Source organism: Falsiroseomonas oryzae, assembly GCF_027856955.1.
Classification (GTDB): domain Bacteria; phylum Pseudomonadota; class Alphaproteobacteria; order Acetobacterales; family Acetobacteraceae; genus Falsiroseomonas; species Falsiroseomonas oryzae.
This window is the reverse complement of sequence record NZ_JAPSMD010000008.1, coordinates 1-47,547: the sequence shown is the minus strand read 5'-3', so window position 1 is coordinate 47,547 and position 47,547 is coordinate 1. Positions and strand designations below refer to the sequence as shown.

47 protein-coding genes are annotated in these 47,547 nt (G+C 71.6%); 12 read left to right on the top strand and 35 right to left on the bottom strand.

The features are described from left to right. From OZN99_RS02425 to OZN99_RS02405, 5 genes are all read right to left on the bottom strand, one after another. The coding region (locus tag OZN99_RS02425; protein WP_270933573.1) for an ABC transporter ATP-binding protein at positions 1–892 on the bottom strand (892 nt) is incomplete at its 3' end. Continuing rightward, positions 889–1,857: an ABC transporter ATP-binding protein gene (locus tag OZN99_RS02420; protein WP_270933572.1), complete on the bottom strand. Its 969-nt coding sequence runs from the start codon at positions 1,855–1,857 to the stop codon at positions 889–891. The genes OZN99_RS02420 and OZN99_RS02425, both read right to left, overlap by 4 nt. After that, positions 1,854–2,750 (bottom strand): ABC transporter permease, encoded by an 897-nt coding sequence (locus OZN99_RS02415; RefSeq protein ID WP_270933571.1) that lies wholly within the window; start codon positions 2,748–2,750, stop codon positions 1,854–1,856. Before OZN99_RS02415 ends, OZN99_RS02420 begins: the two co-directional genes overlap by 4 nt. After that, positions 2,747–3,754 carry an ABC transporter permease gene (locus OZN99_RS02410; protein ID WP_270933570.1) on the bottom strand — a complete coding sequence of 336 codons (1,008 nt, stop codon included), beginning with the start codon at positions 3,752–3,754 and terminating at the stop codon, positions 2,747–2,749. The genes OZN99_RS02415 and OZN99_RS02410 overlap by 4 nt, the downstream gene beginning before the upstream one ends. Then, the gene (locus OZN99_RS02405; protein ID WP_270933569.1) at positions 3,751–5,310 is read right to left on the bottom strand and encodes an ABC transporter substrate-binding protein; all 1,560 of its coding nucleotides are present in this window, start codon (positions 5,308–5,310) and stop codon (positions 3,751–3,753) included. The genes OZN99_RS02410 and OZN99_RS02405 overlap by 4 nt, the downstream gene beginning before the upstream one ends. Before the next feature lie 173 nt (positions 5,311–5,483). Here OZN99_RS02405 and OZN99_RS02400 point away from each other — a divergent pair, with 173 nt between their 5' ends. From OZN99_RS02400 to OZN99_RS02390, 3 genes are read left to right on the top strand one after another with little or no spacing between them, the layout of a single operon-like run. Beyond that, positions 5,484–6,341 carry a MurR/RpiR family transcriptional regulator gene (locus OZN99_RS02400; RefSeq protein WP_270933568.1) on the top strand — a complete coding sequence of 286 codons (858 nt, stop codon included), beginning with the start codon at positions 5,484–5,486 and terminating at the stop codon, positions 6,339–6,341. A gap of 26 nt (positions 6,342–6,367) precedes the next feature. After that, positions 6,368–7,732, top strand: coding sequence for an acyclic terpene utilization AtuA family protein (locus tag OZN99_RS02395; RefSeq protein WP_270933567.1), 1,365 nt, complete (start codon positions 6,368–6,370; stop codon positions 7,730–7,732). Continuing rightward, a complete protein-coding gene (locus OZN99_RS02390) occupies positions 7,732–8,043 on the top strand; it encodes a DUF4387 domain-containing protein (protein ID WP_270933566.1) in 312 nt (103 codons plus the stop codon). The genes OZN99_RS02395 and OZN99_RS02390 overlap by 1 nt, the downstream gene beginning before the upstream one ends. A gap of 115 nt (positions 8,044–8,158) precedes the next feature. Here OZN99_RS02390 and OZN99_RS02385 read toward each other — a convergent pair whose 3' ends face one another. The 6 genes from OZN99_RS02385 to OZN99_RS02360 all read right to left on the bottom strand — a co-directional run bounded on the left by OZN99_RS02385 (position 8,159) and on the right by OZN99_RS02360 (position 14,178). Next, complete coding sequence (locus OZN99_RS02385) at positions 8,159–8,836, bottom strand: ABC transporter ATP-binding protein (RefSeq protein WP_270933565.1); 678 nt, start codon at positions 8,834–8,836, stop codon at positions 8,159–8,161. Then, the gene (locus tag OZN99_RS02380; RefSeq protein WP_270933564.1) at positions 8,829–9,608 is read right to left on the bottom strand and encodes an ABC transporter ATP-binding protein; all 780 of its coding nucleotides are present in this window, start codon (positions 9,606–9,608) and stop codon (positions 8,829–8,831) included. Before OZN99_RS02380 ends, OZN99_RS02385 begins: the two co-directional genes overlap by 8 nt. Then, positions 9,605–10,549 carry a branched-chain amino acid ABC transporter permease gene (locus OZN99_RS02375; RefSeq protein ID WP_270933563.1) on the bottom strand — a complete coding sequence of 315 codons (945 nt, stop codon included), beginning with the start codon at positions 10,547–10,549 and terminating at the stop codon, positions 9,605–9,607. Before OZN99_RS02375 ends, OZN99_RS02380 begins: the two co-directional genes overlap by 4 nt. 151 nt (positions 10,550–10,700) lie before the next feature. Beyond that, on the bottom strand, positions 10,701–11,636 hold the full coding sequence (locus OZN99_RS02370) for a branched-chain amino acid ABC transporter permease (protein WP_270933562.1): 936 nt from the start codon (positions 11,634–11,636) through the stop codon (positions 10,701–10,703). 19 nt (positions 11,637–11,655) lie between these two features. Continuing rightward, the gene (locus OZN99_RS02365; RefSeq protein WP_270933561.1) at positions 11,656–12,978 is read right to left on the bottom strand and encodes an ABC transporter substrate-binding protein; all 1,323 of its coding nucleotides are present in this window, start codon (positions 12,976–12,978) and stop codon (positions 11,656–11,658) included. Between the two features lie 66 nt (positions 12,979–13,044). Then, positions 13,045–14,178 (bottom strand): CaiB/BaiF CoA transferase family protein, encoded by a 1,134-nt coding sequence (locus OZN99_RS02360; RefSeq protein ID WP_270933560.1) that lies wholly within the window; start codon positions 14,176–14,178, stop codon positions 13,045–13,047. 117 nt (positions 14,179–14,295) lie between these two features. Between OZN99_RS02360 and OZN99_RS02355 the strand changes: the two genes are divergently transcribed. Beyond that, on the top strand, positions 14,296–15,264 hold the full coding sequence (locus OZN99_RS02355; RefSeq protein WP_270933559.1) for a LysR family transcriptional regulator: 969 nt from the start codon (positions 14,296–14,298) through the stop codon (positions 15,262–15,264). 235 nt (positions 15,265–15,499) lie between these two features. Here OZN99_RS02355 and OZN99_RS02350 read toward each other — a convergent pair whose 3' ends face one another. From OZN99_RS02350 to OZN99_RS02320, 7 genes are all read right to left on the bottom strand, one after another. After that, on the bottom strand, positions 15,500–16,468 hold the full coding sequence (locus tag OZN99_RS02350; RefSeq protein WP_270933558.1) for a tripartite tricarboxylate transporter substrate binding protein: 969 nt from the start codon (positions 16,466–16,468) through the stop codon (positions 15,500–15,502). 75 nt (positions 16,469–16,543) lie between these two features. After that, on the bottom strand, positions 16,544–18,238 hold the full coding sequence (locus OZN99_RS02345) for a putative 2-aminoethylphosphonate ABC transporter permease subunit (protein WP_270933557.1): 1,695 nt from the start codon (positions 18,236–18,238) through the stop codon (positions 16,544–16,546). Then, positions 18,235–19,410: a putative 2-aminoethylphosphonate ABC transporter ATP-binding protein gene (locus OZN99_RS02340; RefSeq protein WP_270933556.1), complete on the bottom strand. Its 1,176-nt coding sequence runs from the start codon at positions 19,408–19,410 to the stop codon at positions 18,235–18,237. Before OZN99_RS02340 ends, OZN99_RS02345 begins: the two co-directional genes overlap by 4 nt. 59 nt (positions 19,411–19,469) lie before the next feature. Next, on the bottom strand, positions 19,470–20,498 hold the full coding sequence (locus OZN99_RS02335; RefSeq protein ID WP_270933555.1) for a putative 2-aminoethylphosphonate ABC transporter substrate-binding protein: 1,029 nt from the start codon (positions 20,496–20,498) through the stop codon (positions 19,470–19,472). Between the two features lie 36 nt (positions 20,499–20,534). After that, on the bottom strand, positions 20,535–21,986 hold the full coding sequence (gene phnY, locus OZN99_RS02330) for a phosphonoacetaldehyde dehydrogenase (RefSeq protein WP_270933554.1): 1,452 nt from the start codon (positions 21,984–21,986) through the stop codon (positions 20,535–20,537). Beyond that, positions 21,983–23,239: a phosphonoacetate hydrolase gene (phnA, locus tag OZN99_RS02325; protein ID WP_270933553.1), complete on the bottom strand. Its 1,257-nt coding sequence runs from the start codon at positions 23,237–23,239 to the stop codon at positions 21,983–21,985. The genes phnY and phnA overlap by 4 nt, the downstream gene beginning before the upstream one ends. A gap of 13 nt (positions 23,240–23,252) precedes the next feature. Next, positions 23,253–24,407 carry a 2-aminoethylphosphonate--pyruvate transaminase gene (locus OZN99_RS02320; RefSeq protein ID WP_270933552.1) on the bottom strand — a complete coding sequence of 385 codons (1,155 nt, stop codon included), beginning with the start codon at positions 24,405–24,407 and terminating at the stop codon, positions 23,253–23,255. 116 nt (positions 24,408–24,523) lie between these two features. On the opposite strand from OZN99_RS02320, the gene OZN99_RS02315 reads away from it, so the two are divergent. Continuing rightward, complete coding sequence (locus OZN99_RS02315) at positions 24,524–25,426, top strand: LysR substrate-binding domain-containing protein (RefSeq protein WP_270933551.1); 903 nt, start codon at positions 24,524–24,526, stop codon at positions 25,424–25,426. Here OZN99_RS02315 and OZN99_RS02310 read toward each other — a convergent pair. The 4 genes from OZN99_RS02310 to OZN99_RS02295 all read right to left on the bottom strand — a co-directional run bounded on the left by OZN99_RS02310 (position 25,389) and on the right by OZN99_RS02295 (position 30,102). Beyond that, the gene (locus tag OZN99_RS02310; protein ID WP_270933574.1) at positions 25,389–26,234 is read right to left on the bottom strand and encodes an EamA family transporter; all 846 of its coding nucleotides are present in this window, start codon (positions 26,232–26,234) and stop codon (positions 25,389–25,391) included. The two genes, OZN99_RS02315 and OZN99_RS02310, sit on opposite strands and share 38 nt — an antisense overlap. Positions 26,235–26,239: 5 nt before the next feature. Then, positions 26,240–28,687 (bottom strand): GcvT family protein, encoded by a 2,448-nt coding sequence (locus OZN99_RS02305; RefSeq protein ID WP_270933550.1) that lies wholly within the window; start codon positions 28,685–28,687, stop codon positions 26,240–26,242. Between the two features lie 81 nt (positions 28,688–28,768). Next, entirely contained in the window at positions 28,769–29,536 is a 768-nt protein-coding gene (locus tag OZN99_RS02300) for a DeoR/GlpR family DNA-binding transcription regulator (RefSeq protein ID WP_270933549.1), read from the bottom strand. Next, complete coding sequence (locus OZN99_RS02295) at positions 29,536–30,102, bottom strand: HD domain-containing protein (protein ID WP_270933548.1); 567 nt, start codon at positions 30,100–30,102, stop codon at positions 29,536–29,538. Before OZN99_RS02295 ends, OZN99_RS02300 begins: the two co-directional genes overlap by 1 nt. 56 nt (positions 30,103–30,158) lie before the next feature. Here OZN99_RS02295 and OZN99_RS02290 point away from each other — a divergent pair, with 56 nt between their 5' ends. Continuing rightward, positions 30,159–31,739, top strand: coding sequence for an alkaline phosphatase family protein (locus OZN99_RS02290; RefSeq protein ID WP_270933547.1), 1,581 nt, complete (start codon positions 30,159–30,161; stop codon positions 31,737–31,739). A gap of 16 nt (positions 31,740–31,755) precedes the next feature. On the opposite strand, the gene ftrA is transcribed toward OZN99_RS02290, so the two are convergent. Next, complete coding sequence (ftrA, locus tag OZN99_RS02285) at positions 31,756–32,766, bottom strand: transcriptional regulator FtrA (RefSeq protein ID WP_270933546.1); 1,011 nt, start codon at positions 32,764–32,766, stop codon at positions 31,756–31,758. Between the two features lie 114 nt (positions 32,767–32,880). Here ftrA and OZN99_RS02280 point away from each other — a divergent pair, with 114 nt between their 5' ends. Further along, positions 32,881–33,339 (top strand): rhodanese-like domain-containing protein, encoded by a 459-nt coding sequence (locus OZN99_RS02280; protein WP_270933545.1) that lies wholly within the window; start codon positions 32,881–32,883, stop codon positions 33,337–33,339. A 21-nt stretch (positions 33,340–33,360) separates the two neighbouring features. On the opposite strand, the gene OZN99_RS02275 is transcribed toward OZN99_RS02280, so the two are convergent. The 7 genes from OZN99_RS02275 to OZN99_RS02245 all read right to left on the bottom strand — a co-directional run bounded on the left by OZN99_RS02275 (position 33,361) and on the right by OZN99_RS02245 (position 38,677). Beyond that, complete coding sequence (locus tag OZN99_RS02275) at positions 33,361–33,729, bottom strand: winged helix-turn-helix domain-containing protein (RefSeq protein ID WP_270933544.1); 369 nt, start codon at positions 33,727–33,729, stop codon at positions 33,361–33,363. A gap of 46 nt (positions 33,730–33,775) precedes the next feature. Continuing rightward, positions 33,776–34,543: a molybdate ABC transporter substrate-binding protein gene (gene modA / locus OZN99_RS02270; protein WP_270933543.1), complete on the bottom strand. Its 768-nt coding sequence runs from the start codon at positions 34,541–34,543 to the stop codon at positions 33,776–33,778. 91 nt (positions 34,544–34,634) lie between these two features. Then, a complete protein-coding gene (locus OZN99_RS02265) occupies positions 34,635–35,333 on the bottom strand; it encodes a DUF1028 domain-containing protein (protein ID WP_270933542.1) in 699 nt (232 codons plus the stop codon). 23 nt (positions 35,334–35,356) lie between these two features. After that, entirely contained in the window at positions 35,357–36,340 is a 984-nt protein-coding gene (locus OZN99_RS02260) for a Bug family tripartite tricarboxylate transporter substrate binding protein (protein ID WP_270933541.1), read from the bottom strand. A gap of 28 nt (positions 36,341–36,368) precedes the next feature. After that, positions 36,369–37,151, bottom strand: a complete 783-nt coding sequence (locus tag OZN99_RS02255; protein ID WP_270933540.1) for a GntR family transcriptional regulator — start codon at positions 37,149–37,151, stop codon at positions 36,369–36,371. A gap of 107 nt (positions 37,152–37,258) precedes the next feature. Beyond that, complete coding sequence (locus OZN99_RS02250) at positions 37,259–37,486, bottom strand: hypothetical protein (RefSeq protein ID WP_270933539.1); 228 nt, start codon at positions 37,484–37,486, stop codon at positions 37,259–37,261. A gap of 213 nt (positions 37,487–37,699) precedes the next feature. After that, positions 37,700–38,677: a Bug family tripartite tricarboxylate transporter substrate binding protein gene (locus OZN99_RS02245; protein ID WP_270933538.1), complete on the bottom strand. Its 978-nt coding sequence runs from the start codon at positions 38,675–38,677 to the stop codon at positions 37,700–37,702. Positions 38,678–38,888: 211 nt separating this feature from the next. Here OZN99_RS02245 and yghU point away from each other — a divergent pair, with 211 nt between their 5' ends. Then, positions 38,889–39,764 carry a glutathione-dependent disulfide-bond oxidoreductase gene (gene yghU / locus OZN99_RS02240; protein ID WP_270933537.1) on the top strand — a complete coding sequence of 292 codons (876 nt, stop codon included), beginning with the start codon at positions 38,889–38,891 and terminating at the stop codon, positions 39,762–39,764. Between the two features lie 108 nt (positions 39,765–39,872). On the opposite strand, the gene OZN99_RS02235 is transcribed toward yghU, so the two are convergent. The 3 genes from OZN99_RS02235 to OZN99_RS02225 are packed head-to-tail and all read right to left on the bottom strand — an operon-like array spanning position 39,873 to position 41,870. Continuing rightward, complete coding sequence (locus tag OZN99_RS02235) at positions 39,873–40,214, bottom strand: hypothetical protein (RefSeq protein WP_270933536.1); 342 nt, start codon at positions 40,212–40,214, stop codon at positions 39,873–39,875. A 50-nt stretch (positions 40,215–40,264) separates the two neighbouring features. Continuing rightward, complete coding sequence (locus OZN99_RS02230) at positions 40,265–41,041, bottom strand: ABC transporter permease (RefSeq protein WP_270933535.1); 777 nt, start codon at positions 41,039–41,041, stop codon at positions 40,265–40,267. A 4-nt stretch (positions 41,042–41,045) separates the two neighbouring features. Further along, positions 41,046–41,870, bottom strand: a complete 825-nt coding sequence (locus OZN99_RS02225) for an ABC transporter permease (RefSeq protein ID WP_270933534.1) — start codon at positions 41,868–41,870, stop codon at positions 41,046–41,048. Between the two features lie 111 nt (positions 41,871–41,981). On the opposite strand from OZN99_RS02225, the gene OZN99_RS02220 reads away from it, so the two are divergent. The 4 genes from OZN99_RS02220 to OZN99_RS02205 are packed head-to-tail and all read left to right on the top strand — an operon-like array spanning position 41,982 to position 45,999. Continuing rightward, a complete protein-coding gene (locus OZN99_RS02220) occupies positions 41,982–43,100 on the top strand; it encodes an extracellular solute-binding protein (RefSeq protein ID WP_270933533.1) in 1,119 nt (372 codons plus the stop codon). After that, positions 43,097–43,930 (top strand): creatininase family protein, encoded by an 834-nt coding sequence (locus OZN99_RS02215; protein WP_270933532.1) that lies wholly within the window; start codon positions 43,097–43,099, stop codon positions 43,928–43,930. The genes OZN99_RS02220 and OZN99_RS02215 overlap by 4 nt, the downstream gene beginning before the upstream one ends. After that, on the top strand, positions 43,920–45,119 hold the full coding sequence (locus OZN99_RS02210) for an aromatic ring-hydroxylating oxygenase subunit alpha (RefSeq protein WP_270933531.1): 1,200 nt from the start codon (positions 43,920–43,922) through the stop codon (positions 45,117–45,119). The genes OZN99_RS02215 and OZN99_RS02210 overlap by 11 nt, the downstream gene beginning before the upstream one ends. A 13-nt stretch (positions 45,120–45,132) precedes the next feature. Continuing rightward, positions 45,133–45,999: a dimethylarginine dimethylaminohydrolase family protein gene (locus OZN99_RS02205; RefSeq protein ID WP_270933530.1), complete on the top strand. Its 867-nt coding sequence runs from the start codon at positions 45,133–45,135 to the stop codon at positions 45,997–45,999. Here OZN99_RS02205 and cysG read toward each other — a convergent pair whose 3' ends face one another. Both cysG and OZN99_RS02195 read right to left on the bottom strand, forming a co-directional pair. Further along, a complete protein-coding gene (cysG, locus tag OZN99_RS02200) occupies positions 46,000–47,331 on the bottom strand; it encodes a siroheme synthase CysG (protein WP_270933529.1) in 1,332 nt (443 codons plus the stop codon). It abuts the gene before it with no gap. After that, positions 47,331–47,547, bottom strand: a 217-nt coding sequence (locus OZN99_RS02195; RefSeq protein WP_270933528.1) for a (2Fe-2S)-binding protein, incomplete at its 5' end; no start/stop codon positions are given. The genes cysG and OZN99_RS02195, both read right to left, overlap by 1 nt.

Sequence of the window (47,547 nt, the reverse complement as noted above, 5' to 3'; positions counted from 1 at the left end):
CGTCCGGGCAGCGGGGATGGAAGGCGCAGCCGGGCGGGGGCGACACCGGGGACGGCAGGTCGCCCGCGACCGTGGGGGCGCGCGCCGCCGGCGTGGCGATTCGCGGCACCGCGGCGAGCAGCGCGCGCGTGTACGGATGGGCGGGACGACGGAGCACCGCGTCGCGCGGCCCTTCCTCCACGATGCGGCCGAGATACATCACCGCTATACGTCGCGCGAGATGCGCCACGACCGCGAGGTCGTGCGAGATGAAGAGAAGGGCGAGGCGCATCTCGTCCCGGAGCTCCCGCAGCAGCGCCAGCACTTGCGCCTGCACGGAGACGTCGAGGGCCGACACCGGCTCGTCGCAGACCACGAAGTCGGGGCGTAGGATCAGCGCGCGGGCGATCCCGATGCGCTGCCGCTGCCCGCCCGAGAACTGGTGCGGATAGCGGTCGAGATGGGCGCGCGCCAGGCCCACGCGGTCGAGCATCGCGCCGACCCGGGCATCGGCGGCGGCGCCGCGCAGACCCTCGTGCAGCACCAGCGGCAGGCCCACGATCTCGCGCACCGTGCGCCGCGGGTTCAGCGAGGCGTAGGGATCCTGGAAGATGATCTGCATCCGTCGCCGAAGCGGCCGCAGCGCCGCGTCCGGCAGCGCGGCGATATCCTGGCCGTCGAAGCGGATGGCGCCGGCGCTTGGCTCGAGCAGGCGCAGCAGCAGGCGCCCCAGCGTGGACTTCCCGCAGCCGCTCTCCCCGATCAGCCCGAGCGTCTCGCCGCGGTCCACGGCGAGGTCCACGCCCTCCACGGCGCGCAGCAGCCGGGGCGGGCGGCGCAGCAGCCGCTCGCCGAGGCCGTGCGCGACGGCATAGTGCTTGCTGACGCCGCGTGCTTCGACGAGCGGGGTCACGGCGTGACCTCCGCGGCGCGGATGCAGCGCGAAAGGCGGCCCTCGCCGGCCGGCAGCAGCGGCACGGGCTGCGCGCAGCCCGCCACGGCCATGACGCAGCGGTTGCGGAAACGGCAGCCGGCATCGAGCGCGGCGAGGTCGGGGACCTGGCCGGGGATCGGATGCAGGACACGGTCGGGATCGTCGAGGCTGGGCAGGCTCTCGGTCAGGCCGCGCGTGTAGGGGTGGCGCGGGTGGGCGATGACCTCGGCGGTCGGCCCGCTCTCCACCACCTGACCGGCATACATGACCATCACGCGCGGGCAGCGCTCCGCCACCACCGCGAGGTCGTGGGTGATCATCGCGACCGCCAGGCCGCTCTCGGCGCGAAGCTCGTCGAGCAGGTCGAGCACCTGCGCGCGGATGGTCACGTCCAGCGCGGTTGTCGGCTCGTCGGCGACGAGCAGGCGCGGGCGGGCGGCGAGCGCGATCGCGATCATGGCGCGCTGGCGCATCCCGCCCGAGAACTGGTGCGGATAGTCGCCGAGCCGCCGGGCCGCATCGGGGATGCCGACGCGGGTGAGCAGCCGCACCGCCTCGGTGCGCGGATCCACCGGGATGGCGTGGGCGCGCAGCGTTTCGGTGACCTGCGTGCCGATGGCGAGCGAGGGGTTGAGCGCCGAGAGCGCGTCCTGCATCGCCAGCGCCACGGTGCGGCCGCGCAGGCTGCGCAGCGCGGCAGGAGGGAGGGTGCGCAGGTCCTGGCCGTCCAGCTCGATCTCGCCGGCCTCGATGCGACCCGGCGGGCGCACCAGGCCCAGCACGGAGAGGAAGGTGACGGACTTGCCCGAGCCGCTCTCTCCGACGACGCCGAGCGCCTCGCCAGCGGCGATGTCGAAATCCACCCCGTCGGCCGCGGCGAGCGGGCCGCGGCGCGTCGGGAACACCGTGCGCAGGTTGCGCACCCGGAGCAGCGGTTCCCTCACGACGACTGGTGCAGGCGCGGGTCGAAGGCGTCGCGCAGCCCCTGGCTGGCAAGGTTGATGGAGAGCACCAGTGCCAGGATGCAGAGCCCCGGCAGGGTGGAGACCCACCACGCATCGACCAGGAAGTCCCGCCCGTCCGATACCATCGAGCCCCAGGAGGGCGTGGGCGGCTGCACGCCGAGGCCGAGGAAGGAGAGCGACGCCTCCATGATGATGACGTAGGCCATGCGGAAGGTCGCGACGACGAGGACGGGGGAGAGGACGTTCGGCAGGATCTCGCGCAGCATGATGTGGCGCGGCGAGCAGCCGAGCGCGCGCGCCGCCTCCACGTAGTCCTGCTCGCGAGCCGCCAGCGTCTCGCCGCGCACCACGCGGCAGGTGAAGATCCACTCCTTCAGGACCAGGGCGAGGACGATGTTGTGCAGGCCGGGGCCCATCATCGCCATCAGTCCGATCGCGAAGACGAGGTAGGGGAAGCCGAGCAGTGTATCCACGAGGCGTGAGACGAGGATGTCGGTCCAGCCGCGCAGGTAGCCTGCTGCAAGGCCGGCCAGCGTGCCGATCACCGCGGCGATCCCCACCACCAGCGCGGCGACCGAGAGCGAGACCCTCGCGCCATGGATCAGCCGGGAGAGGATATCGCGGCCCAGGCTGTCGCAGCCGAGCCAGAAGCCCGGCTCGACCGTCTCGCCGTGCCAGGCCGGGGCGCAAAGGCGGCGGAACAGGTCCGCATCTGTGGGATCCTGCGGCGCGATCCAGGGCGCCAGCACCGCAAGCAGCGCGACGCCGAGCACGACGGCGCCGGAAGCCACGGCGGTGCCGTTGCGCAGCAACCGCCGCAGCGCGAGCCCGGTGGGCGAGAGGGCGGGAAGCGGCGCCGCGACCGCGCTCACAGACGCACCTTCGGATTGAGGGCCGCATACAGCAGGTCGGCGCAGAAGTTCAGCAGCACGTAGATCACCGCGTACAGCAGCACGGCCGCCTGCACGAGCGGGTAGTTGCGCGCGAAGATGCTCTCCACCACCACCCGGCCGAGCCCCGGCCAGCCGAACACCGTCTCCACGATCATGCTGCCGCCGAGGAGCTGGCCCATCTCGATCGCCAGTACCGTGACCGCCGGGATGAGCGCGTTCTTCAGCGCATGCACGTACAGCACGCGGCGGCGCGGCAGGCCCTTCGCCTCGGCGAAGAGCACGTAGTCGGCGGCAAGCACTTCCACCATCGAGCTGCGTATGACGCGGGCAAGCAGCGCCGCGGCCGGCAGGCCGAGGGTGACGGCGGGCAGCAGGAGGTGGCTCAGCGCGCGGAGGAAGGCGTCCGGCCGCCCGGCCGCGAGCGTGTCCAGCAGCAGGAAGCCCGTCAGGCGTGGCACCTCGGCGTCGAAGGGAATGCGGCCGCCGACCGGCAGCAGGCCGAGCTGCACGGCGAAGAGCAGGATGAGCAGGATGCCGAACCAGAAGCCAGGCAGCGAGACGCCGAACAGCGACAGCGCCGACAGGCCGCGGTCCAGCCAGGAATCCCGCCGCACCGCGGCCGCGACGCCGAGCGGCACGGCGACGAGCAGGGCGATCAGCAGGGCGACGAGGGTGAGCTCGATCGTGGCGGGCAGGCGCTCCGCGATCACCTCGATCACCGGCCGGCGGTGGAAGAAGGACAGGCCGAAATCGCCCGTCACCGCGTTGCCCAGGAAGACCAGGTAGCGCTCGACCAGCGGCCGATCGAGGCCGAGATCGGCGCGCAGCATCGCCGCCTGCTCCTCCGTCGCGCGCTGGTCGGCGAGCATGATCTCCACCGGGTCGCCCGGCGTCAGCGTTATCATCAGGAAGACGACGAGGCTGACGCCGAACAGCACGACCGGCAGCTGGACCAAGCGCTCGAGGACGCGCGGGAAGCTCACCCGACGATCCGAACCCTGTGGAGGTTGATGCGGCTGTCGGCCTGCGGGCGCCAGCCCTCGATGCGGCGGGAGACGCCGTAAAGGTCCTGTGGCAGCCACAGGAAGATCCAGGGCGCCTCTTCGCTGACGATGCGCTGGGCGCGCTGGTACATCTCGCGCCGGCGGGCCTGATCGGGCTCGACCTCGGCGGCGTCGAGCAACCGGTCCACCTCGGCGTTCGAGAAGCCGGAGCTGTTGCCTCGTCCGCCAGTCCGCAGCGTGGGCAGCATGATGTCGGAGGGATCGAGCGACGCATTCCCCCAGGAGGAGAGATACATGTCGCGCTCGCGCCGACGCTCGGCGTTCATCCATGTGGGATTGATCACCGCGCCTTCCCACATCTGGGTGCGCACCCTGAGCCCGGTGCGGGAGAGGAGGGCGGCGATCGCCTCCGCCACCTCGCGAGTCGCGCCAGTGGTGTCGATCACCATCTCGAACCCCTGGGGTACGCCGGCCTCGGCCAGCAGCGCGCGGGCGCGGTCGAGGTCGAGGCGATATTCGGGCAGGTCCGGGTTGAAGGCGAAGCTGTCGGGGCTCATCACGCCGCGGAGCGGGGTGGCGGTGCCGCCGAGCACGCGCGAGATGATCGCCGCCTTGTCTAGCGCATGGTTCAGCGCGCGGCGCACCCGGACGTCGGTGAAGGGCGGCTTCGCGACGTTCATCGAGACGAAGAAGCTGCGCGTGCCGTTCACGCGCATCACCTGCGCGTTGCGGCTTGCTTCGACCTGCCGCAGAGCGGACGGCGGCAGATCGTTGACGATGTCCACCTCGCCGGCCAGCAATGCGGCGATGCGGGTGGCGTTCTCCGGCAGGACGCGGAAGATCACGCGGTCCACCTGGGCCGGGCCGGCGGGGGGGATCTCGGGCGAGCCACCGTAGTAGTCGGCGAAGCGCTCCATGATCACCGCCTCCCCGCGCCGCCAGTCCACCAGGCGGAAGGGGCCGCAGCCATCGGTGCGGGTCTGCATGCCGTCCTGCCCGACGCGCGCGACATGGCGGCGGTTGACGATCTCCTGCGCGGGAAGGATGCCGACCATCGGCGCCCAGGGCTGCGAGAGGCGGAGCCGGACCGTGCGCTCGTCGAGGATCGACGTCTCCTCGAGCGGGCCGAGCAGGTCGCGCCGGGGGCTGGTCTGGCCGCCCATGGCGTTGGGCCGCGTGAGCCGGTCGAGGCTGAACTTCACGTCCTCCACCGTCAGCGGATCGCCGGAGTGGAAGCGGATGCCCTGGCGGATGCGGAACTCGTAGGTGGCCGCGTCCACGACGCGCATGCTCTCTGCGATCTCCGGCACCACCTGCATGTCCGGGCTGCGCGCCATCAAGCCGTCATAGATGTTGCGGATGACAGTCTGCGTCTCGCGGTTGCGGTGGTTGGCGGGGTCGAGCGTCAGAGCGTCCTGCGTGAAGCCGACGCGCACCTCGCGCGCGGCGCGCTGCGCGGGTGCCGCGCGCGGCAGGCCGATGACGGCGGGTGCTGCAAGCGCACCCAGGAGGGCACCACGGCGCGTGAAGCTCATCCGTTCCACCTCCCAATCCCAGGGCAGATCCTCGGGTCCGGCAGCGCGAAAGCGGGCTCCCTTCGCCCGGCCAGGGACGATGTTGACATGATTTGCTTCCGCGCGCCAAGCTTCTGAAACGGATCTTTCAGCATGCCCGGAGGGTGGTCGAGCACGATGGCGGGAGAGGCGCGGTGAGCGGAGCGGTGCCGCTGGTCCGCCTGCTCGCGGCCCGGGAGGCGGAGCTGCCGCCGAGCCAGCGGGCGCTGGCCCGCCACGTGCTGGCCAACTACCAGTCCGTCGCCTTCTCGACGGTGGCGGACCTGGCCCGCGCCGCGGGCGTGAGCGAGGCGACGGTGGTCCGGCTGGCCAACGCGCTCGGCTTCAGCGGCTATCCGGCGCTGCAGAAGGAGATCCGACGCATCGTGCGCGCCGACCTCAAGGGGACGGAGCGCTTCCACCTGCTCGAACGGCAGCGGCCGCAGCGCGGCGGCACGCTGGAGCGCGTGCTGGCCGAGGAACTCGACAACCTCGCCCACCTGCGGGGGACCGTGGACGCCGCGGCGGTGCGACAGGCGGCTGCGGCGTTGCGGCGCGCGCGGCGGATCCTGGTGGTGGGCGCGCGCGGCGCGGCGCCGCTGGCCTTCCATCTCTGGTTCGCGCTCGACAAGCTCGGCCTCGATCCCGCGCGGTCGCTGGCCGCCGATACCGAGGCCACGGACCGGCTCAGCCGCATGGACCGGCGCGACGTCGTCGTGGTGATAGGCTTCCCGCGCTACCTGCGCGCCAAGGTCCGGCTGCTGGAACTCGCCGGCCGGCTCGGGGTGACGCGCATCGTCGTCACCGACAGCCCGTTCTCGGCGCTGAAGGGAGAGATCGGGCTGCATGCGCCGGCCGAATCCGGCTCCTTCGTCGCCTATCACGCGGCGCCGCTGGTCCTGCTGAACGCGCTGGTGGAGGAGGTCGCCGCCGCCGACCGCCAGGCGACGATGGCCGCCCTGCAGGCCTTCGAGGCGACCGCCGAGGCGCAATCCTATTTCCAGCCGCCGTGACGGCGACGAGTCGGGGGAGACCGGGCATGGCGGGCACGCGCCGCACGATGCGGATCATGATCTCGACCGGGCATCTCGGCACCGCGCCCTCCGGCGCGGATAGCTTCGCGGCGGCCATCGCCACCAATCCCGACTACCTCGTGGCGGATGGAGGCAGCTCGGATCCCGGGCCGGTCTATCTCGGTAACAACAGCGTGCTGGGTCAGTTCGTCGAGGACGAGCTGGAGCTGTTCCTCACTGCGTCGCGTGCGCGTGGCATCCCGCTGATCATCGGCAGCGCGGGGGATTCCGGCTCGAACCACGGCGTGGACGAGACGGTCCGGCAGCTTCGGGAAATCGCGGCGCGGCACCGCATCCCGAAGTTCCGAATCGGCTGGTTCTACTCCGAAGTGCCACGCGGCGTAATCGCCGCGCGGCTGGCCTCCGGGGAGCGGATACCGGGCCTGGGCGGCTTCCCGGAGCTCACGATGGAGGAGGCGGAGCGCGCGACACGCATCGTCGCGGTGGCGGGCGTGGAGCCGTTCATCAAGCTGCTGGACGCTGGCTGCGACGTCATCGTCGGCGGGCGCTGCGGGGATGTCTGCTTCACCGCCGCCCCCTGCATCCGTGCGGGCTATCCGCCGGCGCTGGCCTATCACATGGGGAAGATGATCGAGTGCGCTTCGCTGGTCGCCGAGCCCTTCATGGGCAAGGAGGCCATCATCGGCACGATCTCCGACGAGGATATCGTGATCACGGCCTACCATCCGGGTCAGCGCGTGACCGTCGCGTCCGCGGCGGGCCATTCCATGTACGAGCGGGAGACGCCCTTCTTCGAGCATACGCTCGGCGGCGTGCTGGACATGCGGGAGTGCCGCTACGAGGAAGTGGACGAGCGCTCCACCCGTATCACCGGTGCGCGCTTCGTGCCCGATGATCCACCGACCGTGAAGCTCGAAGGTGCCCGGAAGGTGGGCGAGCGGTACATGGGCATCGCGGCGATCCGCGATCCGCACGTTATCCGGCACCTGGATGCCGCCATCGAATGGTCGCGCAGCGCGTCCGCCCGCACCTTCCGCGACGTGCCCTACGAACTGCACTACCATGTCTTCGGCCGCGACGGCGTGCTGAAGGACCTTGAGCCGCGGCGCGATGTGGTCCCGCACGAGGTCTGCATCGTGGTGGAGGGCTTGGCGCAGACCGAGACGGTCGCGCACAAGCTGGTGGACTTCGCCACGCGCATGTTCTTCCTCGCGCGCATCCCGGGATCCAAGGGCTCGAGCGGGCTTGCTGCCTGCACCAAGCAGACCATGCGCTCCTCGCCCGGCTTCGTCTGGAATGTGAACCACACGATGACGGTGCGTGACCCTCTGGAGCTCTTCCCCACCCATGTCGCGGAGGCCGGCGTGTGATGCCCAGGCTGCACGAGCTCGCGAAGACGATCCGCAGCAAGAACGCGGGCGTCAACCAGGTGACCTTCGATGTGATCTTCCCGACGCGGGACGCCTATCGCCGCGTGGTCGAGAGCGGCGTGCTGAGCCGCGAGGCGGTGGCACGCATCTACCGCATCGCGCCCGAGCGGATCTCGGACCATGTGCAGTTCGAGCTCGCGAACGCCATCAAGTTCACGATCTACCGAGAGCGGCCGAGCGGCAGCCCCGGCGACTGGGACACGCTCGGCTGCCAGTTCTACGGCCCGCTCGTGGACGTGGAGGTGCCCTGAGCCGCCCTGGTCGGCCCTGGGACGCAGGACCGCCCCCAGCCCGTAGCTGGCTCTGCCTGCGGCAGTCGCATCCGTTGCAGCAAGCGTGCACGCAGCGGCCGCGGGCGCTGGTCATTCAGGCGGGTGCGCCCAGCGCGGTGTCATGCGCGATTTCGCCCCGCTCGATGACGTAGGTCGAGTCGACCAGCGGGGTCAGCAGCTGCGGGTTGCTTTCGGTCACCAGCAGCGCGACATCGGGGAAGGAGGCGTGCAGCCCGCGCAGCGCCTCAGCGTAGCGGAGCGCCAGCGCCGGGGCGAGACCCTGGAAAGGCTCGTCGAGCAGCACCGCACGGGTGCCGACCATCAACGCGCGGCCGAGCGCCACCATCTTGCCCTGGCCCCCGGACAGGCCCGCCGCCCGGCGGTCCGCGAGAGTGGCAAGTTCCGGCAGGAAGGTGAAGACCGCCTCCAGCCGCCGCGCGATCTCCGTCCTCGGCAGGCCCAGCACCTCGACCGGCAGCAGCAGATTCTGCCGCACGCTGAACTGGCCGAACAGGCGACGTTCCTCCGGCGCATAGCCGATGCCGAGCCGCGGGCGGTGATGTGCCGGGACGGAGGTGGCGTCCTCGCCGCCGATCAGTACGCGGCCGCCGCGCAGCGCCAGCAGGCCCATCAGCGCGCGCAGCGTCGTGGTCTTGCCCGCGCCGTTGCGGCCGATCAGCGCGACGCGGCCACCGGGCGGCAGCGTCATCGAGACCCCGCGCAGCACCGGCGCGCCGGCGATGTCCACCATGACCGACCGCAGCTCAAGCATGGGCGGCGACTCCGCCTGGTGTGGCTGGACGTTCGATGCCGATCACGTCGCGCTGCACCGCCGGGTCCGCCAGGATCCGTGCCGGCGGGCCCAGGGCGGCGATCTTCCCCTGCGACCAGACGGCGACGCGGTCCGCGAAGCGTTCCACCACGTCCATGTCGTGCTCGACGAAGACGGCGGTGACGCGGGCGTCGCGCAGCACGCGTGCCAGCGTTTCCACGACTGCCATCTTCTCCGAGGCCGCGACGCCGCTGGTGGGCTCGTCCATCAGCAGCAGGCGCGGCTTCAGCGCGACGGCCATGGCGATGTCGGCAAGCTTGCGGGTGCCCTCGTTCAGCGCGTCGGCGCGTTGGCCGGCCAGGGGCAGCAGGCCGAAGCGACCGAGCAGTTCGCGCGCCTCCTCCTGCCAGGCGGGGCGGAGCAGCGGCGCGAGGGGCGACCAGATCCCTTCCCGCGCGGCGATCGCGAGCGCGGCGTTCTCCTCAACCGTGTGCTCGGAGAAGAGCTGCGGCAACTGGAAGGATCGCGCGATGCCGCGGCGGACGATCTCGCGGGGGCGGCGGCCGGTGATCTCCGTGCCGTCATAGGTAATGGTGCCGCCCTGCGGCCGAAGGTAGCCGGTGGTCATGTTGATGAAGGTGGTCTTGCCCGCGCCGTTCGGGCCGATGATGGCGAGGAACTCGCCCTCCATCACGTCGAGGTCGATCCCGTCGGCGGCCTTCACGCCGCCGAACGCCAGCCGCAGGCCCCGGGCTTGAAGAAGCGCCTTCATGCCGTGCGCCTCCGCTGCAGGCGGACGGAGACCAGGCCCCAGATGCCACCGCGGGCGAACAGGATGACCAGGAGCAGTACGGCGCCCAGGATCATCTGCCACATGTCGGCCACCGTCGCCGCGGCATAGACCCGGACAAGCTCGTAGGCGACGGCGCCGAGGAACGGACCAAGCACGCCGCCGGCCCCGCCGAGGATCGCGATGAAGACCAACTCGCCGGATGCTGTCCAGTAGGACAGCAGCGGCGTGACGTGCCGGCTGGTCATCGCGATCAGCGCCCCGGCGCAGCCGGCCATCATGGCCGAGAGCACATAGGCGGCCAGCAGCACGTTGCGCGACGACACGCCCATGAAGTCGAGCCGCGTCTCCCGCGTCTTGATCGCGGCCAGCGCTTGGCCCATCGGCGAGGCGAGGTAGACGCGAGCGAACAGGCCGAAGCAGAAGGCGAGCGCGAGCGCCGTGCCGAACACCGTCCATTCGTAGGTCACGCGGTCCAGCTGCAGCCCGGCGACTCCGAGCGATGGCACGCGGATCCCGTCCGTGCCCTTCGTATAGTGGTAGAACTTCTCCAGCATCGAATAGAACACCATGCTCAGGGCCAGGTTGAGCATGCCGAAAAAGATCTCGCGGTAGCGCGAGACGAAGAGGCCGATGATGGTACCGGCGATGGTCGTGACGAGGGCCGCCGCCGGCAGCAGCAGCGCCGCGTCGGGCAAGGCAGGTGCCAGGAACGCGACCGCATAGGCGCCGAGTGCCACGTAGAGCGCGTGCCCGAAGCTGACCTGGCCGGCGCGCAGCAGCAGCATGATGCCGAGCACCGCGATGCCCTTCGCCAGCGCGATGGTCAGCACGAACTTCATCCACGGCGTGGCCATGGCGGCGAGGACCATTGCCGCGGCGCCGAGCAGGGCGAGCAGCAGCTCGATGCGGGGAAGGGTCATGCGGCAAGCTCCGCGGGCCGAGGCCGCAAGCGCGGCCCGCGCACAGACGGCCTCTTCTGCCAGTGCGGCCGTGGCTTGCGCGAAGCGTCATGCCGAGGGCACGCCTTCGGCGTGACGCAGCCGGAGACCGGGCCCGGCGTCTGAGGGCATCTCATACCCGTCTTGTCTCCACCACGCCGAACAGGCCCTGCGGGCGCACCAGCAGGACCGCGACCATGATGATGTAGGGGACCACCACCTCCAGCTCCGGCGCGAAGGTGACGGCGACTGAGCGGCCGATGCCGATCATCAGCGCGGTCAGCGCCGCGCCCTCGATCTGGCCGAGGCCGGCGGTCGCGACCACGGCGAAGGAGAGCACGATGGTGGACGCTCCGATCCCCGGCACGAGCGAGGCCGTCGGCGTGGACAGCGCGCCGCCCAGCGCGGCCAGCATGGCGCCGAAGGTGAAGGTGAGGAGGTAGACGCGCCGCGCGTCGATGCCCATCGCGGTCGCGGCCTCCCGGTCCGTCGTGACGGCCAGGATCACGCGGCCGGTCAGCGTCCGGCGGAGGAACAGCGCCAGCCCGACCAGCGTCACGACCGCCACCGCCGGCAGCAGCACGACCTGATAGGTGTTGTAGGGGATCACATCGGTGCCGAAGGGCACGTCCACCGTGCCCATCAACGAAACCGGCACGCTGAAGGAGACCGGCTGCACCCCCCAGACCAGCTTCTGCGCGTCCTCCAGGATCATGAAGAGCGCGAAGGTCACGAGGAGCTGCAGCACCGGCTCCTCGCCATAGACCCGTCTCAGCAGAAGCTGCTCGATCAGCGGGCCGAGCACCAGCCCGACCAGCATCGCGGCCAGCAGGAGCGCCAGCAGGGATGCCCAGCCAGGCAGTCCCGCCGAGGCGGCGAAGAGACCGATCGAGGCCGCCGCGTAGGCGCCGATCGCGAACAGGCTGCCATGCGCCACGTTCAGCACGCGGAGCACGCCGAACACCAGGTTGAGCCCGACGGCGACCATGAAGATCAGCGCGGCGCTCGCGATTCCGTCCAGCAGCGCGAGGCCGAGCAGCGCGCCGTTCTGTTCGAGCCAGTCGCCCATGCGAAGCGGCCTTGCCGGATCAGCCGGCGCGGATCGGGTCTGGGACCCGGTTCACCATGTCGGGCGTCAGCGTGCGCAGCCAGGCCACGCTGTTCTGGCCGACCGGCGCCGTCACCAGCTCGGGCGGGAAGACCACCATGTTGTCCATCACGGCGAAGGGGAAGCGGTCGCTGTGGAGGGTGGTGCCGATGAGCTGCGGCTCAAGCCCCTGGCCGTCCTCCCGGATGCGCATGCGCGCGGTCGGGGTCTCGAACTCCAGGCCGGGGAAGGCGGCTGCGAGCTGGGCGTCGGATGGCCAGTTGCCACCATTCGCCTGCATCGCCTTCGCATGGGCCGCGCGGAGCGCGCTGAAGGCCTGCGCCATGTGATAGGTCGGGTAGATCGGATAGGCGTTGTAGCGGCGGCGGTAGCCTTCCACGAAGCGCTGCAGGGCCTGCGGGTTCGCCGGGCGCGGGTGCTGGTGCCAGTGGTCACCGCGGCTGCCGACGATGTGTCCGGCGGGCAGGCTGCGACCGACGCGCTCAAGCGAGGATTCGGCGAGCGGCAGCACGAAGGTCGAGCGCTCGAAGAGGCGCCGCTCTGCGGCCTGGCGGATGAAGGTGTCGAGCTCGCCGCCCCAGCTGGTGGAGAGGATCACGTCGGGGCGCAGCGCCAGCAGGCGCGTGACCTCGGCCGAGAAGTCGGTGGCGCCGAAGCGCGGGAACAGCTCGGCGACCACGCGCGTGCCGGGCTTCAGCGCGTCCATCGCGGTCTTCCAGATCTCCCAGCTGTCACGACCCCAGGCGTAGTCCTGGTTCAGCACGGCGACGGTCCGGAAGTCCGGGCGCGTCTTCAGCAGGTAGAGCAGCGGCGCCAGGATCTCCGGCGTCGCATTCGCCTGGGTGCGGAAGGCATACTGGTAGCGCCGCTCCTCGAAGATGCGCTGCGTCCCGCAGTCCCACAGCAGCGTCACCTTCCGCAGCTCCTCGCCGAGCGGCGTGCACGCCAGGCAGGAGCCCGACGAGATCGAGGCGAACATCACGTCCACGCGCTCGTTCTGCACCAGGCGGCGGAACTCGCCGACCAGATGGTCGATGCCGGGCGCCTCGTCCACGAAGAAGAGGCGCACCGGCACGCCGCCGATGCCGCCTTCCCGGTTGATCTCCTCGGCCAGCATCTCGGCCGCGTTGCGGCCCGGCACGCCGAACACGGAGGCAGGGCCGGAGAGGAAGGTGGTGATGCCGATCTTGATCTCCGACGGCCGCTGCGCCGGGGCCTGCGCCGAGAGCGCGGATGGCAGCAGGACGGAGCCGAAGCCGGCGGCAAGCGCCTGGCGGCGGCCGAGCTGGAACGATGACGACATGGGCGGTCTCCCTCGGAAGCGGCCGGCCTTCTGGTCCGGCCTTGTTGAACGGCTGGGCGCGGCGTCTCAGGCGACGGCACCCTCCGCGCGGAACTCGGCCCGGATCGCGGCGCCATGCGCGTCCACCTGCGGCACGGGACGCAACGCGACATCGTCTCCCACGATCTCGGCGGCCGGGGCGATCACTTCGACGATGCCCTGCGGCGTGTCGTAGGCGACCTTCCTCAGCTGCGGATGGGCGATCAGGCCGTCGATGTCGTTGAGACGCCCGAAGGCGACCTCCGCCGCCTTCAGGCGGGACGCAGCCTCGGCGAGCGTGAGCTGGGCAAAGCAGGCCGCGATGCGCCCGTCGAGGTCGGCGCGATTGCGCACCCGCGCAGGCCCGTCGTGGAACAGCGGATCCGTGGCCAGCGAGGGATCGCCCATCACCTCGGCGCAGAAGCGCGTCCATTCGCGTTCGTTCTGGATGGAGATCAGCACCAGGCCGTCGCGCACCGGAAACACGCCATAGGGCGCGATGGAGGGATGGGCGAGCCCTGGCCGCGGCGGGATCTCACCGCCGTAGCGGCGCTGCAGGAATGGCACGTTCATCCATTCCGCCATGCCGGAAAACAGCGATACCTTGATGGCGCGGCCCTGTCCCGTCCGCTCGCGCGCGTACAGCGCCTGCAGGATCGCGGCATGCGCGTTCATGCCGGCTGCGATGTCGCAGACCGAGACGCCGACCCGCGCCGGGCCGTTGGCGTCGCCGGTCACCGAGCACAGGCCGCTCTCGGCCTGCACCAGCAGGTCATAGGCCTTGAGATCGCTGAACGGCCCGCTCTCGCCATAGCCGGAGATGTCGCAGGTGATCAGCCGGGGATGCCGTGCGCGCAGCGTCGCGGAGTCCAGTCCGAGCCGCCCCAGGGCGCCCGGGGCCAGGTTCTGCAGGAAGACATCGGCGCGCGCGACGATGCGCCGCAGCAGGTCCTGGTCGTCCGGCGCCTTCAGGTCGAGGGCGAGGGACTCCTTTCCGCGATTGAGCCAGACGAAATAGGTGCTCTGGCCGTTCACGTGCCGGTCGTAGCCGCGCGCGAAGTCGCCTTCCCTGCGCTCCACCTTGATGACGCGCGCGCCGGCATCCGCCAGCCGGCAGCTGCAATAGGGCGCCGCGACCGCCTGCTCCACGGCGACGACGAGCAGGCCGCTCAGATCCGTCATTGGACCCTCCTCCCGCCGGGGACGCTTGCATGGGACGTCAGTACGGCGGAAGGCGCCGGCGTTGCACAGCCCCATAGGTGCAGCCTATAGGGAGCGGGGAGGAGCGAGACAGCGATAATGGACCTGAAGCAGCTCCGATACCTCCAGGCGATCGCCGAGGAGGGCAGCTTCTCGCGCGCGGCGCGGGTCCTGGGACTTTCGCAGCCCTCGCTGAGCCAGCGGATGCGCGAACTGGAACTCGAGCTTGGCGGCGAGCTGTTCCTGCGTGGCAGCTTCGGCGTACGGCTCACGGATCTCGGCACGATGGTGGTCGGTCAGGGTGCGGCCATCCTCCGGCAGGTCGAGCAGATACGGACGGAGGCGCGATCCCGCACCGGGGATCCGGTCGGGGAGGTCGCGCTGGGGCTGCCGACCACGGTCGCGCTGCATCTCACCGTGCCCATCGTGCGCGAGGTGAGCCGTCGATTCCCTGGACTCCGCCTGCGGGTGGTCGAGAGCATGAGCGGCTATCTGCAGGAGTGGCTCGCCTCCGGCCGGATCGACCTTGCCGTGCTCTACAAGGTGGATGGCGCGCCGGGGCTGAAGATCTCGCCCATCCTGACGGAGGATCTCTACCTGATCGCCGCGCGCCTGGGCCATGAGGAGGATCGGGCCTCCATCCCGATGGCGGAACTGGCCGCGCTGCCCCTCGTGCTGCCGAGCCGCGAGCACGGGTTGCGCCAGCACATCGAGGCGGCGGTCGCCCAGGCCGGAGTCGCGCTGCATGTCGGGGTTGAGATTGAATCCCTGGTGCACATGAAGGAGCTGGTGCGCGACGGCGACCGGTTCACCATCCTCCCTTTCGCCGCCGTGCGGGAGGAGATCCGCGACGGCAGCCTGATCGCGCGCCGGATCGTCGAGCCGGTGCTGCGCCGGCCCATCGCGCTCGCCGTCTCGGCCGATCGTCCGCTGAGCCAGGGCGCGCGCCGCGTCGGCGAGGTCGTCGAGCGCGCGATCCAGCTCGCCCTGCGCGGACGCGGCGAGGTTCCGCCGAAAGCCAGGGCCGCCGGCGACTATCCCGTTGGTCACTCCGACAGGGCGACCTGACCGAGCGCGTCGCAGCGCTCCAGATACTCCGCCCACAACTCGCCGCCGAGGCTAGGCCGCGCCGGATGCGGGCCTGCTGGGCTATCGGACCCCTGCGGGCCGGCCGGCCTTGTAGCTCGGCATCAACGCGGATGGCTGACGCCGCGCGCCGCCACGCGGATCGCGCTGGCGGTTAGGCGGCGATCCACGGCCTGGCGTGCCCGCCTGCGGCGTGCACACTCAGGCCGCTCGCCGCCTAATCGGCGGTGATCCCGGTGGCCCGGACCAGTTCCGCCCACTCGCCCGTCTCGCGCGACAGAAGCGCGCGCAACTCGTCGGGCGATGACGCGGCGATGGCGATGCCGCGGGCGGCCATGTCCTGGACCAGCGCCGTATCACTCGCGGCCGCGCGCGCGGCTGCGTTCAGCCGCGCGACGACGGCGGGCGGTGTTGCGGCGGGCACGAAGATCCCCTGCCAGAATTCCACCGCATAGCCCGGGAGGCCGGACTCGGCGATGGTGGGCACATCCGGCAGCACCGCCAGGCGGTCCGGCGAGGTTACGGCCAGGGCGCGCAGCCGGCCGTCGCGCACATAGGGCAGCGCCTCCAGGATCGCCAGGAAGATCACCGGCACCCGCCCGGCCAGGACATCCGCGGTGGCCTGCGCCCCGCCTCTGTACGGCACGTGATTGAACGTCACCTCGGCGCGCCGCTGGAACAGTGCCCCCGCCAGATGGTTCAGCGAGCCCACGCCGGTCGAGGCCTGGTCGAGGCGCCCGGGGCTGGCCTTCGCCAGCGCGACCAGTTCCGCCACGCTGCGTGCCGGCAGGTCCGGATGCACGGCCAGCACGAAGGCGCCGCGGGCCACGAGCGAGACAGCGGCGAAGTCGCGCATCGGCGCGTAGGTCAGGTCCTGCCGCAGCGCCGGGTTCACGGCGAGGGAGTTGATGCCCATCAGCAGCGTGTAGCCGTCCGGCGTGACGCGCGCGGCGTGGGCGTAGGCCACGCTGGCCCCAGCGCCCGGCCGGTTGTCCATCACCACGGGCTGGCGGAGGTTGTCGGCCATGCGGGCGGCGAAGGCCCGGCTGATGGCGTCCGTGGTTCCGCCCGGCGGCAGCGGGACGATGAGGCTGAGCGGCCGCGTCGGGAAGCCGTCCTGTGCCCGGGCCGGCAGCGCCGAGAGTGCCAGCAGCCCAGCGGCGCGCCGTCCGATCCGGATCATCATGCGCGGGTCTCCCGTGTCCGCAACGAGGGTAGTCGCCCGGCGGCGGCGACGCCAAGCCTGATCGGCCGGCCGGTCCTACCTGGCGCGCCAGCGTTGGGCCCGCCCGAACAGCACGGCGTCGAGCAGCAGGTGCAGCAGCTTCACGCCGATCGCCGTCGCGACGATGCAGGTCGCCATCGCCGCGGCTGCCGCGATCGCGCCGGCCTCGTCCATGTGCACGATAGCGATCGACGCCAGCTTCGTGCCCGGCCCGTAGAGGAAGATCACGGCCGAGACCGTGGTGAGTGCGTTGACGAACAGATAGACTGCGATGTCCAGGATGGCGGGCAGGCATATCGGCACAGTCACCCGGCGCAGCGTGACCCAGAAGGGCACCTGCAGGGAGGCCGAGACCGCCTCGAACTCGCCGTCGATCTGCTTGAGCGCGGTCACCGCCGTGATGTGCGCGACGGTGTAGAAATGCGCCAGGCAGTTCAGCGCGAGGATGGCGACGGTGCCGTAGAGGATGCCGAGCGGGTTCCACGGCGCGTTGAAGAAGAAGACGTAGCCCAGGCCGAGCACCATACCCGGCACCGCCATCGGCAGCATGGCAAGCAACTGCGCCAACGCCCGGCCGAGCGGCACCGCCCTGGTCTTCTCCAGCAGATAGGCGCCAACAAAGACCAGCGGGGTGCCGATGGCGGCCGTCAGCCCCGCCACCCAGAGCGAGTTGAGATAGGGCTGCCAGCCATCCGGGTCGAACTCCGCGAAGGCATAGTTGGCCAGCGTGAACGACAGGTTGTAGGGCCAGTAGCGGATGAAGGAGGCCCAGACCGCGACGCCGAGCACGGCGGCCACGAGGCCGCCGACCAGGATGCAGTAGCCCAGCAGCAGCAGGTCGCGCCGGCGTTCCGGCTGCGGGGCATAGGGCACCGCGCGCGCTGAGAGCAGTGCCACCTGCCGGCGGCGCAGCAGGCGGTCCACGAAGAAGGCGAGCACGGCCGGAACCAGAAGCACCATGCCCACGACTGCGCCCATGGCGAAGTTCTGCTGGCCCACCACCTGCTTGTACGCGTCCGTGGCCAGCACGTTGAACTGCCCGCCGATCACCTTTGCGATGCCGAAATCGGTGATCACCAGCGTGAACACCACGACCGCCGCCGAGACCAGGCCGTATTGCGCGCCCGGCAGCGTGACCGTGCGGAACATGCGCCAGCGTGTCGTGCCGAGGGACTTCGCTGCCTCGTAGAGCCGCCCGTCGGCCAGGCCGAGCGCCGCGACGAGGATCATCGTCGCGTGGGGCAAGCAGTAGAATACCTGGGCCATCACGATGCCGATCGGGCCGTAGATCGAGGCACCGAACAGGAGATCCTTCAGGAATCCCTGGTTGCCGAAGATATAGACGAGCGACAGGGCAGGCAGCAGCGAGGGCGCGAAGATCGGCAGCAACGCCAGCGCGTAGAACAGGCCCTTGGCCGGCATGCGGCTGCGCGTCAGCGCATAGGCGTAGAGGAAGGCAAGGGGGATGACGATGGTCGTCGCCAGGGTCGCCACGAACAGGCTGTTGAGCAGCGACTGCACCAGCACCGGCGTCGCGAAATACCGCGCGTAGTTCGCCAGGCCGACGAACCGACCCTGGTCGTCCAGGAAGCTCTTGGACAGCAGCGCCCAGAGCGGCAGCGCGATCGCCAGCAGCAGCAGCAGGCACAGCAGACCGACCAGCCCGGTCGCGACGCGCTCCTCCGTCAGCAGCCGGCGCGGGGGGGCGGCCGTGACGGTTGTGGCACTCATGCCGGTGCCCCGTTGCCGCCCCGGTCATCGCGCCGCGGAAAGACGCGCAGCGAGCCCGGCGGCAGCGCGATGCGCAGTACGGCGCCGCAGGCGATGTCGAGGTCGCGCATCAGGTTGGCCGAGAAATCCGCAAGCAGTTCGAAGCCCGGCGCGTCGCGCGCGGACAGGCGGGCGCGGCAGAAGGGACCCAGGAACTCCAAGTCCTCGACCAACGCCTCGAAGGCGTTGTCGTCGCCCGTCGTCACGCCGCGAATCCGTACCTCCTCCGGCCTCAGGCCGAGGCGCAGGGGCGTGCCGTCGGCGGGAAAGCCTGTCGCGCCGGCATCCACGCGCAGGCCGCGCGTGCCGACGCGCACCTGGCCGGGGCCGGCGGCGGTCGCCTCGAAGAAGGTCATCGTGCCGACGAAGTCCGCGACGAAGGCGCTGGCCGGGCGGCGGTAGATCTCCTCCGGCGTGCCGATCTGCTCGATCACGCCGTGGTTCATCACCACGATGCGGTCGGCCATCGCCAGCGCCTCCTCCTGGTCGTGGGTGACCATGATGGTGGTGACGCCGAGGCGGCGCTGGAGGGCCCGGATTTCCTCGCGCAGGTGAAGCCGGACGCGCGCATCCAGGGCGGAGAGCGGCTCGTCGAGCAGCAGCAGGCCCGGCGAGGTCGCAAGTGCGCGGGCCAGCGCCACACGCTGCTGCTGCCCGCCGGAGAGCTGCACGGGAAACTTCCTGCCCTGGTCCGGCAGTCCGACCAGCCGCAGCAGTTCCGCGACGCGGGCGGCGATGGCGGCGCGCGGCATCCGACGGTTCACCAGGCCGTAGCCGACATTGTCGGTGACGGTCAGGTTCGGGAACAGCGCGTAGGACTGGAACACGATACCGAAGTCGCGGTCGGCGGGCGGTGCGGTGGAGACGTCGCGGCCGCCGATCTCGATGCTGCCCTCGTCCTGGCGGTCGAGGCCGGCGATGGTCCGCAGCAGCGTGGTCTTGCCGCAGCCAGAAGGGCCCAGGAAGCAGACGAACTCCCCGCGCGCGACCTCCAGGTCGATGCGGTCGAGCGCGGTGAAACTGCCGAAGCGGCGAGTCAGGCTGCGCACCCGCAGGAAGGCTGGGGCGGCCGTGCGGCCGGCCGCGGCAGGCATCTCGCCCGCCGGCGGCTCGAAGCGGAACGCGGTCGTCATCGGAGCCCCCTGTCGCCAAGCGGAGGCGCGGGCCCGGCGGACCCGCGCCCCTGGTCGCCTCAGTTGCGCGGCGCCGCCTTGGATTCGTAGCGGCGCGACCACTCGGCCAGGATGCGCTCCCGGTTCTGCGCCATCCAGGTGAAGTCGTTGCGGAACATCCGCTCCTCGGCATTGGCGGGGTAGTTGGGCGGCGTGTTGGTCACGCCGGGGAAGGCGACGACCGCGTAGAACCTGCTGTACAGCTCGTTGGCGCCGCGCGTGGCCGCCCAGTCGGCGATGCGACGCGCCGCGTCGAGGTTGCGCGTGCCGCGCACGATGGAGACCGCCTCCATGTCCCAGCCCGTGCCCTCGGCGGGGATGATGACCTCGATCGGCGCGCCCTGGGTGCGCTCCCGCGCGCCGCGCATGTCGAGCGAGATGCCGGCCACGCGCTCCCCGCGCGCGGCCTGCACGCAGGGGGCGGAGCCGGAATGGGTGTAGACGGCCATGTTCTCGTGCAGCGCGTCCATGAAGCGCCAGCCCTGCTCCTCGCCCATCATCTGCAGCCACATGGCCACCATCAGGTAGCCCGTGCCGGAGGAGGCAGGATGCGGCATGACCAGCCGACCGCGGAACTCCGGCCGCGTCAGGTCGCGCCAGCTGGTCGGTGCGGTGGTGTTGGCGCGGCGGCCTTCCACGGTGTTGTAGCAGATCACGCCGAGGAAGGCGTCCATGCCGGTCCAGGTCACGGGCGGCGTGGTGTCGCGGAAGGCGGGCTTCAGCGCCTCCGCGCCGGCGGGCGTGTAGGGCTCCAGCAGGTTCATCCCCTCGAACAGCAGCAGGGAGGAGGCGGCGAGGCCCATGATCATGTCGGCTCGCGGGTTCTCGCGCTCCGCCAGGATGCGGGCGGTGATGACGCCGGTGGAATCGCGTACCCACACCACCTCGACGCCGGGCACCGCGGCCTCGATCGCCTGCTTGAAGGGCGCGAGCTGCTCGTTCTCGAGCGCCGTGTAGATCGTCACGCGCGTGCGGGTCTGCGCGTCCGCAGTCCCGGACCCGAATGCGAGGGCCAGAGCCGCCCCCGCCGCCAGCAGCCAACGCCTCATCGTCGAAGCCCCTCCGTTGTCGTTCTGCCTGTCCTGCTACGCCGGCCAGGGCAGCGAGTAGGTGCGGATCGTGGTGAAGCTCTTCATTGCCTCCACCACGCCCTCCTTGTGCCCGAGGCCGGAGTCCTTCACGCCGCCGAACGGCGACATCTCGATGCGATAGCCCGGCACCTCCCAGACATTCACGGTGCCGACCTCCAATTCGTTCACGAAACGCGTCACGTAGTCGAGTCGGTTCGTGCAGACGCCGGAGGACAGGCCGTAGGCGGTCGAGTTCGAGATGCGGATCACCTCCGCGATGTCGTTCGGGCAGCGCAGGATGGGGATCACCGGGCCGAAGGTCTCCTCCCGCACCAGCTCCGCGTCGTGCGGGACGTGGTCCACCACGGTCGGCGGATAGAGCGCGCCCCGGCGGTCGTTGCCGTGCAGCAGCCGCGCGCCCTGCGCCACCGCGTCGTTCACGCGGCGTTCGAACTCGCTGGCCGCGCGTTCGTGGATGACGGTGCCGACATCGACCGTCGGGTCCATGGGATCGCCGGCGACGAGCTTGCGCGCCTTGACCAGCACGAGGCGGGAGAACTCCTCGGCCACGCTCTCGACCACCAGGATGCGCTTCACCGCCGTGCAGCGCTGGCCGGAGTTCTTGGTCGCGCCCTGCACCGCCAGCTCCGCCGCCTTGTCGAGGTCGGCATCCTCCATGACGATCAGCGGGTCGTTGCCGCCGAGCTCCAGCACGACGCGCCGGTAGCCGGCCTTCGCGGCGATGTATTTCCCGACGCGCACGGAGCCCGTGAAGGTGATCAGCTCCGCATCGGGGTCGGTGATCATCGCATCGCCCATGCTGGCCGGGTTCCCGGTGACGACCGAGAGCATCTCCGGCGGCAGCCCGGCCTCGTACAGCACATCGGCCAGCGCGAGCGCGGTCAGGGGCGTCAGCTCCGTCGGCTTCAGCACCACGCGGTTGTTCGTGGCGATCGCCGGCGCAAGCTTGTGGCTGACCATGTTCAGGGGGTGGTTGAAGGGCGTGATGGCGGAAATTACGCCGGAGAGCGGCACGCGCATCGTGAAGATCTTGCGACGCTTGCCCATCGGGCTGATGTCGCACGCATAGGTCTCCCCGTCGTCGAGGATCGCGAGCTGCGCGGCGAAGGAATAGACGTCGTAGGCGCGGCTCGCCTCGTAGAGCGAGTCCTTCCAGCACAGGCCGGATTCGGCCGTGATGAGGCGGGCGAACTCCTCCTTCCGGTCGCGCAGCGCCTCCGCCGTGCGCAGCAGGATCTGCTGCCGCTCGTAGCGTGTCAGCTTCGGCGTGAAGGCGCGCGCCCGGGCGAAGGCATCCCGCACATGCTCGGGCCGCGCGGCGGGGACCGTGCCCACCAGCTGGCCGTTCCAGGGGTTGAACACCTCCACCGTCTCGTCGGTCGTCACCTTGCGGCCGGCGATGCGCATCGCCTCGCGGCGGAGGGGGGGCTTGGCCTGCACGTTCACGACGGCTGCACCAGGTTCAGCGCGACGTCGAAGACGTCGAAGTTGCGCAATACATGGCCGTCCCGGAAGGCGACCCTGCGGTTCGCGATCATCGGCACCACCTGCTCCGTCAGGCCGCCATGGGAGCGCAGAGGCTCCGTCAGGCCGGACAGGTCGTGCCGGTCGCGGCTGGTGCCGAGTGCCTTGTGGCGGGTGGAGACCACGACGATGTCGCCGATCCGATCGGGCGGCAGTTCGAAGCGCGCGCAGGCCTCGGCCTTGTCCAGCGCGACATCCACGCCCTCTTGCGCGCGCAGCCGGCCGATCAGCGCGCCGACGTCGGCGCCGGCCGGCAGGTAGACGGTGGCGAAGGAGCCCAGCGCCCCGTGGTGCACGACATAGGGATCGGTGATCGGCAGGATGACGCGCGAGGCTCCTTCGCCGGTCCAGGTGTCGAACAGGTCCTGCAGGTAGAGCACGTCCGGGGAGCCGTCCGGCAGGTGCTTGTCGTTCATGCCGTGGTCCGCCGTCAGCACCACCACCGCGCCCGCGTCATCCAGCCGGCCGACATGGCGGTCGAGCATCGCGTAGAAGCTGTTCGCCACCGCGGAGCCGGGCGCGGCCTTGTGCTGCACGTAGTCGGTGGTCGAGAGGTACATGACGTCCGGCCGCATCGTCTCCAGCAGCCGGCCCCCCGCTGCCAGGACGAATTCCGAGAGCTCGGCCGAATAGACGTCGGGCACCGGCATGCCGGTCAGGGCGAGCGCATCCGCGATGCCGTTCGTCTCCAGGCTGACCTTGTCCGCCTTCTCGGAGGAGAAGGCGACAGCGGTTCCGGCGCCATAGTCCAGGCCGAAGCCGAGCAGTGCGCGCAGCTTGTCCTTGGCCGTCACCACCGCGACCTTCGCTCCGCCATCCTGCAGGGCCTTCATGATGGTGCCGACGCGCAGGAAGCGCGGGTCGTTCATCATGACTTCCTCGCCCGTCGCCGGGTCGTAGAAGTAGTTGCCGGCGATGCCGTGCACGGCAGGCGGGCGCCCGGTGATGATGGAGATGTTGTTCGGGTTGGTGAAGCTCGGCATCGCGGACAGGGCCGTTGTGCTCGTGCCGCTTTGCATGATCCGTGCCAGGTTCGGCGCGACGCCTGCGGCGATCGCGGCCTCGATGTAGCCGGGCTCCGATCCGTCCACGCAGACCACCACGGTCGGCGTCGTCGGGATCCTGTAGGTGCGGCCATTCGCCTCGACGGCACCGAGGCGGCGATGGAAGTTCATGGCAGCGTCTCCCTCAGGCGGCCATCGCGGCGTCGGCCATGCCGAACTCCGCCAGCGCCTCGCGTATGGCGGCCAGCGCGCCTTCCATCTGCTCGCGATGCAGGCGTCCGATGCAGCCGATGCGGAAACTGTCGGCGACCGTCAGCTTGCCCGGGTAGATCACGTAGCCTCGGTCCTTCAGTGAGTCGTAGAAGCGCTGGAAGACGAAGCGCGGGTCCTTGGGCATGTGGAAGGTGACGATGATCGGCGCCTGAAGGGCATCCGGCAGCAGCGTGCGGAAGCCCAGCGCGCGCATCCCGTCCACCAGCACCTTGCAGTTGCCGGCGTAGCGCGCATGGCGGCCGGGCTGTCCGCCTTCCGCCAGGAACTCCTCCAGCGCCTGGTGGAAGGCCACGATGACGTGAATCGGCGGCGTGAAGCGGTACTGGCCGGTCTTCTCGAAGGCCTGCCACTGGTCGTGCAGATCCAGCACCAGCGTCGTCGCATTCCCCTTCGCCGCCGCCAGCACGTCGCGCCGGCACAGCACGAAGCCCAGGCCCGGGACGCCTTCGATGCACTTGTTCGAGGATGCGGCGATGGCGTCCGCATGCACGGCGTTGGCGTCCAGCGGCAGGGCGCCGAAGGCCGACATGGAATCCAGCAGGAAGGACTTGCCGTGCCGCGCGGCCAGCGCGCCGATCTCCGCGACCGGGTTGAGGATGCCGGAGGTGGTCTCGCAATGCACCGCGAAGACATGCGTGATCGAGGGCGTCGCGGCGAGGATCCGCTCCACCGCGGCCAGGTCGGGCGGGGTGTCCTCCGAGGTCTCGTGCACCACGGTGCGACGGCGGGCGATCTCCAGGATGCGCTTGGCGCGATGGCCATAGGCGCCGTTGATCAGCACCAGCACCTCGCCATCCGGCGGCACCAGGCTGGTCAGCATCGCCTCCACCGCGAAGGTCCCGGATCCCTGGACAGGCACGGTCACATGCGTCGCCGCGGCGTGCGCGATGGCCGGCAGTCGGTCGAGGACCTCCCGGTTGATGCGCAGGAACTCGGCGTCGCGCGAGCCCCAGTCATGCACCATCACGGCTTTCACGCTGCGCGAGGTGGTCAGCGGGCCCGGGGTGAGCAGGAAGGGGTCGCCGGTTTCGGAGGCAGCGCGGTGCGCGGCGGGCGAGGCGGTCATGACAGGACCCTCCGGACTGAACGGTGCGACAGTCTGCTCGGCCGCTTCCTATCGGTCCAATATTCTGTTTCGATGCGCGACATAGAACTGATCTATGGGATGGGGAGCCTCCTGGGATGGGCATCGCGACGGCGCTGCGCGCCTTCCACCAGGTGGCTGAGGCCGGATCCTTCTCCGCCGCTGCCCGTGCGGGCAGCGTCAGCCAGCCGACGCTCTCGGCCCAGGTGAAGGGTCTGGAAGCCACCTATGGCGTCGCGCTGTTCGACCGGCGCGGCCGTGGCGCACGGCTCACGCCGCTCGGCCAGAGCCTGCACGCCATCACCGCACGGCTCCTCGCGGCGGAGGAGGAGGCGCGGGCGCTGCTGGCGGGTGCGGCGACGCTGACGCGCGGGCACCTGCGCATCGCCGCCGACAGCGCATCCCATGTCATGCCCATCCTGGCGCGCATCCGGGAACGGCACGAGGGCCTGACCTTCTCGCTCGCTATCGGCAATTCGTCTGACGTCATCGGCCGCGTGCTGGACCATCATGCCGATGTGGCGGTGACGGCGCGCCGCAGCTCCGACCCGCGACTGCACAGCCGGCTGCTGCGGGCCGACCGGCTGGTGCTGTTTGTGCGCGACGACCATGCGATGGCCCGTGCCGGCAGCGTGCCGATCGCCGCGCTCGCCGCCCAGGACCTGGTCATCCGCGAACGCGGCTCCATCACGCGGGAGGTCTTCGAGGCCCGCCTGTCCGAGGCCGGCATCCGCCCGCGCGCGCTGCTCGAGGTGCAGAGCCGCGAGGCCGTGCGCGAGGCGGTGCTGGCCGGCTTCGGCATCGGCGTGAGCTTCGAGGCGGAACTGCCGGCGCAGCCCGGCCTCGCCCGCGTGCTGGTGGCGGATGCCGACCTGGCTGTGGCCGAGTACGTGGTCTGCCTGGAGGAGCGCCGGCGGCTTCCGCTGGTGCGCGCCTTCCTGGCCGCCGGCGTCGCCCCGGCGCTCAGCCCAGGCGGATCAGCAGCGCGCCCGCCAGGATGACGCCCGCCGCGACAAGGCGGAACGGCGCGATCGGCTCTCGCAGCACCACCACCGCCAGGATCGCCGCGAACAGCACGCTTGTCTCGCGCAGCGCGGCGACCAGCGCGATGGGCGCGGAGGCCATCGCCCAGATCACGATCCAGTAGCCCATCAGCTGCATCGCCGCGCCGAACAGCGCCGGGCCGAGCGTGCGCGGCGCCACGCGGAACGGCGCCAGGCCGCGCCGGGCGGCCAGGAAGCAGGCCGTGACCAGCCCGTCGATGACGAAGAGCAGCACGGCATAGCCGTGCGGATTGCCGGACAGCCTCGATCCCTGCCCGTCCACCAGCGTGTAGGACGCGATGAAGCCGGCCGTCGCGAGCGCGAAGCCGACGGCGCGCCGGTCCGCATGGAGCAGGTCGGCGGGACGCCGCACCGACATGGCAGCCACGCCGGCGACGATGAGCGCGACGCCCGCGATCCCGCCCGCGCCGGGCACCTCGTCGAACAGCACCGCGCCGGCCAGCGCCACGATGGCCGGCGCCGCGCCGCGCGCGATGGGATAGACCAGCCCGAGCCCGCCCGTCCTGTAGGCCTCCGCGAGCACCAAGTTATAGCCGAAATGCAGCGCGACGGAGGCCGCGACGAAGGGCAGCGACGCTGCGGCGGGCAGCCCGACCACCGGCAGGAAGGGCAGCGCGACGACGCCGGCCAGCACCACGATCAGCGTCACGCCCAGCACTGGATCGAGCGCGCGCTTCGCCAGCGCGTTCCAGCCCGCATGCGCCACCGCCGCGGCCAGCACCGCGGCGAAGACGGTCGGGTCCATGCCGGTCACGCGCGCATCCGGCGCCCGTCCGGGTCGTGGAAGGGACGCAGCGAGGCGCGCACCGGCACCCGCTCACCGCCGATGTCGAGGACCAGGGGCCTGGCATCCAGCCAGGCCTGGTCGATCGCGTCCTCCGCGCGCACCCAGGCCAGCGCGACGACGCCTCCGAGCGTGTGGCCATGGGCGGCGGAAGTGACATCGCCGACCGGCTCTCCGTCGCGCAGCAGCAACTCGCCGCCCCAGGCGAGCGGGCCGTCCGGCGACATGGCCAGCAGCGAGACCAGGCGCCTCTGCCGCGGCCTGCCGCGGGCCGCGATCAGCGCGTCGCGGCCGATGAAGTCCACGCCCTTCCCCAGCGCGACGGCGAAGCCCATGCCGGCGTCCCAGGGCGTGTCGTCCGGCCCCAGCTCGCGGCCCCAGGCGCGGAAGCCCTTCTCGATCCGCAGCGAGTCCAGCGCAGCGTAGCCCGCATGGCGCAGGCCGAGGTCGGCACCGGCCTCGACCAGCCCGTCATGGGCCGTCAGCGCGAATTCGGTCGGCACGTAGAGCTCGTAGCCGAGTTCACCGGTGTAGCCGCGCCGGCACGCCAGCGCCGTGGCATAGCCCACATCCACCGCGCGGAAGGCGCCGAAGGGCAGGTCGTCCAGCCCCTGCGCACCGGCACGGGCCAGCAGCTCGCGCGACCGCGGGCCCGACAGCGCGAGAACGGCATAGGCGGAGGTCACGTCGGTCAGCATCGCGTGGGCCTCCGGCGGCATGTGGCGACGGATCCAGTCCGCGTCGCGCGTGGCCTGCGCGGTGCCGGTGAGGATCAGGAAACCGTCCTGCGCGATCCGCGCCACCGTCAGGTCGCTCTCGAAGCCGCCGCGGGCGTTCAGCATGGGCGTGTAGACGCTGCGCCCGACCGGCACGGCCATGTCAGCCGCGCAGAGGCGCTGCAGCACCGCTTCCGCATCGCGGCCCTGCAGCAGCAGCTTGGCGAAGGACGTCATGTCGAACAGCGCGACACCCTCGCGCGCCGCGTGGTGCTCCGCGGCGGCTGGCGCGAACCAGGCGCCGCGGCCGAAGCCGTAGCCGATCCCCCGCGCGTCTCTGTCGGCTGCGAAGAACAGCGCGCGCTCCCAGCCCATCTTCGACCCGAACACCGCGCCGCGCGCGGCCAGGCGGTCGTGCAGCGGGGAGCGGCGCGTCGGCCGCGCGCTGTCCAGCTCCCGGTTCGGCCAGGGCATCGCGTAGTGCAGGCCGAGCGTCTCCTTCACCCGGTCGTGCAGCCAGCGTCGGTTGCCGTTGAAGCCGGCGAAGCGGCGGATATCGACGGGCCACAGATCCAGCGAGGGCTCGCCCTCGATCATCCACTCCGCCAGGTGCCGCCCGGCGCCGCCGGCGCAGGCGATGCCCATGGAGTTGAAGCCGGCGCCGACATAGAGGCCGTGCAGCCCCGGCGCCGGGCCAAGGATGAAGTTGGCGTCCGGCGTGAAGCTCTCGGGGCCGTTCAGGAAGGTCTTGATCTCCGCGGTCTGCAGCGCCGGCACGCGGTCCAGCGCACCTTTCATCAGCGGCTCGAACTGGTCCCAGTCATCGGGCAGCAGCTGGAACTCGAACTCGGCCGGGATGCCGTCCATGCCCCAGGGCTTCGCATCCGGCTCGAAGCCGCCCATCACCAGGCCGCCGACCTCCTCCTTGAAGTAGATGTAGCCGTCGGGGTCGCGCAGCACCGGCAGGTCCGGATGCACGCCGGGGACCGGGCCGGTGACGATGTACATGTGCTCGGCGGAGTGCAGCGGGATCGTGACGCCGATCCGCTGTCCGAGCTCGCGCGACCATTGCCCGGCGCAGATCGCGGCCGCCTCGCAGGCGATGGTGCCGCGATCGGTCTCGACGGCGGCGACGGCGCCGTTCGCCATCCGGATGGTCTGCACGCGCGTCTTCTCGAAGATGCGGGCGCCGCGCGCTCGCGCGCCGCGGGCCAGCGCCTGGGTGACGTCGCTCGGGTTGGCCTTGCCGTCGCCAGGCAGCCAGACGGCACCGAGCAGGTCGTCGGTGCGCATCGGCGGCCAGCGCTCGCCGGCTTGCCGCGGTGTCAGCTCCTCGATCGCGACGCCCTGTGACCGGGCCGAGGCGATCTGCCGGCGCAGCAGCGTCATGCGTTCCGGCGTGCGCGCCACGGTCAGCGACCCGCAGCGCTTCCAGCCGGTCGCCAGCCCCGTCTCCGCCTCCAGCGCGGCATAGAGCTCTGTCGAATAGCGGATCAGCCGCGTCAGGCTCCGCTGCGCGCGCAGTTGGCCGACCAGGCCTGCCGCGTGCCAGGTGGTGCCGGAGGACAGCCGCCCCTGCTCCAGCAGCACGACATCCTGCCAGCCCATGCGCGTGAGGTGATAGGCGAGGGAGCAGCCGACGATGCCGCCGCCGATGATCACCGCCCGCGCCTGCGTGGGGAACGCCTCGCCTGCCATGCCGCCCTGCGCCTGCCGACCCGCAGCGAAGCCTACCGCAACGGGGCCGGAAGACAACGCAGAATCACACAAAATCCCACATTATGCCGCGACGAGGATCTCGATCCCGCGCTTCCGCAGCGCCCGCCGCGCCGCGGCCGGCGGTTCCGCATCCACCACCAGCCCCAAATTCGCGCCCGTCGTGTCGAGGCGCATCGGCGTCAGCCGGCCAAACTTGGTGCTGTCCAGCAGAAGCCAGCTTCGTGCCGCCGCCCGCATCATGTGCTGGCGCTGCTCGGCGGCGGCGCGGCCGTAATCCGTGACCTCGCCGTCCGGCGTCAGCCCGCCGGCGCCGATGAAGGCGAGGTCCACGCGGAACCGACCGATGGCCGCGAGCGTGTCCACGCCCGCCGTTGCCTCCTCGCCGCGGTCCACCTCGCCGCCGAGCAGGTGCACGGCATGCGTCGTGTGCCGCACAAGGTGCAGCGCGGCGGCCAGGCTGGTGGTGCAGACGGTCAGCCCGCGCTTGCCGCCCAGCGCCTGAGCGAGCGCCAGGGTGGTGGTGCCGGAATCGATCAGCAGCACGCTGCCGTCGGGGACCAGCGCCGCCGCCGCCCGCGCGATCGCCGCCTTGCCCGCCGCGTTCTCCGCGATGCGGTCGGCGAAGGCCGCCTCGACGGGCTGGTGCCGCACCGCGCCGCCATGCACCACCGCCAGCAGTCCGCGCGCGGCCAGCGCCTTCAGGTCGCGCCGCACCGTCTCATGCGAGACGCCCAGCGCTGCCGCGAGATCGCCGACCCCGGCCGCACCCTCCGCGCCGACGCGCCGCAGGATCTCCTCCTGGCGGCGGATCGCGAGGGGGCGGCCCATCAGGCCGGCCGCGAGCGCAGCGCCTGCGCGAGATGGGCCAGGAAATGCGAGACGGGCGGTGTCGGCAGGTCTTTCACCTTGGCCTCGTCGTCGTAGCGGCGCAGCCGGATCGCGGCCTCCGCGAAGGGCAGGACGCGGAACGCCGCGCATTCCTCCGGCGACATCGGCCCGCCCTGCAGCGAGAGGCTGAGCACCGAATCCGGCGCCAGCCGGCCGAAATAGTCGGGCTCCGTCGCGCAGAGATACCGCTTCGCCGCGACGTGCAGGCGCACGGGCTCCGTCACCTCCGGTCCGAACAGCGTGGCAAGGTAGGCGTGGCCCAGATCCTCGTGCCGGTCGTCCTTGCCCTCGGCCGCGGGATTCTCGCCGAGGTCGTGCACGAGATGGCCGATGTCGTGCAGCAGCGACGCGGCGATCAGGGACGGCGGGTCGCCTTGCTGCTCCGCCAGCAGCGCGGCCTGCAGCGCGTGCTGCTTCTGCGTGACATCGTGCAGCCCGTACTGCCCGTCGGCCCGGTGCTCGAGAAGCCGGGCGATCTCGGCGAGGCGGGGGTCGATGGCTGTCATGGTTCCGCGCTTCCGTGGGGCTGGGCTAGAGAAGGGACCGGGAGAGGAAACCGGACATGGCGAGGTCACGCAACGTCCTGCTGATCGTGACCGACCAGTGGCGGGGCGACAGCCTCGGCCTGCTGGGCCATCCGGCGGCGCGGACGCCCAACCTCGATGCCCTGGCGCGGGACGGCGTGCTGTTCCGGCGCCACTTCGGGCAGAGCGCGCCCTGCGGCCCGGCGCGCGCCTCGCTGCTCACGGGTCTCTACGTGATGAACCATCGCGTGGTGGCGAATGGCGTGCCGCTGGATGCGCGCCACACCAACTTGGCGCTAGAGGCGCGCCGGGGCGGGGTGGATCCGGCGCTGATCGGCTACACCACCACCATCCCCGACCCGCGCGCGGTGGGGACGCAGGATGCCCGCTTCGCCGAGATCGGCGACGTGATGGATGGCTGGCGCGTCGTCGCGCATTTCGACGAGGTGGAGTTCCGCAACTGGGCCGCCTGGGTCGCGCATCGCGGCCATCCGGTGCCGGAGGACCCGCAGGATCTGTGGCGCCCGGCCGAGGGACCGTCCGGCCCCAGCGCCGCCCCGGCCCGGATCCCCACCGCGCTGTCCGACACCGCCTGGTCGGCGGAGCATGCGGTCGAGTTCCTGCGCGGCACGCGCCCGGGCCGGCCCTGGCTGCTGCATCTCGGCTTCTTCCGACCGCATCCGCCCTTCGCCGCGCCCGCCCCCTGGCACGAGGCGGTGGCCATGGACAGCATCCCCCCGCCGCTCCGCGCCGCGACCGCCGCGGCGGAAGCCGCGCAGCACCCGCTCCTTGCGCATTGGCTCTCGACGCAGAAGCGCGGCAGCTACTTCCAGGGCGCGGAGGGCCCGATGGCGACGCTCACCGATGCCGAGGTCGCGCTCGCGCGTCGCGCCTATTTCGGCCTGATCGCGGAACTGGACGACGCGATGGGCCGCGTGCTGGCGGCGCTGCGCGCCGGCGGCCAGTGGGACGACACGCTGATCGTCTTCACCTCCGACCATGGCGAGCAGCTCGGCGACCACGGGCTGTTCGGCAAGCTCGGCTGGTTCGACCAGAGCTACCACCTGCCGCTGATCATACGCGACCCGGACGCGGCGGCCGCGGGCGCACGTGGGCGCGTGGTGGAGGCCTTCACCGAATCCGTCGATCTCATGCCGACGCTGCTCGACTGGCTCGGCCTGCCTGTCCCGCGCGCCTGCGACGGGCTCTCCCTGCGCCCCTGGCTGCATGGCGCGACGCCGTCCGCCTGGCGCGACGCTGTCCATTACGAATACGACCTGCGCGGCGGCTGGCCCGATCCCTGGCGCATGCCGCTCGGCATCGGGGTGGACGAGGCGGCGATGGCCGCGATGCGGACGGCCCGGTGGAAATACGTGCACTTCGCCGCGCTTCAGCCGGTGCTCTATGACCTGGAGGCGGACCCGCAGGAGATGCGCAACATCGCCGGCGATCCGGCCAGCGCCGGCCTCCTCGCCGAGGCCGCGGGGCGGATGCTGTCCTGGCGCATGGCGCATGCGGACCGCACGCTGACGCATCTCAGCGCGACGCCGCGCGGCCTTGCGGATCGGCGCGTGCCGGGCGGCGTCGTGGCCGGGCGCGGGGCAGGGGGCCTCTCCTGAGACCGCGACGGCGGCATCAGGCCGGCGGGCTGGCGGCCGCGCTCTCCCGGCGGAACCACCCGCGATAGGCGCTGGGCGCAAGTCCGGTGCGGCGCCGGAGATGCAGGCGCAACGCCGGGACGCTGCGGAAGCCGACGGCCAGCGCGACCTCCTCCACCGGCAGTGCCGTCGTCTCGAGCAGGTCGCGCGCCCGCGCCACCCGCTCCTCCAGAAGCCAGGCCCCAGGCGGCATGCCGACGGCCTCGCGGAAGCGTCGGTGCAGCCCCCGCGTACTCGTCGCCGCCTCCGCCGCGAGCCGCGCGACCGGCCAGTCCTCCGCCAGGCTTTCGCGCACGCGGTCGAGCGTGGCGGCAAGCCGCGATCCGCTGGACCTTTCGCGCGGCACCGGACGCGTCACGCGCTGCACGCGGCTCCCGTCGCGATGCGGCGGCACCACCAGGCGCTCCGCCACGCTGTTCGCGGCATCCGGACCGAAATCCCGCCGGATCAGGTGCAGGCACAGGTCGAGGCCCGCCGCGCTGCCCGCCGCGGTCAGCACCTGCCCCTCATCCACGTAGAGCACGTCGTGCACAAGCGTCAGCCCGGGATGACGCGCGGCCAGCGCCTCGAAATGCCGCCAATGCGTGGTCGCCCGCCGCCCGTCCAGCAGGCCCGCCGCGGCCAGCACGAAGGCGCCGGAGCAGAGCGAGAGGATGCGTGCCCCGCGCGCCGCCGCCGCGCGCAGCGCCGCGCACAGCGCCTCCGGCACCGGCTCCGTCGTGCCGCGCCAGCCTGGCACCACGACGGTGCCTGCCTGTTCCACGAGGTCCAGGCCGCCATCCACCAGCACGCGCACCCCGCCCGCGGCGCGCAGCGGTCCGGGCTCGGCCGCGGCGACGGCGAAGCGGTACCAGCCCTCGCCCATCTCCGGACGGGGCAGGCCGAACACCTCCACGGCGCAGCCGAATTCGAAGGTGCAGAGCCCGTCATAGGCGACGACGACGACAAGGCGGTTCGCGGGCGGCCCAGGGCGCGCTCGGTCTGGCACGATCCTGCGTGTCGCTGGCATGGGGGCGGCTCACCTCCGTCAGGGCTGCGGCCCCATCCTAGCCGCCCGCGCCGCGCCGCGGCGCGGCGATCCTGCCACCGAGGAGGCCTGTTCATGCCAAATCCCGTCACTGACGTGCCACCCGCCTCGCCAGCCGAGGCGCTGGCGCATTTCTCGCGGCGGCTCGTGTTCGAGACCGACTGCGCCGACGTCTTTGCAACGCTGCACGACGCCGCCGTGCGGCAGGCGGCCCCGGGTGTCGTCGTTCTCGATGTGCGCGGCCGGGCTGCCTATGCGGCCGGCCATGTTCCGGGCGCGATCAGCCTGCCGCACCGCGACATCACCGCCGAGAGGCTGGCCGCCTGGCCGCCCGGCACGGTCTTCGTCACCTACTGCGCCGGGCCGCATTGCAACGGCGCGGATCGCGGCGCCATTCGCATCGCGCGGCTGGGCCGGCCGGTGAAGACGATGCCGGGCGGGATGACCGGCTGGATCGACGAGGGGCTGCCGCTCGCGACCGGTCGCGATCCCGGAGCCGCCGCGCCGCCAGCGCAGGCAGGGGCGGCGGAGTGAGGAGGCCGGCGTGGCCCCGGGCTACGCCTTCGCGCGCCGCACCAGTGCCAGCAGCCGCGGTTCCGCGGCCCGGTGTGCCGCGCGTTCGATGGCGCGGTAGTCGGCCACGAGGTTGCGCCCGGCATCGGTCAGCGTCGCCCCGCCGCCGCGATGGCCGCCCGTGCTTGCCTCCACGACCGCGGTGCCGAGCAGCTTGTTCAGCGCGTCCACCAGGTCCCAGGCGCGCTTGTAGCTCATCCCGAGCGCGCGTCCCGCCGCCGAGATCGAGCCTTCGCGGTCGATCGCTTCCAGCAGGCCGATCTTGCCGGGTCCGATCCGCCCTTGCGGCAGGTCGATGCGAAGGCTGAGCAGGCCGGCCTCGGGCTGGCCGGCCGGTGGCTGGCGCGTCATGGCGGCAGCGTAGCATCGGCGCGCGCCCGGGCCACGTGCCGCGGCCTCACCGCGCCAGCGCGAAGCCGAGGCGTTCCCAGGTCGGCTGCGCCTCGGGTCCGGCCAGGAACGCAAGCAGGGCGCGGGCCTGCGGATCGCGTTCCGCGCGGCGGGTCAGCGCAAAGGGGTAGGTGATGGGCGCGTGGCTCTCGCCGGGGAAGGTGCCGACGACGCGCACGCCGGCGCTGGCGAGCGCATCCGTCGCGTAGACGATGCCGAAGGGCGCCTCGCCGCGCTCCACCAGCAGCAGCGCGGCGCGGACGTTGTCGGCCCGGGCGAGGCGCGGGGCGAGCGCCTGCCACTGGCCCAGCCATTGCAGCGCCGCCTGGGCGTAGCGGCCCACCGGTACATGTGCGGGATCGCCGGTTGCGATCCGCCCCTGCGGACCCAGCAGCGCGACGAGGTTCGTGCCGCGGGCGAGCGCGACGGGCCGTGCCGCGTCGGCAGGCGCGACGAGCACCAGCGCATTGCCGATCGGGCTGACCCGGGAGGCGTTCACGATCAGGTTGCGCTGCTGCAGGTAGTCCATCCAGGGCTCGTCGGCCGACATGAACAGGTCGGCCGGCGCGCCCTGCTCGATCTGCCGCGCGAGCGCCGAGGAGGCCGCGAAGGAGAAGCGCGGCGACGGATTGCCGCGTGCCTGCCACTCCTGCCCGAGCGCCCGCAGCGCATCCGTCAGGCTCGCCGCCGCGAAGACGGTCGTGGCCTGCTGCGCGCGGGCCCGGCCTGCGAAGCCCAACGCCGCGAGGCCGCCGAGCAGGGAACGGCGCAGCATTGCGTCCCTCCGGACCGTTATGTGCATCCGGATATAGCGCGACGAACCGCCGGCGTCCACGCCGTGAGCGACGCTCCCGGCCGCCGGCCCTTCAGCGCGGCCCGCCGGCGATGCCGAGTTGCTTGCGCCAGTCGTCGTCGCGCGGCAGCGAGGGATTGGACGGCCGCTTCAGGTAGTAGGGAATCAGCGGCTTGTAGAGCGTGTAGAGCCGGCGCAGCTCCGCGATCGGCTCGTCGTTCTCGTCCACGCGCAGGTCCACCAGCGCATAGCTGCGGTCCTGGTGGACGATCAGCGCGGAGGAATACTGCCCGGCCACCTGGCCGCCGGCATCCCGTCCGGCTTCCAGCGCGACGAGCAGGCGATGGGCCAGCTCTCCCCGCGCTGCCTCGAAGCCGTCCATCATGGCCTGCGCGACCCGGTCGTTGGACAGGCGGTTGCCGGCCACGACGACGTTGCGGCGGGCGATGTGGCCGCGCCATTCCTCGTTGCTGCTGCCGGTGCGCGCGGCGGTGTTCCCGTCCTTGTCGATCACCATGATCTGCCGCCATTCGATGTTGGCGGGCCCGTCGCTGTCCGCCAGCTCCTGCAGCACCTTCTGCGCCGAGTAGCCCATCTCCAGCAGCTTCAGGCCCAGCGGGCCGAGGCGCGGGTCGCCATTCGCCTGCACCACGAGCCCGCCGATGTGCGAACGCACGAAGGGGCACTTGGCGCCGATCGCGATCGGGCGCGTCGCGATGGCCATGCCGAACTGGCCCGTCTCCTCGCAGCGGGCAAGCAGAGAAAAGGTCACGCGATGTCCTCCCTTGGGGTCGTTCAGCCCGGCTGCACGCCGGCGCGGCGCACGATGTCGCCCCAGCGGCCGACCTCGGCACGCACATAGGCGGCGAACGCGTCGGGCCCCATGCCCGAGACCTCGTTGCCGAGCGCGTCGAGCCGTCCCTTGATCTCCGGATCGGCCAGCGCGCGGGAGATCTCGGCATGCAGCCGATCGATGATCGGGCGCGGCGTGCCGGCCGGCGCGAAGACGCCGAACCAGACGGCGGCGGCGTAGCCTGGAACGCCCGCCTCGGCCACGGTCGGCACATCGGGCAGCACCGGCGCGCGACGCTCCCCGGTCACGGCCAGCGCTCGCAACTGCCCGCTGCGCACCAGCGTCACGACATCGGGCATGTTGTGGAAGCCGAGCTGGATGTGCCCGGCGACAATGTCGGCCACGGCCGGCGCCGCGCCGCGATATGGCACGTGCAGCATGTCCACGCCGGTCATCACCTTGAACATCTCCCCCGAGAGATGCTGGGAACTGCCGTTGCCGGCCGAGGCGAAGCTGAGGCGCCCCGGCTCGCGACGCGCCAGTGCTATCAGCTCCTGCACCGAGGCGACGGGCAGCGCTGGATTCACCACCAGGACGTTCTGCACGGTCGCCACCATCGTGACCGGCGCGAAGTCGCGCACGGGGTCGTAGGTCAGGCCGGGGATGATCGCGGCCGCCGTGGCATGCGTCGGCGAACTGCCCATGACGAGCGTGTAGCCATCGGCCGGCGCGCGCGCGACCTGGGCGGCGCCGATCGTGCCTGTCGCGCCGGGGCGGTTCTCGACGATCACGGGCTGGCCGAAGGCGGCGGCCAGGCGCTGCGCGATCAGCCGGCTGAAGGTGTCGTTGCTGCCGCCGGGCGGCCACGGGCTGACCAGCGTCACCGTGCGCTGCGGCCAGGCCTGCGCGACCGCCGTGCCCGGCGTCGCGGCGGGCAGCGCCGCGGCCGGCAGGAGAAGGGCGGAGCGACGCGTGAGTCGGATCATCGGTGTCTCCCTGGCTGTTGGCGTGCGGCTAGCCTTGCTTTGGGTACAGCGTGGCGGCGAAGTGGTAGCGGTCCGGGTGGTAGTGGGCCTCGAAGATCTCCATCGGCTCGCCGGCCGCATCGACGTAGATCCGCAGCGCGCGCAGCACCGGCGCGCCGCGTGGGATGCCGAGGGCCTGCGCGACCCCGTCCGGCGCCGCCACGGCCGAGACGACCTGCCGCGCATGGTCGAGCCGGACGGGATGGCTACGCTCGATCAGGCGGATCGTCGGCAGCGGGCCGGCGATGTCGGCGGTGGAAACGCGTGCGGCGATGGCCGGCGGGAACCAGAAGGCGATGTGCACGATCGGCTCGCCATCCGTGACATGGTTCAGCCCGACGACGCGCAGGCAGCACGCGGTCTCCGGCAGCCCGGCGAATCGCGCGACGTGGTCCGGCAGCGGGCCGCGGTCGGACGCCAGCACGACCATCCGGTTCAGCATCAGCACGTCGTCGATGAAGCCGGTCAGCACGACGGATTTCGCCATGTGTTCGGCGTCGGCGATGAAGGTGCCGGAGCCTCGCCGCCGTACGATCACGTGCCGCGCGGCCAGCTCGTCCAGTGCCTTGCGGATGGTGATCCGGCTGACGCCATAGGCCCGGCAGAGCTCGCTTTCCGGCGGCAGCGGATCGCCCGGCTGCATGCGGCGCTGACCGATCGCCTGGAGCAGGTCTTCGGAGACCCGGCGGTACAGCGGCACGAGCTCGGCGCTCGGCGCCGGCCCCAGCTCCGGACGCGCGCCGGGCAGGGCGGCGGGCCTCCAAGTTGTCATGACATCATGCTCTGTTGACCGGCAGGCGGCTGTCAACGCCAGAGCGCGGGGGCTCTGAAGGGTCAGAGCATGGGAGGGCGGCGGCGTGCCGGAACGCCGGCGCAGCGTCAGGAATGCAGCCGCGGCGGCCCGCCGTGCTTCGCGGCGACCAGGCGCAGCAGGTCGGCCACGCTTTCGCAGGCCTCGGCTTCGGCGCTCGAGATGGCGACGCCGAATCGCTCGCCCATGGTCTCGATCACTTCTGCGCGATCATGGTCGTCACAGGCGAGGGCCTCGGCAAGGTCGAGGTGCAGGTGGGCATTCCAGGGCTGCAGGCCGAGCACGTCCGACAGCACGGCGCAGAGCCGTGGCAGGTGCTGGATGCTGGGAAGGAGGGAGTCCTGGAACATTGCTGGCGGGCGCTTCGATAAGCGGGACTCTGTAGCAGGGTCGCGCATGGGGTGGCAGGGATTCCGCATCCGGCCCCTGCCTTTCCTCCTCTTGCTGACAAAACGTTACCAAGTGGTGTCGGCGCGCGTTTCGCGTGTTTCGCCGCCGGTCCGCGCCGCCTAGTCCGATCGCAAGTTGTTGGCCCGGATGATCGGCTCCCACTTCACAAGCTCCGCCCGCAGGAAGTCGCCGTACTCCTCTGGCGATCCGTGCTGCGCCTCCAGTCCCTGCCGGGCCAGGGCCGCGACCACCTCCGGCGTCTCCAGCGCACCGCGCACCGCGGCATTGAGCCGCGCGATCACCGGGGCTGGCGTGCCCTGCGGCGCGAGCAGCCCGTAGGCGCTGAACACCTCGTAGCCCGGCACCCCCGTCTCGGCGATGGTCGGCACGTCCGGCAGCGCGCGCACGCGTCGCGGCGTGGGCACCGCCAGCGCACGCAGGCGGCCATTCTCCACATTCGGCAGGGCCGTCGGGGCGGTGGAGAAGGCATAGTCGAGCCGGCCCGCGATGAGGTCGGTCATCAGCGGCGCGCCGCCGCGGTAACTGACGCCCTGGGTCTCGATCTGCGCGACGCGGTCGAGCAGCAGTCCCGACAGATGGCCCGAGGTGCCGACGCCGGAATAGCCCCAGTTCAGCGCGCCGGGACGGCGCCGCGCTTCCGCCACCAGTTCGCCGGCCGTCCGCCAGGGACGGCCGGCGGGCACGACGAGCACGCCATAGGCCTCGACCAGCGTGCCGATCGGCGCAAGGTCGCGCAGCGGATCGAAGGGCAGGTTGCGATCCATCACAGGGTTCACGATCAGCGGCCCGATCGTGCCGAGCAGGATGGTGTAGCCATCGGGCGCGGCGCGCACGACGGCCTCCGTTGCGATGTTGCCGCCCGCACCGCCGCGGTTCTCAATTACGACCTGCTGGCCGAGCAGTTCCGACATGCGCGGCGCCACCGCGCGCGCCGCGCCATCCGTCGCGCCGCCCGGGGCGAAGCCGACCAGCAGCCGGATCGGGCGGCTGGGAAAGGCGGCCGTCTGCGCCCGGGCGGGGGACGCGACGCCCAGCATCGTGCAGGCGGCAGCCAGGACAGCGCGGCGATTAGGCATCTGGCGTTCCTCCCTGCCTTGCCCGGCAGGATCGAAGCGCGCCGCGCGGGCTGTCAATCGCCGGCCCCGCGCCGTGTCGCACGCGTCGCGGCCGCCTCCGGGCCGTGCACGCGCTGGGCGGCCCCTCGCCACCGGCAGCCACGCAACCATCTATCGGCGGTCATGGACGCGGCGGGCGGATGCCTGTGGCGCATCATCGGGAGCCGACTGCATGAGTGCTTCGTCCGACTACGTCCCGCCGAAGGTCTGGACCTGGAACAAGGCGAATGGCGGCCGCTTCGCGAACATCAACCGCCCGGTCGCCGGCCCCACGCATGAGAAGGAACTCCCGGTCGGTCGCCACCCCCTCCAGCTCTACTCGCAGGGCACGCCGAATGGCGTGAAGGTGACGGTGATGCTCGAGGAGCTTCTCGCGCTCGGCCATCGCGGCGCGGAGTACGATGCCTGGCTGATCCGCATCGGCGAGGGCGCGCAGTTCGGCTCCGGCTTCGTCGCGGTGAACCCGAACTCCAAGATCCCGGCGCTGATGGACCGCAGCGGTCCGACGCCGATCCGCGTCTTCGAATCCGGCGCCATCCTGGTCTACCTGGCCGAGAAGTTCGGCGCTTTCCTGCCCACCGGCCCGGCCGAACGCGCCGAGTGCCTGTCCTGGCTGTTCTGGCAGATGGGCAGCGCACCCTATCTGGGCGGCGGCTTCGGCCACTTCTACGCCTATGCGCCGTCGAAGATGGAGTATCCGATCGACCGCTTCACGATGGAGGTGAAGCGGCAGCTCGACGTGCTCGACCGTCGGCTTGCCGAGAGCGAATACGTGGCGGGCAGCGCTTACACCATTGCCGACATGGCGATCTGGCCCTGGTATGGCGGGCTCGTGAAGGGGTGGCTCTACGGCGCCGCGGAGTTCCTGGACGTGCAGTCCTATAGCCACGTCCAGCGCTGGGCGGAGATGATCGGCGCGCGTCCGGCCGTGCAGCGCGGCCGCATGGTCAACCGCACCTCCGGGGAGCCTGCGAGCCAGCTGTGGGAGCGGCACGACGCCAGCGATTTCGAGACCAGGACGCAGGACAAGCTGGCGACAGGCGCGTGAGCGCCGCCGGCGACAGCCGGCACGCACGCTGACCCTCGGCCGGCGGCGCGCCGCCGGCCGAGGGCCACGGAAGCCCGGGACGGCGCGCGGGCCCGGTTGCCGCAATCGTTATCGCGTGGCGCTGCGCTTGGCCCTGGGCTGGTTCTGGTCGGCCGCCTCCTGCTGCTCCGGCTCCGGGCAGACCGTCACCTTTCCGCCGCGCGCATGGAACTCGGCGATTAGGCGCGCCGTCTCGTCCTCGCCTGGTGGCCCGCCGGCGGCCCGGACGCGCGCGACCTGGGCCGCGATGAGCTGTGCCTGCCGGAAGCGTTCCCGATACGCTTCGGCGCGGGCCGTCGTCGGCGATGCCTCGGGGCCTGTCTCGCGCTTGGGCGTGTCGTCGATGGTGCTGCTCTCCATCGTGACGGGGTACCAGCCGGCGGCCGCCCATGCCAGTGCAAGGCGCGTCACCTCAGCGTCAGTGGTTCGCGGGCGCACGGGTCCGCCCGTGCAGCCATTCGCTACGACTGCGTGCGCTTCCGCGCCAGCGCGAAGGTGGCGAGGATCGTCACCAGCATCAGCAGCGTCGCGACCGCCGCGACGGTCGGGCTGATGTTGTCCTGCACCCCGTCCCAGATGCGGCGCGGCAGCGTGACGACGCCGCGGGAGGTGATGAACAGCGTCACCACCAGCTCGTCCCAGGAGGTGACGAAGGCGAAGGCGGCGCCGGCCAGGATGCCCGGCCGCGCCGCCGGCAGCACCACGCTGCGCAGCGCCCGGGCGGGCGATGCGCCGAGCGAGCGCGCCGCCATCTCCAGCCGCTGGTCGAAATCCGCCAGCGAGGCGGAGACGGTGATCAGCACATAGGGCAGGCCCTTCATGCCATGCGCCGCGATCAGCCCGGCATGGGTGTCGATCAGCCCGAAGCCCACCCAGGCCCGGTAGAAGCCGAGCGCATGCACCACCGCCGGCACGATGATCGGCAGCAGCATCAGCATGCGGATGAACTCCGACAGGCGCGAGGACAGGCGCCAGCACCCGACCGCGGCCGAGGTGCCCAGCACGACAGCCATGGCCGTCGCGCCGATCGCCACGATCAGGCTGTCGCGGAACGCTTCGAGCCAGGTGGGGTCGTCGAGGATCGCGCGGTAGTGGCGCAGCGACCAGGTCGCGCCGGGCAGCGACAGGAAGCGCTCCGGCGTGAAGGAGACCGGGATCACCACCGTCAGCGGCAGGATCAGGAACAGCACCACGATCCAGCCGACCAGCGCATTGCCGCGGAGCCCGGTATCGCGCATGGCCCTACTTCGCCCCGAACATGGCGCGCACGTCCACGATGCGGCTGACCGCGGCCAGCAGCAGCAGGACGGAGAGCAGCAGCGTGGTCGCCAGCATGGTGCCGAGGCCCCAGTTCAGCGTCTCCTGGATCTGCACCGCGATGTATTCGGCGATCATGATCACGCGCCCGCCGCCCAGCAGCGCGGGCGTGACGTAGAAGCCCAGGGAGAAGATGAAGCAGAGCACGCCGGCCGAGAACACGCCCGGCAGGCTGAGCGGCAGGAAGACCCGGCGGAACGACTGCCAGCGGCTCGCGCCCAGGCTGCGCGCGGCCGGCACCAGGCGCAGGTCCATCGCCTGCATGCTGGCATACATCGGCAGCGCGGCATACGGGATCATGTAGTGCACCATGCCCAGCACGACGCCGAACTCGTTGCGCACCAGCGGGATCGGCGCGTCGATCAGGCCCATGCCCATCAGGGTGGAATTCACCACGCCCCGGCTCTGCAGCAGCGTCAGCCAGGCGAAGGAGCGGATCAGAACGGAAAGCCAGAAGGAGGCCAGCAGCGCGCCCAGCATGATCGCCCGGCGCCGCCCGTCCATGTGCACCAGTGCATAAGCGATGGCATAACCGACGACCAGCGCGATGGCCGTCGTGATGATGGAGATCCGCGCCGTGTTCCACAGGATGCGCTGCAGGGCCGCGCTCTCGACCAGGCGCGAGAAGTTCTGCAGCCCCGGCCTCGGCTCCGTCACCGAGAGCCACAGCACCGTCGCCAGCGGGTAGAGGTAGAGCACCGCAAGCACCGCCAGCGGCACGAGCACGAGCGACCAGTAGAAACGCCTCACGCCAGCCCGTCCGCCCCCGACTGCGCGGCAAGCCTATCGACAAAGGACTTGCCGGCGCAACAGCCGCTGCGCAAGCTTGCCGTTCCGAGAGACGAGGATGGAGTGCCCAGGATGGACGACGCCGCCATTTCCTTCGCGGAAGACCAGGTTCGGATGCTCAAGGAGATGACGGACGGACGACGCATCCGCCGTCGCCGCTTCCTGGCCGCGGTCGCGGCGCTCGGCGTGCCGGCCTCCGCCTTCACCCTGACCCCGGTCTCCGCCCAGGCGCGGGAGATCGTGCTGGTGAACTGGGGCGGGGATGCCATCGGTGCCTTCCGCGAGGCCTTCGTGGAGCCCTGGGTGCGCGCGGGCAATCCGCAGCGCGTGCCGATCGACGGCGCGGGCCCGTCCTCCGCCCGCATCAAGGCGATGGTGGAAAGTCGCCGCGTCACCTGGGATGTCTGCGACCGAAACCTGCCGGCCTCCATCGAGCTCGGCCAGCAGAACCTGCTGGAGGAGATCGATTATTCCATTGTGGATCGCGGCAAGGTGCGGCCTGAGCATGCCGGGCGCTGGGGCGTCGGCAACTACATCTTCTCCTTCGTTCTGGCCTGGGACACGACCGCCTTCGGCGGCCGCGCGCCGTCCAGCTGGGCGGATGTGTGGAACCTGCGGGAGTTTCCGGGCAAGCGCATCCTGCGCCGCCACATCGACGGCCAGCTGGAAGCCGCGCTGCTGGCCGATGGCGTGCCGCCGGACCGGATCTATCCCATCGACGTGCGCCGCGCGCTGAACAAGATCCGCGAGATCCGCCAGCACACGGTGTTCTGGGGCACCGGTGCCGAGAGCCAGCAGCTCTTCCGCGACCGCGAGGTGGTGATCGGCAACATCTTCAACACCCGCGCCAGCGTCATCCGTCGCGACACCAACAACCGCGTGGACTACCGCTACGATGGCGCCAGTTCCTGGGTCGGCGCCTGGATCGTGCCGAAGGGCAACCCGGCCGGCCGCGATGCCTTCCGCCTGATCGCCTCCACCCAGGACCCGGCGCAGCAGGTGCAGCTCTACCGCCTGCTCGGCAACGGCCCTGTCAACCCGGCCGCATCCGCCATGCTGACGCCGGACGAGGCGAAATACGATCCAGGCGCACCGGCCAACTGGCGCGTTGCCATCCCCGCCAACGCCGAATGGTACGCCGAGCACTCCGCCTCGGTTCTCACCCAGTTCCTGGAGGCGATCGCTTCGTGATCTACGACACCGCCCGCACGCCTGCGGACGTCCTGCTGTACGACGACCTGAACTGGCCGCAGGTGGCGGAGGCGATCGCGGCGCGTGCCTCTGTCATCGTGCCGCTCGGCGCGACGGAGCAGCACGGGTCGCACCTGCCGCTGGGCACCGACACCTACCAGGGCCTCGACGTGGCGCGGCGCGCCGTGCTGAAGCTGCGCGACCATGGCATCCCGCTGGTCCTCGGCCCGGCCGTCGCCTTCGGGCCGCGCCAGTTCCTCAGCGAGGCGCCGCGCGACTTCCCTGGCACCATCGGCCTGACCCACAACACGCTCAAGCTGCTGATCGAGGAGATCTGCCGCGAGCTGATCCGCCACGGATTCCGCCGCGTCTACCTGCTGATGGCGAATGCCGAGACGGACCCGGTGATGCAGATCGCGGCGAAGGAGGTGACGGACACCACCGAGGCCGAGGTCATCACGCTGAACTGGCTCGTCGGTGCCGCGCCGGAATACGGCGCCTTCAAGCAGTCCAAGCTGCCGCAGGGCCATGCGGGAGAGGGCGAGACGGCGCGCATCCTCGCCATCGCGCCGCATCTCGTCCACATGGACAAGGCCCGCACCTACCACCCGGACGTGCCGCCGCCGGCGGCGCATGGCGACAAGATGCCCTATCTCGGCGGCGGCGTCGGGCGGTACAAGTACGGCGCCGCCGCCTTCCAGGGTTTCGACGACGGCATCTGGGGTGACCCGCGCAATGCGCGCGTCGAGGACGGGCACGGCGCGCTCGACCTCTTCGCCGGCTGGGTCGCGAAGGTGGTGGCCGCCGACTGGAAGCTCGATGGCGGCTGAGGCCGGCCTGCGCGAAAGGCTGGAGCGGGAGGTCCTGCCGGACCTCCTGCGCCCGGTCGGCGAGGCGCGCGGCCTGCCGCACTGGGCCTATACCGACCCGGCGGCGTGGGAGCTGGAGCGGCGGACGGTGTTCCGCGAGGGCTGGATCGGTGTCGCCTACGACAGCGACCTGCCGAAGCCGGGCGACTGCTTCCCCGTGGAGTATGCCGGCCACCGGCTGCTGCTGACGCGCGGCCAGGACGGCGTCCTGCGCGCCTTCCACAATCTGTGTCCGCATCGCGGCATGCCGCTGCTGGACGCGCCGCGCAGCAACTGCCGCACCATCGCCTGTCCCTGGCACGCCTGGACCTTCGGCCTGGATGGCGCGCTGGTCGCCACGCCGAACATCGGCGGCGTCAACCGCCATGCGGATCCGTCCGCCGAGCCCGTCGGCCTTGCGCCGCTGGCCTGCGGCACGTGGCTCGGCGTGGTGTTCGTGGATATCTCCGGCCGCGCCGGGTCGCTGGCCGACTGGCTCGCGCCGATGCAGGCGCGGCTTGCCGCCTTCGACCTCGCCCTGACCGAGGAGGCGCCCGGCGAGGCGGTGGACCACGTCTATCCTGCCAACTGGAAGCAGGTGATCGAGGGCGCGGTCGAGGACTATCACATCCCCTGGGTGCACAAGCAGGTCGGGCCGCAGGGGCGCTACGAGGCGGTGGTCGGGCAGCGCTTCCTCGGCGTCTCCTCCTGGCGCGACATGGCGACGGCCAAGGCCCGCCTGCCGCCCGGCCCGGACGGCGTGGAGCCGGAGCCGCTGCCGCTCTTCCCGCACCTGCCCGCCAGCGGGGAGTTCGAGGCCTCGCTGATCCTGACCATGGTGCCGAGCCCGGTGGTCGCAGCGCAGATCGGCCATGTCGCCGTCTCGCTCTACGTCCCGCTCGACCCCACGCGCACGCTGGTGCGCCGGCGCTTCCGATTCCTGCGCGAAGCGGCCTCCGGCGAGCGCCACGCCGCCGCGCGCCGCCGCGTGCGCGACAGCTGGCAGATCGTCACCGACCAGGACGCGTGGGTGCACGAGGCGATCCAGGGCAGCCTGGCGGCGCGGGAGGCGGCGGGATTCCGCGCGCGCTTCTCGCCCTTCTGGGAAGGCGCGGTACATCACTTCCAGGCGCTCGTCGCGGCGCGCATGCTCGGCCGCGACCTGGGCTGAGCGGAGCTTCGGCATGACCGATTGGGGCCTCGATTCCGAGTATGGCCGGCTGACCGACGTGCTGCTCTGCCAGCCCGACCACTACGACTGGTTCCCGATCAACGCGGTCGCGCGCGCCTCGCTGGCCACGGGCGAGCGCCCGGACCTCCAGGCGGTGCGGCGGGAATACCGGGAGATCGAGGACGCGCTGGATCAGGCCGGCGTGCGGCGGCACTACCTGAAGACCGAGCCGCACCTCGGCTACCAGGTCTACACGCGCGACAGCAGCCAGATGACGCCGTGGGGGCCGATGATCACCCACATGTTCAAGCCGATGCGCCAGGGCGAATACGCGCCGGCCATCGCCTTCTACGAGGGGATCGGCTGCCGCATCTGGCGCTACGCCAACCACGGCACCGTCGAGGGCGGCGACATCGCCATCATCCGCCCTGGCCTGCTCGCCATCGGCTACACCGGCACGCGCACCGACCTGGACGGCGCGAGGCAACTGGCCGCCTGGTTCGCGGCCGAGGGGTGGGAGACGCGGCTCGTCCCGCTCGACGAGCATTTCCTGCATCTCGACGTGGTGTTCTGCATGGTGACGGAGGGGCTGGCCGTCGGCTGCCTGCAGGTGCTGGACGATGGCTTCGTCGCCTGGCTGCGCGACCGCGGCATCCGCATCCTCGACACCACCTATCGCGAGGTGATGGACCTGTCCTGCAACCTGCTGGCGCTGGGCGACGACCGCGTCATCTCCGCCAGGCACAGTACGCGGCTGAACGCCGCGCTGCGGGCGGAGGGCATCGCGGTGTACGACCCGGACCTGCGCGTCATCACACGCGGAGGCGGCGGGGCGCATTGCATGACCATGCCGATCCGGCGGGACCGGCTGGCGCGCTGATCAGGCGCGTTCGCGCTCTCGCGTCGTCGCGTCGGCCGGCACGGCAAGGCGTACGACCTCGCCCACCAGCACCAGTGCCGGCCGGCCGCTCGACCAAGCGCCGCCCTCGGCCGCGACGGAGCCGAGCGTGCCGCGCAGGCAGCGCGACCCCTCGCTGCCGCCGCTCTCGACGATGGCGGCCGGGGTCGAGGGATCGAGACCTTCGGCGGCAAGCCCCTGCGCCAACGCCGGCAGCGTGGACAGGCCCATGTAGACGGCCAGCGTCTGCGCCGGGCGCGCCAGCGCCGCAAAATCCAGGTCGAGCCGTCCCTCCCGCGTGTGGCCGGTGACAAGCGTCAGCGTGCGCGCCGCGTCGCGATGGGTCAGCGGGATGCCGGCCTCGGCGGCGCAGGCCAGGGCGGCGGTGACGCCTGGCACAACCTCGTGCGGGATGCCGGCCTCGGCCAGCGCTGCCGCCTCCTCCCCGCCGCGGCCGAAGACGAAGGGATCGCCGCCCTTCAGCCGAACCACGCGCCGGCCCTGCCGCGCCAGGCGGACCAGCAGCGCGTTGATCTCCTCCTGCGGGACGCAGTGGTTGGCGCGCGCCTTGCCGACGAAGATCCGCTCCGCGTCGCGTCGCGCCATGTCCAGCACGGCGTCGGAGACCAGCCGGTCGTGCACGATCACGTCGGCCTCACCCAGCAGGCGCAGCGCGCGAAGCGTCAGCAGGTCGGCCGCGCCCGGCCCGGCGCCGACCAGGAAGACGGTGCCGAGTGGTGTCGCCTCCGCCGCGTCCAGCGCCTGCGCGAAGGCGGCTTCCGCCTCCGTGTCGCGACCTGCCAGCGCGAGGTCGGCGGGCCGGCCGGTCAGCGCCGCATCCAGGAAGCGCCGGCGCGCTGCCACATCCGGCAGGGCGCGGCGGATGCGCGCCTGGAATCGCCCGGCGAGCGCCGCCAGCGCGCCGAGCCGGGGTGGCAGCACGGCCTCGATCCTCTGGCGCACCATGCGCGCCAGCGTGGGCGCGGCGCCGCCGGTGGAGATCGCGACGGTGATCGGGTCGCGGTCCACGATGGCCGGCATCACGAAGGAACACAGCTCCGCGCGGTCCACGATGTTCACCGGGATGCCGCGACGTTGCGCCTCGGCCGAGAGGGCGCGCAGGTCTTCCTCCGGCGCGTCGGCGCCGATCGCGATGGCGACGCCGTCCAGCAGCGCCGGGGCGAAGCGCGGTGCCTGGCGCAGCACCGCGCCGGCACGACGCAGCGGCTCCGCCTTGCGCTCGATCGTCTCGCCCGCGCCGACCAGCAGCGCGGTCCGGCCGGCCAGATCGAGGAAGGCCGGGAAGTGGCGCATCAGGCCGGCTCCGTCGCGCGTGACAGCAGCGCCGCGATCTCCGGCCGGCAGGAGCCGCAGCCCGTGCCGGCAAGCGTCGCCTTGCCCGCTTCCGCCACGTCGCGCGCGCAGCTGGCGCGGATCGCGGCCTCCGTCACGCCGTGGCAGGCGCAGACCAGCGGTGAAGGCGGCGGGCCGCCCGGCCGCTGCCCGGCGAGCAGCGCGGCGCGATCCGCC

What these genes read in the sequence shown, in the direction of transcription:
- OZN99_RS02205 (WP_270933530.1), top strand. Translation starts at nt 45,133, where the DNA reads ATGACCGATTGGGGCCTCGATTCCGAGTATGGCCGGCTGACCGACGTG.
- OZN99_RS02360 (WP_270933560.1), bottom strand. Translation starts at nt 14,178, where the DNA reads ATGACGGATCTGAGCGGCCTGCTCGTCGTCGCCGTGGAGCAGGCGGTC.
- OZN99_RS02230 (WP_270933535.1), bottom strand. Translation starts at nt 41,041, where the DNA reads ATGCGCGATACCGGGCTCCGCGGCAATGCGCTGGTCGGCTGGATCGTG.
- OZN99_RS02405 (WP_270933569.1), bottom strand. Translation starts at nt 5,310, where the DNA reads ATGAGCTTCACGCGCCGTGGTGCCCTCCTGGGTGCGCTTGCAGCACCC.
- OZN99_RS02255 (WP_270933540.1), bottom strand. Translation starts at nt 37,151, where the DNA reads ATGACAACTTGGAGGCCCGCCGCCCTGCCCGGCGCGCGTCCGGAGCTG.
- OZN99_RS02335 (WP_270933555.1), bottom strand. Translation starts at nt 20,498, where the DNA reads ATGAGGCGTTGGCTGCTGGCGGCGGGGGCGGCTCTGGCCCTCGCATTC.
- OZN99_RS02290 (WP_270933547.1), top strand. Translation starts at nt 30,159, where the DNA reads ATGGCGAGGTCACGCAACGTCCTGCTGATCGTGACCGACCAGTGGCGG.
- phnA (WP_270933553.1), bottom strand. Translation starts at nt 23,239, where the DNA reads ATGAACTTCCATCGCCGCCTCGGTGCCGTCGAGGCGAATGGCCGCACC.
- yghU (WP_270933537.1), top strand. Translation starts at nt 38,889, where the DNA reads ATGAGTGCTTCGTCCGACTACGTCCCGCCGAAGGTCTGGACCTGGAAC.
- OZN99_RS02380 (WP_270933564.1), bottom strand. Translation starts at nt 9,608, where the DNA reads ATGAAGGCGCTTCTTCAAGCCCGGGGCCTGCGGCTGGCGTTCGGCGGC.
- OZN99_RS02280 (WP_270933545.1), top strand. Translation starts at nt 32,881, where the DNA reads ATGCCAAATCCCGTCACTGACGTGCCACCCGCCTCGCCAGCCGAGGCG.
- OZN99_RS02355 (WP_270933559.1), top strand. Translation starts at nt 14,296, where the DNA reads ATGGACCTGAAGCAGCTCCGATACCTCCAGGCGATCGCCGAGGAGGGC.
- OZN99_RS02320 (WP_270933552.1), bottom strand. Translation starts at nt 24,407, where the DNA reads ATGACCGCCTCGCCCGCCGCGCACCGCGCTGCCTCCGAAACCGGCGAC.
- OZN99_RS02365 (WP_270933561.1), bottom strand. Translation starts at nt 12,978, where the DNA reads ATGTCGTCATCGTTCCAGCTCGGCCGCCGCCAGGCGCTTGCCGCCGGC.
- OZN99_RS02210 (WP_270933531.1), top strand. Translation starts at nt 43,920, where the DNA reads ATGGCGGCTGAGGCCGGCCTGCGCGAAAGGCTGGAGCGGGAGGTCCTG.
- OZN99_RS02300 (WP_270933549.1), bottom strand. Translation starts at nt 29,536, where the DNA reads ATGGGCCGCCCCCTCGCGATCCGCCGCCAGGAGGAGATCCTGCGGCGC.
- OZN99_RS02340 (WP_270933556.1), bottom strand. Translation starts at nt 19,410, where the DNA reads ATGACGACCGCGTTCCGCTTCGAGCCGCCGGCGGGCGAGATGCCTGCC.
- OZN99_RS02260 (WP_270933541.1), bottom strand. Translation starts at nt 36,340, where the DNA reads ATGATCCGACTCACGCGTCGCTCCGCCCTTCTCCTGCCGGCCGCGGCG.
- OZN99_RS02305 (WP_270933550.1), bottom strand. Translation starts at nt 28,687, where the DNA reads ATGGCAGGCGAGGCGTTCCCCACGCAGGCGCGGGCGGTGATCATCGGC.
- OZN99_RS02245 (WP_270933538.1), bottom strand. Translation starts at nt 38,677, where the DNA reads ATGCCTAATCGCCGCGCTGTCCTGGCTGCCGCCTGCACGATGCTGGGC.
- OZN99_RS02220 (WP_270933533.1), top strand. Translation starts at nt 41,982, where the DNA reads ATGGACGACGCCGCCATTTCCTTCGCGGAAGACCAGGTTCGGATGCTC.
- OZN99_RS02295 (WP_270933548.1), bottom strand. Translation starts at nt 30,102, where the DNA reads ATGACAGCCATCGACCCCCGCCTCGCCGAGATCGCCCGGCTTCTCGAG.
- OZN99_RS02370 (WP_270933562.1), bottom strand. Translation starts at nt 11,636, where the DNA reads ATGGGCGACTGGCTCGAACAGAACGGCGCGCTGCTCGGCCTCGCGCTG.
- OZN99_RS02375 (WP_270933563.1), bottom strand. Translation starts at nt 10,549, where the DNA reads ATGACCCTTCCCCGCATCGAGCTGCTGCTCGCCCTGCTCGGCGCCGCG.
- OZN99_RS02385 (WP_270933565.1), bottom strand. Translation starts at nt 8,836, where the DNA reads ATGCTTGAGCTGCGGTCGGTCATGGTGGACATCGCCGGCGCGCCGGTG.
- OZN99_RS02275 (WP_270933544.1), bottom strand. Translation starts at nt 33,729, where the DNA reads ATGACGCGCCAGCCACCGGCCGGCCAGCCCGAGGCCGGCCTGCTCAGC.
- modA (WP_270933543.1), bottom strand. Translation starts at nt 34,543, where the DNA reads ATGCTGCGCCGTTCCCTGCTCGGCGGCCTCGCGGCGTTGGGCTTCGCA.
- OZN99_RS02315 (WP_270933551.1), top strand. Translation starts at nt 24,524, where the DNA reads ATGGGCATCGCGACGGCGCTGCGCGCCTTCCACCAGGTGGCTGAGGCC.
- cysG (WP_270933529.1), bottom strand. Translation starts at nt 47,331, where the DNA reads ATGCGCCACTTCCCGGCCTTCCTCGATCTGGCCGGCCGGACCGCGCTG.
- OZN99_RS02310 (WP_270933574.1), bottom strand. Translation starts at nt 26,234, where the DNA reads ATGGACCCGACCGTCTTCGCCGCGGTGCTGGCCGCGGCGGTGGCGCAT.
- OZN99_RS02350 (WP_270933558.1), bottom strand. Translation starts at nt 16,468, where the DNA reads ATGATGATCCGGATCGGACGGCGCGCCGCTGGGCTGCTGGCACTCTCG.
- OZN99_RS02395 (WP_270933567.1), top strand. Translation starts at nt 6,368, where the DNA reads ATGGCGGGCACGCGCCGCACGATGCGGATCATGATCTCGACCGGGCAT.
- OZN99_RS02390 (WP_270933566.1), top strand. Translation starts at nt 7,732, where the DNA reads ATGCCCAGGCTGCACGAGCTCGCGAAGACGATCCGCAGCAAGAACGCG.
- OZN99_RS02345 (WP_270933557.1), bottom strand. Translation starts at nt 18,238, where the DNA reads ATGAGTGCCACAACCGTCACGGCCGCCCCCCCGCGCCGGCTGCTGACG.